At 40.8% G+C, this 44,316-nt stretch carries 32 protein-coding genes, 2 tRNA genes and 3 pseudogenes; 26 read left to right on the top strand and 11 right to left on the bottom strand.

The window, feature by feature from the left end:
• Window positions 1-31: 31 nt before the first annotated feature.
• Window positions 32-119: transfer RNA gene (locus K6G87_RS09700), tRNA-Ser, on the bottom strand.
• Window positions 120-582: 463 nt separating this feature from the next.
• Between K6G87_RS09700 and K6G87_RS09705 the strand changes: the two genes are divergently transcribed.
• Both K6G87_RS09705 and K6G87_RS09710 read left to right on the top strand, forming a co-directional pair.
• Window positions 583-1,302, top strand: coding sequence for a diguanylate cyclase (locus tag K6G87_RS09705; RefSeq protein WP_296836446.1), 720 nt, complete (start codon window positions 583-585; stop codon window positions 1,300-1,302).
• 105 nt (window positions 1,303-1,407) lie between these two features.
• On the top strand, window positions 1,408-2,772 hold the full coding sequence (locus tag K6G87_RS09710) for an MATE family efflux transporter (protein WP_296836448.1): 1,365 nt from the start codon (window positions 1,408-1,410) through the stop codon (window positions 2,770-2,772).
• A 110-nt stretch (window positions 2,773-2,882) separates the two neighbouring features.
• On the opposite strand, the gene K6G87_RS09715 is transcribed toward K6G87_RS09710, so the two are convergent.
• The 3 genes and pseudogenes from K6G87_RS09715 to K6G87_RS19950 form a co-directional block, all read right to left on the bottom strand.
• On the bottom strand, window positions 2,883-3,452 hold the full coding sequence (locus K6G87_RS09715) for a fumarate hydratase C-terminal domain-containing protein (protein ID WP_296836450.1): 570 nt from the start codon (window positions 3,450-3,452) through the stop codon (window positions 2,883-2,885).
• Between the two features lie 39 nt (window positions 3,453-3,491).
• The gene (locus tag K6G87_RS19945) at window positions 3,492-4,364 is read right to left on the bottom strand and encodes a fumarate hydratase (RefSeq protein ID WP_442863369.1); all 873 of its coding nucleotides are present in this window, start codon (window positions 4,362-4,364) and stop codon (window positions 3,492-3,494) included.
• Window positions 4,365-4,667: 303 nt separating this feature from the next.
• Window positions 4,668-5,807: pseudogene (locus K6G87_RS19950) on the bottom strand (tocopherol cyclase family protein); the annotation flags it as partial.
• 153 nt (window positions 5,808-5,960) lie between these two features.
• Between K6G87_RS19950 and K6G87_RS09730 the strand changes: the two are divergent.
• The 4 genes from K6G87_RS09730 (at window position 5,961) to K6G87_RS09745 (ending at window position 9,687) form a co-directional block, all read left to right on the top strand.
• Window positions 5,961-6,980, top strand: a complete 1,020-nt coding sequence (locus K6G87_RS09730; protein ID WP_296836452.1) for an SPFH domain-containing protein — start codon at window positions 5,961-5,963, stop codon at window positions 6,978-6,980.
• On the top strand, window positions 6,980-7,177 hold the full coding sequence (locus K6G87_RS09735; protein ID WP_296836454.1) for a PTS ascorbate transporter subunit IIC: 198 nt from the start codon (window positions 6,980-6,982) through the stop codon (window positions 7,175-7,177). The genes K6G87_RS09730 and K6G87_RS09735 overlap by 1 nt, the downstream gene beginning before the upstream one ends.
• A 142-nt stretch (window positions 7,178-7,319) precedes the next feature.
• Window positions 7,320-8,027 (top strand): ABC transporter ATP-binding protein, encoded by a 708-nt coding sequence (locus tag K6G87_RS09740; RefSeq protein ID WP_296836456.1) that lies wholly within the window; start codon window positions 7,320-7,322, stop codon window positions 8,025-8,027.
• A gap of 64 nt (window positions 8,028-8,091) precedes the next feature.
• Complete coding sequence (locus tag K6G87_RS09745) at window positions 8,092-9,687, top strand: putative ABC transporter permease subunit (protein WP_296836458.1); 1,596 nt, start codon at window positions 8,092-8,094, stop codon at window positions 9,685-9,687.
• Between the two features lie 32 nt (window positions 9,688-9,719).
• Here the strand turns inward: K6G87_RS09745 and K6G87_RS09750 are convergent, their stop codons facing one another.
• From K6G87_RS09750 to dnaA, 7 genes are all read right to left on the bottom strand, one after another.
• The gene (locus K6G87_RS09750; protein WP_296836460.1) at window positions 9,720-10,367 is read right to left on the bottom strand and encodes an HAD family hydrolase; all 648 of its coding nucleotides are present in this window, start codon (window positions 10,365-10,367) and stop codon (window positions 9,720-9,722) included.
• 47 nt (window positions 10,368-10,414) lie between these two features.
• The gene (gyrA, locus tag K6G87_RS09755; protein WP_296836463.1) at window positions 10,415-13,012 is read right to left on the bottom strand and encodes a DNA gyrase subunit A; all 2,598 of its coding nucleotides are present in this window, start codon (window positions 13,010-13,012) and stop codon (window positions 10,415-10,417) included.
• A 110-nt stretch (window positions 13,013-13,122) separates the two neighbouring features.
• The gene (gene gyrB / locus K6G87_RS09760) at window positions 13,123-15,075 is read right to left on the bottom strand and encodes a DNA topoisomerase (ATP-hydrolyzing) subunit B (RefSeq protein WP_296836465.1); all 1,953 of its coding nucleotides are present in this window, start codon (window positions 15,073-15,075) and stop codon (window positions 13,123-13,125) included.
• A 34-nt stretch (window positions 15,076-15,109) separates the two neighbouring features.
• On the bottom strand, window positions 15,110-16,213 hold the full coding sequence (gene recF / locus K6G87_RS09765; RefSeq protein WP_296836467.1) for a DNA replication/repair protein RecF: 1,104 nt from the start codon (window positions 16,211-16,213) through the stop codon (window positions 15,110-15,112).
• Window positions 16,210-16,425, bottom strand: coding sequence for an RNA-binding S4 domain-containing protein (locus tag K6G87_RS09770; protein WP_022753296.1), 216 nt, complete (start codon window positions 16,423-16,425; stop codon window positions 16,210-16,212). The genes recF and K6G87_RS09770 overlap by 4 nt, the downstream gene beginning before the upstream one ends.
• A 107-nt stretch (window positions 16,426-16,532) precedes the next feature.
• On the bottom strand, window positions 16,533-17,651 hold the full coding sequence (gene dnaN / locus K6G87_RS09775) for a DNA polymerase III subunit beta (RefSeq protein ID WP_296836468.1): 1,119 nt from the start codon (window positions 17,649-17,651) through the stop codon (window positions 16,533-16,535).
• A gap of 250 nt (window positions 17,652-17,901) precedes the next feature.
• Window positions 17,902-19,293, bottom strand: a complete 1,392-nt coding sequence (gene dnaA / locus K6G87_RS09780; RefSeq protein WP_296836470.1) for a chromosomal replication initiator protein DnaA — start codon at window positions 19,291-19,293, stop codon at window positions 17,902-17,904.
• Between the two features lie 577 nt (window positions 19,294-19,870).
• Between dnaA and rpmH the strand changes: the two genes are divergently transcribed.
• From rpmH to leuS, 20 genes and pseudogenes are all read left to right on the top strand, one after another.
• On the top strand, window positions 19,871-20,008 hold the full coding sequence (gene rpmH, locus K6G87_RS09785; protein ID WP_022753299.1) for a 50S ribosomal protein L34: 138 nt from the start codon (window positions 19,871-19,873) through the stop codon (window positions 20,006-20,008).
• Between the two features lie 56 nt (window positions 20,009-20,064).
• The gene (rnpA, locus tag K6G87_RS09790; protein ID WP_296836472.1) at window positions 20,065-20,406 is read left to right on the top strand and encodes a ribonuclease P protein component; all 342 of its coding nucleotides are present in this window, start codon (window positions 20,065-20,067) and stop codon (window positions 20,404-20,406) included.
• Between the two features lie 111 nt (window positions 20,407-20,517).
• Window positions 20,518-20,727 carry a membrane protein insertion efficiency factor YidD gene (yidD, locus tag K6G87_RS09795; protein WP_296836474.1) on the top strand — a complete coding sequence of 70 codons (210 nt, stop codon included), beginning with the start codon at window positions 20,518-20,520 and terminating at the stop codon, window positions 20,725-20,727.
• A gap of 27 nt (window positions 20,728-20,754) precedes the next feature.
• On the top strand, window positions 20,755-22,098 hold the full coding sequence (locus K6G87_RS09800) for a YidC/Oxa1 family membrane protein insertase (protein WP_296836477.1): 1,344 nt from the start codon (window positions 20,755-20,757) through the stop codon (window positions 22,096-22,098).
• A 28-nt stretch (window positions 22,099-22,126) separates the two neighbouring features.
• Window positions 22,127-22,909, top strand: coding sequence for an RNA-binding cell elongation regulator Jag/EloR (jag, locus tag K6G87_RS09805; RefSeq protein ID WP_296836479.1), 783 nt, complete (start codon window positions 22,127-22,129; stop codon window positions 22,907-22,909).
• Between the two features lie 238 nt (window positions 22,910-23,147).
• On the top strand, window positions 23,148-24,569 hold the full coding sequence (gene mnmE, locus K6G87_RS09810; RefSeq protein WP_296836481.1) for a tRNA uridine-5-carboxymethylaminomethyl(34) synthesis GTPase MnmE: 1,422 nt from the start codon (window positions 23,148-23,150) through the stop codon (window positions 24,567-24,569).
• 68 nt (window positions 24,570-24,637) lie between these two features.
• Window positions 24,638-26,587, top strand: a complete 1,950-nt coding sequence (gene mnmG / locus K6G87_RS09815) for a tRNA uridine-5-carboxymethylaminomethyl(34) synthesis enzyme MnmG (RefSeq protein WP_296836482.1) — start codon at window positions 24,638-24,640, stop codon at window positions 26,585-26,587.
• A 183-nt stretch (window positions 26,588-26,770) separates the two neighbouring features.
• Window positions 26,771-27,508, top strand: a complete 738-nt coding sequence (gene rsmG / locus K6G87_RS09820) for a 16S rRNA (guanine(527)-N(7))-methyltransferase RsmG (protein WP_073389368.1) — start codon at window positions 26,771-26,773, stop codon at window positions 27,506-27,508.
• A 436-nt stretch (window positions 27,509-27,944) separates the two neighbouring features.
• Window positions 27,945-28,718, top strand: a complete 774-nt coding sequence (locus K6G87_RS09825) for a ParA family protein (RefSeq protein WP_073389370.1) — start codon at window positions 27,945-27,947, stop codon at window positions 28,716-28,718.
• 40 nt (window positions 28,719-28,758) lie between these two features.
• Complete coding sequence (locus K6G87_RS09830) at window positions 28,759-29,676, top strand: ParB/RepB/Spo0J family partition protein (RefSeq protein ID WP_296836487.1); 918 nt, start codon at window positions 28,759-28,761, stop codon at window positions 29,674-29,676.
• Window positions 29,677-29,759: 83 nt separating this feature from the next.
• Complete coding sequence (locus K6G87_RS09835; protein ID WP_073389373.1) at window positions 29,760-30,281, top strand: DUF4446 family protein; 522 nt, start codon at window positions 29,760-29,762, stop codon at window positions 30,279-30,281.
• 83 nt (window positions 30,282-30,364) lie between these two features.
• Window positions 30,365-31,654 (top strand): serine--tRNA ligase, encoded by a 1,290-nt coding sequence (gene serS / locus K6G87_RS09840; protein WP_296836490.1) that lies wholly within the window; start codon window positions 30,365-30,367, stop codon window positions 31,652-31,654.
• A 6-nt stretch (window positions 31,655-31,660) separates the two neighbouring features.
• Entirely contained in the window at window positions 31,661-32,542 is an 882-nt protein-coding gene (locus K6G87_RS09845) for a DUF3881 family protein (RefSeq protein WP_073389376.1), read from the top strand.
• A gap of 113 nt (window positions 32,543-32,655) precedes the next feature.
• Window positions 32,656-32,729 (top strand) — tRNA-Arg (locus K6G87_RS09850).
• A gap of 129 nt (window positions 32,730-32,858) precedes the next feature.
• Complete coding sequence (locus tag K6G87_RS09855; protein WP_296836493.1) at window positions 32,859-33,662, top strand: LytTR family transcriptional regulator DNA-binding domain-containing protein; 804 nt, start codon at window positions 32,859-32,861, stop codon at window positions 33,660-33,662.
• 48 nt (window positions 33,663-33,710) lie between these two features.
• Window positions 33,711-35,468 carry a zinc ribbon domain-containing protein gene (locus K6G87_RS09860; RefSeq protein ID WP_296836495.1) on the top strand — a complete coding sequence of 586 codons (1,758 nt, stop codon included), beginning with the start codon at window positions 33,711-33,713 and terminating at the stop codon, window positions 35,466-35,468.
• 426 nt (window positions 35,469-35,894) lie between these two features.
• Window positions 35,895-37,274 carry a PhoH family protein gene (locus K6G87_RS09865; protein ID WP_296836497.1) on the top strand — a complete coding sequence of 460 codons (1,380 nt, stop codon included), beginning with the start codon at window positions 35,895-35,897 and terminating at the stop codon, window positions 37,272-37,274.
• 578 nt (window positions 37,275-37,852) lie between these two features.
• Window positions 37,853-40,747, top strand: a pseudogene (locus K6G87_RS19810) (ABC transporter transmembrane domain-containing protein); the annotation flags it as partial.
• Window positions 40,748-41,026: 279 nt separating this feature from the next.
• Window positions 41,027-42,091 (top strand): annotated as a pseudogene (locus K6G87_RS19955) (ATP-binding cassette domain-containing protein); the annotation flags it as partial.
• A gap of 353 nt (window positions 42,092-42,444) precedes the next feature.
• The coding region (leuS, locus tag K6G87_RS09880) for a leucine--tRNA ligase (RefSeq protein WP_296836499.1) at window positions 42,445-44,316 on the top strand (1,872 nt) is incomplete at its 3' end.

Raw genomic sequence — 44,316 nt, forward strand, 5'->3', positions numbered from 1 at the left:
TGACGGATTTCGCATTTACAGCTTTTTTTAGCGGAGAAGGAGGGATTTGAACCCTCGCGCCGCGCAAACGACCTACACCCTTAGCAGGGGCGCCTCTTCGGCCTCTTGAGTACTTCTCCAGATGTCGAACTTAACAGTTCATTATTCAGTTCCGGTACACACGGAAAGCATCCGTATCAATACCAGCATCTGACAGTATATCAAAGGGGTGGGGCTTTGTCAAGCAGATTTTCTCAAAACAGCGTTTCCGGTTTTTCGGAACTTATTTGCGATAATGCTTTTGAATTATAGTTACTGTTCACACCCGTGATTCGGTGAAATTATCCCAAAAAACATGAGCTCTGCCCGTTTTTGAGGATTTTTACCGAAGACAGCCTTTTGTGAGACGGTGAATAGTATCTGAATATTATTTTCAAATAATATATTGACATATTATTTCATACATGTTATAAGATAATTGTTTCAAGATATTATTTTCAAAATAATATCACATTATAATCCCTACATCCGGATCTCTTTCCGTTCAGGTTTTGTATCTTCAGACATCCGGCTGTGAAGAAAGCTTAAAAAAAGGAGGCTGTCATGGCAAAGAAAAACACCGTAACTACAAGCGAACGTCCCATCACCGTAGAAGACCACAAGGAACTTAACAAAAAAAACAACGAAAAGAAACGCACTGCAGTTAATGACGCTCTTCAGTTTCCTCAGGGAGACCGGTTTGATACCGATCTGGCCGAGATCCTTGAAGGAGATTCCGAAGAAAGAGGTGAGACCGTTGCGATCGCGCTGGTCGATTGTGATGAATTCTTCCACATCAATACCGACTTTGGTGTTGAAGAAGGCGACAGGATCCTGATCGAAACAGGCCGTTACATCAGGGAAAAGGCTCCGAAGGACTCCACAGTCTACCGTATCGGCGGAGATGAATTCGGTATTATTTTCAAGGGAACCATGGAAAGGGAGGATATTTTCCTGTTCCTTAATGATCTGAAAAATGATTATGACGTGAAGACCCCGGACGGTGTAAAACAGACGATCACCATCGGCATGGCTACCGCCTTTGTGGATGCATCGCGCTGTGCCGAGCTTGTAAGAAAAGCCGACGGCGCCCTTTTCCGCGCCAAAAGGAGCGGGCGCAACAAGGTCGCAATGGCAAGGGAAGAGAAGATGATCCCGAAGACCAGCCATTATACACAGGATCAGCTGCAGCGCCTGACTGAGCTTTCCAAGCGCGAGGGTGTAGGGGAAGCGATACTGCTCAGAGAAGCACTTGATATGTTATTTAAGAAGTATGATATTTGAATATGACAAAAGGGACGGTTCTTTTTGTCACGTTGACATTCTGTGGGAAATCTACTAATATCTTGTATTGATCACATATCAGGAAGATACACAGAGGGAACGGCAATGAAGTTTTTCGGTTTACAGAATATGCGCAAAGGGCTGGGACGCCAGCTCTTTGTTCTTGTATTTCCGATCGTAATACAGAACCTGATCACGAGCGGAGTAAGCCTCGTTGATGTTATCATGCTCGGAAGGCTTGACCAGAGCTCGCTGTCTGCGGCGAGCCTTGCAGGTCAGGTGATGTTTTTGTTAAATATCGTTTATTTTGGGCTTTCTTCGGCTATAACGATACTTGCTTCCCAGTACTGGGGAAAGCGGGATCGAAATACCGTAGCCAAGATCCTCGGGATCGGACTTTTTATAGGCATGTTTTTCTCAACGCTCGCATTTGTGCTTGCGCTTGTATGTCCTGCTTCCGTCATGCATATCTGGACCAATGATCCGGAACTGATGGCAGAAGGCTCAAAATATCTGAGATACGTGGCTTTCTCATACTTTTTCGCCGGCATCACACAGCCCTATCTGTCTTTGATGAAGAGCTGCGAACGTGTTAAGCTGTCAATGGTCGTTTCATCCCTGACGCTTATTATCAATATTTCGCTAAATGCGGTCCTCATCTTTGGTCTGCTCGGAATGCCGCGCCTCGGGATCATCGGAGCAGCAGTTGCAACAAGTATCAGCCGCTTTATCGAGCTTGCGATATGTTCTGTTGATTATTTCAGGCAGGATATCGTACCGAGAGGCTTTAAGATCACATTTTTCATTCCGCGCGCCCTTATCGCCGATTTTGCAAAATATTCGCTCCCCGCATTCTTAAATGATGCGATCTGGGGACTTGCATTTAACATGAATTCGATCATCATGGGGCATTTGAGTTCGGATATTGTCGCAGCCAACTCGATAGTTACGGTTGTCAGGGATTTCATTTCCGTGACGGGCTTCGGAATATCCGCAGGAGCCTCGATCCTGCTAGGTATCGAGATCGGAGAACACAAGGAGGATCAGGCACGCGATGATGCCGCCTCAATATTAAAGCTTACATTTCTGACGGGAATAATCCAGGGTCTTATCCTGCTTGCGATCACACCGCTTATCCCGCCTCTTGCAAAAATCAGCGATACGGCAAAGCACTATCTCATCATCATGCTCCTTATCTCAACGGTTTATCAGATGGGACAGATAATCAACACACTGCTTATCGCATCTATCTTCAGATGCGGCGGGGATTCGCGCTACGGGCTGGTTCTCGATATCGTAACCATGTGGTTTGTCGCCGTTCCGCTCGGACTCATCAGTGCTTTTGTCCTGAAGCTTCCGCCGATAATAGTTTATGCGGTCACCTGCACCGACGAATTCATCAAAATGCCGTTCGCCCTGTATCATTACCGCAAGACAAACTGGATCAAAAATCTTACAAGGGAGATATAAATCTGCCCCGGGAGACTGTCCGAAACCCGGCCACACCGGAGGCGGCTGTCTGCCGTGTATGCATTTCCGTACCGATCATGGACCGGTTTCGAATTACAGAACCATTAAGTTTATTTTATCAGTACCGTTACAGGAAAGTTCTCAACATACAGTTTTCTTATAGCTTCGGTTCCGAGATCTTCATAGGCGATGATCTCGGAACTTTTTATACATTTTGAAAGAAGTGCTCCCGCTCCGCCGGTCGCGCCCATATATATCGCGTTGTTTCTGTAAATGGATTCCGTTACGGCTTCAGAACGTCTGCCCTTGCCGATCATGCCTGTCAATCCGAGATCAAGCAGTAACGGAGTGTATCTGTCCATTCTTCCTGAAGTTGTGGGACCTGCGGAACCGATCACCTGCCCGGGCTTTGCCGGTGTAGGCCCGAGATAATAAATAACGGCGCCTTTCAGATCAAACGGAAGTTCCTTAAGTATCTTACTTTTTTCATCATCGGTCATTTCGATGGGAAGGCCTGCAGACCCGTCTTCTCTTCCCAGTTTTTCCAGGATCGTTTCATACAGCCTCTTATGTGCCGCATCTCTTGCAGTGTAGACGGTTCCGGTAAGATAAAGCACGTCCATCGGTTTTATCCTGCCGAGTGCTTCATCGGTAAATGGCAAAGTAATATGATAGTCCATAATTCTCCGTTCTCCTGTTTAATCATCGTTTCCTTTAGATCACAGCACTCTTGTCACATGGCGGTTTACATGGCAGCATATATTGACTGCAACCGGCATTCCTGCGATATGTGTCGGATAAGTTTCGATATTTACCCCGAGAACCGTGTTTTTTCCGCCCATTCCGCCCGGACCTATTCCGAGTTTATTCAGCTCCTCAAACAGATCCTTCTGAAGATCTGCCAGATATGATGTATCAGGCTGCTTCCTTCCGTTTTTTGCCCCGGAAGTTGCCGCAAATTCGGCATTTACCGGTCTGTCCTCATAATATGAATGTACCGAATTCAGTTCATTTGTCAGTGCTTTTTTGGCAAGTACGGCACATTTTTCAAAATCGGCTCCGATCCCGACTCCTACCACCATAGGAGGACATGCATTGGCTCCGGCATCCTTTACGGCAGTGATAACGGCATTCTTAACACCCTCGATCCCGTCGGCCGGCTTGAGCATGAATATCCTGCTCATGTTCTCGCTTCCGAAGCCCTTGGGCGCTATTGTGATCTCAACCTTATTGCCTTCAACTATCTCTGTATGTATGATCGCAGGTGTATTGTCATCTGTATTCTCACGGAGAAGCGGATCGGAAACCACGGATTTACGCAGATATCCGGCCGTATACCCTTCTCTTACACCTTCATTTATAGCAGCCTTAAGCGACCCACCGGTAAAATGCACATCCTGGCCTGCCTTCAGAAATACGACCGCCATTCCGGTATCCTGACAGATCGGTATTTCGTCGGCATCGGCAATTTGTAAGTTGTCCTCCAGCTGACCGAGTATCTTCTTTCCAAGTTCAGAATTTTCATCGGAAAATGCCTTATCAAGCGCATTCTTCATATCCGGTGCAAGACGAAGATTTGCTTCTATGCACATTTCACGGACTGCGGAGGCAACATCGCTCACATTGACTGACCGGATCCTGCATGTGTCATTGCTTTCATAACTCTGTTCATCGAGAGTGTTGTAATCTTTATGTCCGGACCCCGTCTTTTTTTCCATATTTGGTTTTCTGTTATTGTTTTCCGCCCTTCTATCCATATCAGGTTCTCTGTTATCGTTTTCCGCCCTTCTATCCATATCAGGCTTTCCGTTGTCGTTTTCCGCCCTTTTTCCCATATCAGGCTTTCTGTCAGCAGTCTCCGGCTCTTCTTCCGTATCATACTCCCCATATTCGCAACCGGCCTTCTCTACCCTCACGCGGTCTACCAGTTCGCCCTCATGATACAGTTCGACTGTTCCGCGGCCGTTTCCTCCGTTCCAGAGACAGTTATGCTTCTTTTCGCCGTTCGGAGCCTCGTAGTTTACAAGCAGCATATCCGCTTTTTCACAGGTTAGATCGGTTACCATACGGTCGTGGCGGTTCTCCTGCTCGATATGCCATACGATCTGTGTATCGGTTTCATGACACTCAAATTCGGTCTTTGTATGTGTCCATACCTTCGAAAAATTAAATTCATACGGTGTTCCTTCGTACCAGAAGGCAGAAAGGAGTTTCTTCTCAAGTGCGATGATCCCCACCTTCGGTCTTCCGCCACCTATATCAAATACGCTGTTTTCCAGCTTTTTTCCGGTTATTTCACTTGTCAGGTCACATGAACTTATCCATATCCAGGGCGAGGTAAAATCTTTTCCCCAGTTCTTATCTGCGTATCCGTATGAGGTTTCGGGCGTAATGATATATCTTTCGCCGTTAAATATCACTTCTCCCTCATAGGCTGTCTTCATACCTTCCGCATGCCAGAACATCTCAAATGCCTGAAGATCACGCATCGGTTCGGAAGCCCCGTATCCGACATTAAAAGCGATCTGCTTGTCGATCTTAAGCTTCCAGGATATCTCTCCGCTTCCGCACATCCACTCGGGATGATCTGCCGATTCTTCTTCGGAAACCGATACCGATCCCTTTGTTTTATCCTCGGAAATATAGCAGTCTTCGGCCTTTATCCTGAAAGGAACTCCGTAATCCACCCTGATCTCTTTCCATCCGAAAAAGCGATGAAGCTGGACGGCATCCTTCCCCCAGGCCCCGGCTTTTATCATCAGATATGAAGGCTTTATCCCCTTTTCCTTGTTTTCGGGAAGCTGCCCAAATACAGGTTTTTCCGAACCATATTCGGGATTACAGAGGAAAAATTCTATAAAAAACGCCTTTTCCTCCCCCGTATTTTCATGATGGCCCGTAAACGAATGCCACCACCAGTCATAACCGCATCTTGCCTGCTCTCCGAACAGCTGGCAGGCATCTCTTGAAATATCATGTGTATTAAACATAATTATTCTCCGATGATCAAAATATGAATATCTACATTCTATCATAAGCACAGGTACATATCAAATAAATCTGATTATGACTTTGTCAGAACATCTGCCCACAAAATCCAACATTTAAAAAATTGTTGACATAAATAAATTATTATGATATCATTTTGATATCAGGTAAGAAAAATTATTCAAGGAGGATATATATTTATGAATAACAACGTAACCGAAAAACTTATCAACGGCCACAAAACCGGCGGATTGATGCTCGCTATCGTCATTCTTCTTTATATCCTGTCAATCCCGGTCCTTGTTTACGGAATTGTTTCGGAAAAGCCTGTTTTCTGTGTTATTTCATGTCTCTGGATGTTCTTCGGATGGATCCTGCTGCTCGGTCTTAAAGTATTAAAGCCCAATGAAGCTCTTGTCCTTACCCTGTTCGGTAAATATATAGGAACCCTGAAAGGTGACGGTTTCTTCTGGGTCAATCCCTTCTGTACCGCATTTAATCCTGCTGCCGGCACCAAACTTGGCCAGAGCGGTGATGTAAAGGCTCCGGGTTCCGCCATTTCCATAGCTGCCCAGGCTGCTTCGATCAGTACCGATCAGATCGTCAGCAAAAAGATATCTTTAAAGGTAATGACTCTTTCAAACAGCCGCCAAAAGGTCAACGATGTTCTCGGAAATCCCGTTGAGATCGCTGTTGCGGTCATGTGGAGAGTAAGAGATACGGCGAAGGCTGTATTTGAAGTAGATAATTTCAAGGAATATCTCTCGCTCCAATGTGATACCGCAGTCAGAAATGTTGTTAAGATCTATCCTTATGATGTTACCGACAATATCGATACAACCGGTGACGGTACCGCAGATGACGGCAGTCTGCGCGGTTCCACAGAGGTTGTCGCAAAGAGGATCCGTGATGAGATACAGAGCAAGGTTGCGGACGCCGGTCTTGAGATCGTTGATGCGAGAATCACTTATCTTGCCTATGCACCCGAGATCGCCGCTGCTATGCTCCAGAGACAGCAGGCAGCCGCGGTTGTCGATGCCAGAAAGCTGATCGTTGACGGTGCCGTGGGAATGGTCGAGCTCGCACTTGAGCGTCTTAACGAGAAGCATACCGTTGAGCTTGATGAGGAAAGAAAGGCCGCAATGGTATCAAATCTTCTCGTTGTACTCTGCGGCAATCATGACGCCCAGCCCATAGTTAATTCAGGGAGTCTGTACTGATGGGCGAGAAGAAACAGGTTCCTCTGCGTCTGTCCGAAAAACTGTATAATGCGATAGCCGCCTGGGCGGAGGACGATTTCCGTTCTGTTAACGGTCAGATAGAATATCTTCTGACAGAATGTGTAAAACAGAGAAAAAAAGACGGAAAATATGTCGGGCAGGATATCGATGAAGCCCCGAAATTTGACATTAAATAAAAATCTGACATTAAATGAAAGTAACTGTAGTTACCGCCCCTTCACACTCGCAAAAGAAGAACTTCATCAGCTTATTAATTTATCATTCTATTGCGAATGGAAGTAGAGGGTTCTGAATAATTACAAAAAAGGAAGATTTGATATGCTTGAGATCAAAGGATTTACAAAGGTTTACGGAGAAGGAAAAAAAGCGACCGATAATGTCAATCTGACTGTCGGGAGCGGCGATATCTACGGATTTATCGGACATAACGGAGCCGGTAAATCCACTACGATCCGGGCGGTTGTAGGTGTACTTGATTTTACCGAAGGCGAGATCCTGATAGATGGACATTCCGTAAAGGATGAACCTCTGGAATGCAAGAAGATCACGGCTTATATTCCCGATAACCCCGATCTGTACGAAAATCTGACCGGTATCCAGTATCTGAATTTCATAGCCGATGTCTTTGAGATAGAGGCGGCCAAAAGAGAGGAATCCATAAAAAAATACGCGGATCTCTTTGAAATTACCGATGATCTTGGAGACCTTATCGGAGCATATTCTCATGGAATGAAGCAGAAGCTGGCCATCATTTCGGCCCTGATACACGAACCGAAGCTGATAGTAATGGACGAGCCTTTTGTCGGTCTTGATCCGAAGGCGGCATTTACCTTAAAGCAGATCATGCACGAAATGTGCGCCAAGGGAACCGCCATCTTCTTCTCAACCCATGTGCTCGATGTTGCCGAAAAACTCTGCAACAAGGTTGCCATAATCAAGAACGGCAGGATCATCGATACAGGTACCATGGAAGAACTGACCGGCAAGAAATCGCTTGAAGAAGTATTCTTAGAGGTTCAGGGTTGAACAGACCGGTCCCTGCAACCTAACGGATGAACATAATAATATGTGTGTTACCGGAGGTATTGTAATGAACAGTTCGGGTTTCGTGCTTTTAAAGACTTTGCTCAGGTCCACGAGCCAGTTCAATATTTTCAGACATTGTAAGGATAAAAAGAAAAAAGGCCGCATTATCGGAAGTTTCATCGGTTTAATGATCGCATATCTGGCTCTAATGACCTACTGCGTACTCATCGGGGTCGGATTCGCGAGCCGTGGAATGGCCGATATCATCCCCGGGATCAGTGCTCTGACTATCTCGGTATTGGCGCTGTTTTTCACATTTTTTAAGACCAACGGATATCTTTTTAATTTCAAGGAATACGATATGCTGATGGCGCTTCCTTTTTCACCGTCAACCGTTGCAGGATGCAAATTCCTTTATATGTATATAAAGAGTCTGCTCTGGAATATGAGTATTTCCGTTGCGATGCTGATAGGATACGCCGTAAATGTAAAGCCTGCCTTATGGGTTTACCCTGTATGGCTCATACTTTCGCTGTTTCTGCCCGTTATCCCGATGCTTATCGCTGCATTTATCGGATTTCTGATCGCCAAGATCGGTTCGGGTTTCAGAAAAAAGAATATCATTCAAACAGTATTAAGCTTCCTTGTTGTAATATTCTTTTTCGCTTTGAGATTTTTTATCGAAGATTTCGCTAGAGACAGTGAAAAGCTTGATGAAACGCTTGAAGGCGTGTTTGTTTCCGTTAAAAAGGCTGAAAACATCTATCTTCCGGCAGGATGGTTTGAGCGGGCGGTACACAGATTTTCCGTTTCCGATATCCTGCTCCTTACGGGATCAACGATCCTTTTGTTTGTGCTTGTCTTCATACCTGTGGGACGTTCCTACCGCAGCATCAATTCGAAATTAAAATCTCATGCGGCTTCAGGTAAATACCGCATGACCGAGCTTAAAAAACGCAGTATCCTGAATGCCATTGCCTTTAAGGAATTCAGGCGTATGACCGGATCGACACTGTATCTTACAAATGCCGCAATGGGAGAAGTTTTGGCTTTTATCGCCGGAATTGCCGTATTATTCTTTGATTTCGACAGTATCATCTCGACGATCATGCAGGGTGCGCCGGTCTCAAAAGAGATGCTCTATCCCGCATTTCCTCTGTTCATTTATTTCTTTATCGGGATGGTAGCCACTACCGTGACCTCACCTTCCCTTGAAGGAAAAAATTACTGGATCGTGCAGAGTCTTCCCATAACAAAAAAGACACTTCGCCAGGGTAAAATGCTTTTCAACATGTACCTGTCCGTGCCTTTTGGAGTTTTTACAACAGTCTGTGTATGTATTTCCGCCAAGGTGCCGATACTTACCGCAGTTCTAAGCGTGATACTTATCGTATGCCTGTGTGCTTTTTCGACAACATGGGGCTGTGTATGCGGTATCAAACATATGAGACTTGACTGGGAAAACGAGGTTGAAGTTGTCAAACAGGGTGCCAACGTTTCCGTTTATCTGTTCCCCAATATGTTTGCCACAATGGCTCTTATGGTCCTTGTAGTATTTCTCGGTATGAAAATGAATGTCAATCTGATCCTCGGGCTATTGATACTTATCGTATCCGCTCTTGCGCTACTCAGCTACAAAAGGGCTGTCTCACTTAAGTGATGACCTGTTTTGCAGTCGGAGGATGCCTGTATTTAAAACAGTTTCCGTATCTCCCATAGGTCATCCGTTCTTGCATAAAGCATTTTCTGCAGCTCTTCGTCCGGCTCTGTAAGGTCCGGCACCATTATTACTTTACATCCCGCATCATAAGCGCTTTTGACGCCGTTGGGCGAATCCTCGACGGCAAAGACTCTGCTGGGTTCTTTCCCGAGTTCCCGGCAGGCCCGGATATAAATATCGGGTGCCGGTTTTCCAAGCTTTACCATATCGGCACAGATGACCTTATCAAAATACTCTCCGATACCTAACTTTTCAAGATATCTTTTTGTTCTGGCATACTCGTTTGCTGTCGCGATCGCTGTAGTGATATTGTTCTCGATCAACCACTTCAGGATCTCGACAGCTCCTTTTTTAAGCGGAATTCCATTCTTTTCTATAAGATCTCTGACCAATCCGCGGCGATAATCCCGTACCAGATCATAGTCGAAATCCTCACCGAACAATTCCTTAAATCTCTTTAGTGCAAACGGTTTTCCAAGAGACCTGAATTCAAGCACTGTTTCGGATGATGCTTCATAGCCGAAATGTGCAAGAGCCTCCGGCCATGCTTGCTGATAATACTTTTCGGTATCTGTCAGCGTCCCGTCCATATCAAATATCACCGCATCTGCCGGTCGCATTTTCATGATCTCCTGTTCTTCCGGATACCGGTATTGAATCCGATCATTTATTCTTCATCATCGGTGTTTTCAGTTTCGTCGGTTTCTTCCGGGTCTTCTTCCTCAGTAGGGAAGATCAGGTTTTCTTCTCCCGGATCGTCATCGTCGTCATCTTCAAAACCCGCAGTTTCACCGGAATGTCCGGCATTTTCTTCGGCATCCTCTTCGGTCTCGCGGATCCTTGCTATATTTCCTACCTTTACATCCTTCGAAGGATCGAGAGATATCAGTTTAACGCCGGTCGTTGCGCGGCCGCATACCCTGACATCCGAAACCGCAAATCTGATGACTGTTCCTTCGGTCGTTATGATCATAAGTTCGGCGTCCTTATCTATGATCTTGGCTCCGACCTGATCTCCGCTCTTCTCGGTTATCTTGTAGCAGATTATTCCCTTGCCGGCTCTGTGGCGCTGAGGGAATTCCGATACAGGTGTAAGCTTGCCGTAGCCAAGCTCCGATACGGCAAGGACATATTCACCCTGATTGGAAAGCTGCATTGATACAACTTCATCATCCTGATCAAGTCTTATACCGATGACACCTATGGACTGTCTGCCGGTGACTCTTACTTCCATTTCATTGAAGCGGGTGCAGATGCCCTTCTTCGTAAATAACAGAACATCCTGCTTCTCGTCGGTGCATTTTACACCGATAAGCTCATCGTCTTCACGCAGAGTTATCGCATTTAAGCCGACTTTTCTGATATTGGCATATTCCGAAAGTCTTGTAGTCTTGATAAATCCGTTCTTGGTCGCCATAAGAAGGTAGCTGTCCGGATCGAAGCCACGTACGGTAATTGTCGCCGTAATGTGCTCATCTCCCGTCATCTGCAGCAGATTGACGATCGCAGTACCTCTTGCGATACGCGATGACTCAGGTATCTCATAGGCCTTCAGCTTATATACGCGGCCTTTATTGGTAAAGAACAGAACATAATGCTTGTTCGTGGTCATAAACAGCTCTTCGATAAGATCCTCATCGATCGTCTGCATGCCCTTGATACCCTTGCCTCCGCGGTGCTGGGCCTTGAAATTGTCAGGCGTCATACGCTTGATATAGCCCATTCTGGTCATGGCAACAACGACATCATCATCTGAGATCATGTCTTCGTCAGTCAGATCATTGTCAAATCCTATCTGGGTCTTTCGTTCGTCGCGGTATTTGTTGCCGATCGCATCAACCTCGTCTCTTACAACTCCGAGCAGGATCTTCTCGTCCCCGAGGATGGCCTTGTATTCCTTGATATCCTCCATGAGCTGAGCATATTCGGCTTCAAGCCTCTCTCTTTCGAGTCCTGTCAGCTGTCTCAGACGCATATCGACTATCGCCTGTGCCTGAACATCATCAAAGCCGAAACGGTCGATCAGGGCTTCCTTCGCATCATTGGTCGATTTCGATGCCCTGATGATCGCAATGATCTCATCTATGACATCAAGCGCCTTCAGCAGTCCTTCCTTGATATGAGCTTCTTTCTCGGCTCTTGCAAGATCAAATCTGGTACGTCTTGCAACAACATCCTCCTGATGCTTTATATATAATCTCAGGATATCGAGTAATGACAGCACCTTCGGCTCATTATCGACAAGTGCCAGCATATTGACACCAAAGGTGTCCTGCATCTGAGTATGCTTATAAAGCTGGTTTAAGATAACCTGCGGATTGACATCACGCCTCAGTTCGATACAGACTCTCATTCCCTGACGGTCCGATTCGTCACGCAGTTCGGTTATACCGTCGATCTTCTTGTCCTTTACCAGATCGGCTATCTTCTCGATCAGCCTGGCTTTATTTACAAGAAACGGAAGTTCGGTCACGACAATACGGTTCTTGCCGTTTGCCATGGGTTCGATATCCGTAACGGCACGAACCTTGATCTTGCCGCGTCCGGTTCTGTAGGCTTCCTCGATACCGCGTCTTCCCATGATGGTCGCGCCGGTCGGGAAATCGGGTCCTTTTATTATCTGCATTACCTCTTCTATAGAGGTCTGGCGGTCTTCGTTTATCCTGTTGTTAATGATAAGGGTAACGGCATCAAGCACCTCTCCGATATTGTGAGGAGGGATATTCGTTGCCATTCCTACGGCAATACCCGTAGTTCCGTTGATCAGCAGATTGGGGACGCGTGCGGGAAGTACCGTGGGCTCCTTTTCCGATTCATCGAAGTTCGGTATAAAGTCAACCGTATCCTTGTTGATATCGGCCAGCATCTCCATTGCTATCTTGCTTAAGCGTGCTTCGGTATAACGCATCGCCGCAGCGCCGTCACCGTCCACGGAACCGAAGTTGCCATGTCCGTCAACAAGCGGATAATGAGTAGACCATTCCTGTGCCAGATTGACGAGGGCTCCGTAAATGGAGCTGTCACCGTGAGGATGGTATTTACCCATCGTATCGCCGACGATACGGGCACATTTACGATGAGGCTTGTCGGGAGTATTCGATAATTCGATCATCGCATACAGGATACGTCTCTGAACGGGCTTCAGACCGTCCCTGACGTCCGGCAGCGCACGTGAGGCAATGACCGACATCGCATAATCTATGTACGATGTTTCCATCGTATCCTTCAGATCGACTGGGTTGGTACGATCATACATTTCATCCATAACTTATTCACCTAAACTCCTACTTTTTTTAGTTTTCAGACTGATCCGGTGTTTTTCCGGACCGGTAGATCAGATTTAAATACAATATGCTTCAGCTTACAGGACCACATTTACGCGATATCGATATTCTTCGCGTATTTTGCGTTAAGCTCGATAAATTCACGTCTCGGCTCCACATTGTCGCCCATAAGGACATTGAACGTAACGTCAAGCTCTGCCTTGTTATCCTCGTCCATACTGACTTTTTTCAGAGTTCTGGTCTGGGGATCCATGGTCGTTTCCCAGAGCTGGTCGGCATCCATCTCACCAAGACCTTTATAACGCTGAACCTTGTTATTGCTGTCACGTCCGATCTGAACCATGATATTGTTGAGCTGGTCGTCATTGTAGGCATACCATACGCCCTTGTTCTTCTCAACCTTGTACAAAGGCGGCTGTGCCAGATATACATGTCCCTGTTTTATAAGCTCCGGCATGAAACGATACAGGAAAGTGAGCATCAGTGTTGCGATATGCGCACCGTCGACATCGGCATCGGTCATGATTATGATCTTGCCATAACGAAGCTTTGATATATCAAAGTCTTCGTGGATACCTGTACCGAAGGCTGTGATCATTGTCTTTATTTCTGCGTTTCCATAGATACGGTCTACGCTGGCCTTTTCTACATTAAGAATCTTACCTCTAAGAGGAAGGATTGCCTGTGTAGCACGGCTTCTTGCATTCTTGGCTGATCCACCGGCTGAGTTACCCTCAACTATGAAGATCTCACAGTTTTCAGGATTCTTGTCAGAACAGTCTGCAAGCTTTCCTGGAAGACCAAGTCCATCAAGTGCTGTCTTACGTCTTGTAAGATCTCTTGCCTTTCTTGCTGCATCTCTTGCACGCTGGGCAAGAACAGCTTTTTCTATGATTGTCTTTGCAATCTGCGGATTCTGCTCAAGGAAGTAGGTAAGCTGCTCTGATACTATGCTCGCTACAGCTCCTCTTGCTTCTGAGTTACCAAGTTTCTGCTTGGTCTGACCTTCGAACTGAGGATCTCCGATCTTAACAGATATGATAGCTGTCATACCTTCACGGATATCTTCACCGGTTAAGTTCTCATCAGTTTCTTTGACGAGCTTTTGTGCCTTGGCATAATCGTTGAAAATCTTGGTTGTGGCTATCTTGAAGCCTTCAAGATGTGTTCCGCCCTCTGGTGTATTGATGTTATTAACGAAGGTATAAATGCTTTCGTTATAGGCATCATTGTGCTGAACAGATACTTCTACATGTACCTCGTTCTTGTCACCTTCAAAGTACATTATCTGATCATAGAGAGGAGTCTTGGATTTATTGAGATAAGCTACGAATTCGCTTATTCCGCCTTCATAGTGGAAGTGCTCAACTCTTGGCTCCTTGATCTCTGCATCTTCAGGGATTCTCTCATCTGTGAGTGTTATCTTAAGGCCCTTTGTAAGGAAAGCCATCTCACGAAGTCTCTGTCTAAGGACATTATAATCAAATACAGTTGTCTCTTTGAATATCTCTTCATCAGGCTTGAATTCAACAGTTGTTCCTGTATCTTCTAATTCGCATGTTCCTATCTCTTTAAGAGGATAGCACACGTGACCTCTTTCATAGCGCTGATTATAAATTTTGCCGCCCTGTCTTACTTTAACTTCAAGCCATTCTGAAAGGGCATTAACTACTGATGCACCAACGCCGTGGAGACCACCTGATACCTTGTATCCTCCACCGCCGAACTTACCACCGGCATGAAGGATAGTGAATACTACCTCAACTCCGGTAAGTCCGGATTTATGATTGATACCTGTAGGAATTCCACGTCCATTATCTTTTACGATAATAGTATTTCCGGGTGTTATTGTAACTTCAATGTGATCACAAGCGCCTGCAAGTGCTTCATCGACTGAGTTATCAACTATCTCGTATACAAGATGGTGAAGACCTCTTGCGGCTGTTGTTCCAATGTACATACCAGGTCTTTTACGAACTGCTTCGAGTCCTTCAAGTATCTGGATTTGATCCGCGCCGTACTGTACTGCTTCGTTATTAGACATTTATAAACCTCTTTTTATCTGCTGTATTTTGGAATCAGTTTTCTGATGTAACAGTTCCGTTAACTACCCTAAACAGCTTATTTATTTCAAATCTATGATTAACAAACTCGTCGTAACCGGTGCAGGTTATTATCGTCTGAATGTCACCGATCGTATCAAGCAGATAGTTCTGCCTGTTTGAGTCAAGTTCTGATAGAACATCATCAAGTAGAAGGACAGGATTCTCTTTTTTGGCCTGCTTCACTATTTCTATCTCAGAAAGCTTAAGTGAGAGAGAAGCGGTCCTTTGCTGACCCTGAGATCCGAATTTCCTGATGTCTATGGCTTCATTTGCTGATGTTGTCTTAACAATAAAAGAGAAATCGTCCTTCTGCGGTCCAACGCTGGTCTGCTTCAGGAACAGATCTCTGTCTTTAGTACTTTTTAGCTTACTTTCATAATCATCTGCTCCAACATTGGGCTCATAGAAAATCTTCAGATTTTCCCGTCCCCCTGTGAGCTTTTCATGTATGGGCTCTATTATCCTGCAGAGATTGTCTATAAACTGTTCTCTTGCCTTTATTATCTGAGTTCCATACATTATCATCTGATCATCCTGTACATCCAGAAGTGGTCTGTATTCTGGGTGATCATACATCTCTTTGAGCATCTTGTTGCGCTGAACCATAAGTCTGTTGAATCTTGAGAGATTATAAAGATATGTCTCATCAAGCTGGCACAGCTCAAGATCTATAAACCTTCTCCTCTCCGAAGGACCGTTTTTTACAATTGCAAGGTCTTCCGGTGAGAAAAAAACTGCATTCAGTCGCCCTACATAATCAGCTGCCTTTTTAAGCTTCTGACCATCTATTGCAAGTCCTTTGGACTTACTCTTTCTAAGGTGCATGTCGAGTTTATACTCTGCATGGTCTCTTTCTATTATTGATCTGATATGAGCTTCATCTTTTTTGAAATTTATTACTTCTCTGTCTTTTGACCCTTTATGGGACTTAGTAGTGGCAGACATGAATATTGCTTCAAGTATATTGGTCTTGCCCTGCGCATTATCGCCATAGAGAATATTGGTTCCTTTGTCAAAGTCGAGATGAAGTTCTTCATAGTTTCTGAAGTTTGAAAGCTCCAGCCTTTTTATTATCATCTTTCGACCTTAAAACTCCTGCCTCTGTACTCAACTACATCACCTGGAACCAGCTTCTTGCCTCGTCTTGTATCAACTTCTCCGTTAACCTTTACAAGGCCTGCCTGTATATCTTCCTTGGCATCAGCTCCGGACTCCTCGTAACCGGCCTTTTTAAGCGCCTGTCCGAGTTTTATATAATCATCTGTTTCTCTTAATTTAACTATATCCATTTTAACCTCATATCTTGCTGTTTGCGGCTTTTATCTTATCCGCCTTCAAAATAACTCTATATCATTTGTATATAAATATTGATACCCGTATATCTTCACCTTTATTATCAGTCAACTGTTGTGAAGTTTACAGGAAGGATAAGATATGTATAGCTTGCATCTGCATCCTTTATAAAGCATGGTGCTTTAGGATTTACAAGGTACATATCTATGTTGTCATCATCGATCGCACGAAGGGCATCAATCAGGAATTTAGGATTGAAGCCTATCTTAAGGTCTTTACCCTGTTTTTCTATATCAACTTTTTCATCCATTGATCCAACTGCAGAGTTGATCTTCATCTCAAGGAAACCGTTCTCAATTGAGATGATTACAGGTCTCTTATCACCTTCCTTGACGAGAAGAGTAGCACGGTCTATACAATCAAGGAATTCTCTTCTGTTGATCGTAAGCTTGGTCTCATAGTCAGATGAGAGCATCTGATCGATATTGAAGTACTCACCCTCAAGAAGTCTTGAAACTACTACAGTCTTATCAAACTCAAACAGTACGTGCTTATCTGTAAAGAAGATGCTTACAACTGATTCTGTAGAATCTGTAAGGATCTTGGAAACTTCAGAAAGTGCCTTTCCAGGTACAATTACTTTCTTAAAGCCATAGCTTTGTGAAAGCTCTACTTTACGGATAGATATTCTGTGTCCGTCAAGAGATACCATCTTGAGCATGTTGCCATCAACTTCAAAGAGCTCACCGCCCATCACCTTGTTGGTATCATTTTCAGCTATTGAGAAGATAGTCTGCAGAATGATATTACGAAGTGTGTACTGTGAAATATGGATTCCGTCTATTCTCTCTATTGACGGAAGATATGAAAAGTCATCACCGCTTCTTCCAAGAATGGTGAATTTAGCCTTTTCACAGCTTATGGTAACTTTAATATTACCTTCAGAATTCTGAGATTCTATTGTTACGTCATTATCAGGAAGCTTTCTTATGATGTCAAAAAATATCTTTGCATCTATTGCGATATAGCCTCTGTCAAGGATATTACCTTCGACTATAGTCTCAATACCAAGCTCCATATCATTAGCTATGAACTTTATTACTCCCTCTGTAGTGTCGATTAATATACACTGAAGAATTGACATTGTTGTCTTAGCTGGAACTGCTTTAGAAACAATTTGAAGTCCACTAACAAGATTTGATTTCGAGCATACAAATTTCATAGCTCCGATACTTCCTTTCTGTCTAAAAAGTTTATATGTGTAGGTATCTTTTTTATCCACCTTTAAATTTGTTGGAAGGTTCCCCCTGGTGCAGATAAAAGAAAAAGAATAAAAATAATAATCTAATTAATATAGAATGTTTATAAGTGCAAAACCTTTATTATTATACAATTTTACATGCTTTTTTACAATGAAAAGACTGTTGATAAAAAAGCCTTTGCCTGTGTATTTTTAATTCATTTTGTGTAAATCAGGATGTGGGTCCAAGTTTCTTTTTGATGATATCCACATTTTTAACAAGATCCTCATCTGTGGAAAGCTTACCTTTTATACGGCTTATTCCTGACATGACCGTTGTGTGGTCTTTCTTTCCAAGGATCCTTCCAATTTCTTCAAGTGATATATCAGTCATTTCTCTGCAAAGATACATGATGATCTGTCTTGGAAGTACGATTTCTGAGTTACGCTTTCTTGATACAACATCCTCCTGTCTTACGCCGTACTGCTCACATACAGTGTTAACGATAAGCTGCGGAGTTATTATCTTATTTTCCTCAGGAGATATGATATCTCTCAAAGCTTCTTTTACATTATCAATATTGATCTCAACGTTATTAAGTCGTGAATATGCGATTATCTTATTGAATGCACCCTCAAGCTCACGGATATTGCTCTTAATATTGGTAGCAATATATTCAAGGATCTCGTCGTCTATATGATTGCCGAAGTTCTCAGCATTCTTACGAAGGATAGCCATTCTTGTCTCGTAGTCAGGTGTCTGAATATCAGCAATAAGGCCCATTTCGAAACGTGATCTGAATCTCTCTTCAAGAGTTTCCATTTCCTTTGGAGGACGATCAGATGAAAGGATTATCTGCTTACCTGCCTGATGAAGCTCGTTGAAGGTATGGAAGAATTCTTCCTGAGTTGATTCCTTACCTATAATAAACTGAACATCATCGACCATAAGTACATCAACTGTACGGTACTTCTCACGAAGCTTGGACATTGATTCCTGCTTACCTGAACGGATTGATTCGATAACTTCGTTGGTGAATGCTTCTGATGTTACATATAAAACCTTGGCAGATGAATTGTGCTCCATAATGAAATGTCCTATGGAATGCATAAGGTGAGTCTTACCAAGTCCCGGACCTCCGTATAGGAAAAGAGGATTATAACTTTCTCCCGGAGATTCTGCTACTGCAAGAGAAGCAGAGTGGGCAAATTTATTATTGGATCCTACTACGAAAGTATCAAATCTGTACTTAGGGTTAAGATTTGAGTTTTCATAGTTTATGCCTGAATTTGAAGACTCTTTGTTTATGTCAAAAGAGTCTGTCTTTTCATTATTAATATTGGCATCTTTTTGAAGTATAAAAGAAACATCAACAGCTTCTCCTATAAGTTCAGAGATTGCCACCTTAAAGAAGTTCTGATAATGAGTCATTATATAATTATGGGCTATTGAATTATCAGAAGGTATCAGAATGAAAACAACGCCGCCTGTATATTCATAGAAAGAAAGAGGCTCTATCCAGGTATGATAAGAAATATCAGTTATACCTGATTCCTCTCTTACGGCATCTTTAATATGATCCCAGCTGTCACTTAATATAGAAGTAATTTCGTCGGATAACATAGATTCCCCCATTAATATATAGTAGAATAAATTAATTTTATCGTAAAAAACTCTAAACATCAATTTTGCAGAATTGTGGATAACTTTTTGTAAATATTCGGAATAAATTTTATAAAAAAGTTATACACTGCCAATGTTAAGAACAAAATCAACACCAAAAAGGTGGATAAAATCCCAAAAGACCATTTTTTTATATCTGAAAAAAGGACTTTATCCACACTTTTTCCACAAATTGTGGATTTTTATTATAAAAAACAAGTAAAACACAAGTTATCCACATTTTCTATATTTGGTTGTGGATAATATATTTTTATACAAGATATTGATAAAAAAATTGTGGATAACTTTTTTCATATTTTTTTATTCCGTAACATACGGACAATTTAACGTATAATCATACTTGACTAAAAGAATGATTTTATATATAATTAGAACGATTTTTTCCACACAGGAATAATTACAGACCTATCAAAATCTGTTTTCCTGTCAGGGAAACGGATTTTATTTCCCGAGTCAAGATCTTGTAACTACAGGATTTTGCACTTGTATTATTTTTGTAAAGGAGGTGTTACAAGACATGGCAAAGATGACATTTCAGCCGCATAAGCTTCAGCGTAAGAGAGTACACGGTTTCAGAGCTAGAATGAGTACTCCAGGTGGAAGAAAAGTGCTGGCTGCCAGAAGACTTAAAGGTAGAAAGAGATTATCCGCTTAAGGATACTTGACGTAAAGGCTGCATTTAATATAAATGTAGCCTTATTTTTTAATTAAATGAAATCAATAAGAAAATCACAAGACTTTAAAAATGTATATAACAATGGTAAATCCATTGCTGATAGGTATCTGGTTGTGTATGTGTGGGAAAATAAGACGCAGGATAGCTATCTTGGTATTTCCTGTTCCAAAAAGATCGGAAATAGTGTTGTAAGGCATCACTTTGCAAGACTTATCCGTGAAATCGTGAGGCTACATGAACAGATGTTCAATAGTGGTTTGAACATCGTAGTCGTTGCCAGATCAGCAAGTAAGGACGCTGATTATCACACGCTTGAGGATTCTTTTCTTAAGCTTATGGCAAGAGCTCATTTAATGCAAAATAATGAGCAGGTCTGATCTGTAGTTGCAGGTATCTTTTTAATATAGAAGATATTACTTTTCAGATTGTAGTAAAGCTGCATGTAACTATGAATATATGTGACGTCCATGATCTATAAGGGGGTGCACATGAAAAAACTATTTATTTTTCTGATCAGGTTCTACCGGAAATATATATCGCCTTTTAAGAGCACTAAATGTCCCTATATACCGACATGTTCTGAATATGCTCTTGAAGCGGTTACCAAATACGGCGCTCTAAAGGGTGGGTTACTTGCATTATGGAGGATACTCAGATGCAATCCATTTTCCAGCGGCGGATATGATCCGGTTCCCTGAAAAGAGGGCAAGCGGAGGACTGCTTAAATGTTCGAATTTATTGCAGTAATTCTGGGTTACATCATGAACGCTATTTATGTCGTTCTTGCCGGAATTGCAGGGTTATTTACAAACAGTGATGGAAGCATTGCTGTCGGCAATATTGGTATTGCCATTATTCTTTTTACACTTATTATTTATGTAGCTATGCTGCCTCTTACTTACAGACAGCAGAAGTTCAGTAAACTTCAGGCTAAGATGCAGCCTGAAATTAAAGCTATTCAGGATAAGTATAAAAACAAAAAAGATACAGATTCACAGATGGCTATGAACCAGGAGATTCAGGCTGTATATGGCAAATATGGCGTATCTATGTCAGGTAGCTGTGTTCAGATGATACTTCAGATGGTTATTCTTCTTCCTCTGTATCGTGTTATTTATAACATTCCAAAATACGTTCCAGCTGTTAACGAAGTATTCTCAGATCTTGGTAATGCTCTTGTTAATCTTGGCGATTCAGCTACTGAAAAAGTAACAGGTCTTCTTTCAGGATCCGCAAGTGCTGCAGCTATTATTAAAGAGATGACAGAGAATGGAGCATCAAGTGACTATTATGCACAGCTCCTTAACAAGTTCTCAACAGCTAACTGGACAGAGCTTTCAGATTGGGCTTCATCAACAGGTAACACAGATCTTGTTAATACTATCAACACAACATCTTCTAATGTTGATACTATGAACAGCTTCCTTGGACTTACCATTTCAAACTCACCTCAGTACATGTTCTCTGAGGCTATTGAGAAGTTCAATTCAAGCGGATTTTCTGCAGGTGTGATAATTGCTATTATTCTTGCTGTAATCGTTCCTGTACTTGCTTTCCTTACACAGTATCTGTCAGTTAAGCTTACAACTTCAATGACACAGTCAGGCCAGAAGCTTGATCCTAACGATCCTGCTTCTCAGATGCAGAACTCCATGAAGACTATGAACGTAGTAATGCCTATTTTCTCAGCATGGATCTGTTTCACACTTCCTGCAGGTATGGGTATCTACTGGATCGCAGCTGCTGTTATCCGTACAATCCTTGCTATCATCGTTAATCACCGTATCGACAAGATCGACATTGATGCAATGATCGAAGAGAACCAGGCTAAGTACCAGAAGAAGCTTGAGAAGAGAAAAGACCTTACACCAGGCCTTACTAACTACGCTAACTTCTCTAACAGAAACCTTACTTCTCTTACTAAAGAGGTTACTACAAGCTCTGTTTCTGAAGATGATCGTACAAGAAGACTTGAAGAAGTAGGAGCTTTATACGATTCTGGAAAGGCACGCAAAGATTCACTTTTAAATGCTGCCAATATGGTAAAAGAATACGATAGAACTCACTAATTGATATATGTAAACTAGGAGACTAAAGATGAGTGAATATAAAGAATATGCTGCAAAAACAGTTTCCGAGGCAATAACAGAAGCTTGTGCGCAGTTATCAGTTACATCTGACCGCCTTGATTATCAGGTAGTCAGCGAAGGATCTACAGGTTTCCTCGGAATGGGAATCAAACCTGCTATTATCAAAGCTCGTATTAAGGAAGAGGAAGTTAAAGCCGAAAACTCTTTTGAAGAAAAAGAAGTTTCTGCTCCTTCAGAACCGGTAGTAGTTAAAGAAGAAACTCTTGAAAATAAAGAAAGCGAAGTTTCAAATGAAACAGTAAGCGAAGACAAAGCTCCTGCATCTTTTGACGAAGAAGCTATTGTATCTGCTGCAAGAGTATTCCTTGATGACGTATTTAAGGCAATGGAAATGCCTGTAGAACTTGATATTACTTTTGATAAAGAAAATATCGTTCTTAATATAGATCTTAAGGGCGCAGATATGGGTGTTCTTATCGGTAAGAGAGGTCAGACACTTGATTCCCTCCAGTACCTGGTATCACTTGTAGTTAACAGAGGCCAAGAAGATTACATCCATGTAAAGGTTGACACTGAGAATTATCGTCAGCGTCGCAAGGCTACACTTGAAAACCTTGCCAAGAATATCGCTTATAAGGTTAGAAAGACCAGAAGAAACGTATCTCTTGAACCAATGAACCCTTACGAAAGAAGAATCATTCACTCAGCACTTCAGAATGACCGTTATGTTACAACTCATTCAGAAGGCGAGGAACCATATCGCAGGGTTGTTGTTACACTTAAGAAATAATATTCGGCCTCTATTATAGGTAGAGGTGAAGAGTAAGATTTTACTATACACCCCGCTTTTTAGTGGGGTGTATTTTATGAGTTTGAAAATAATATTTTCAAACTCATTAGTCACTCGTTTCACTCGCGACATGAGGTTATGAGTATGAAAATAATATTTTCATACTCTCAGAAGTGGTGTAGAGAGCTCCACCACTTCAACCATTAGTCACTCGTTTCACTCGCGACATGAGGTTATTATGATACATACAAATGAAGATACAATTGCTGCAATAGCGACTGCAGCCAGTGATGCAGGTATAGGAATAATACGTGTGAGCGGCAGTAAAGCTGTAAGCGTTGTATCACGTTTTTATCAGAACTCAAAACATGAATATGACCTTGAACAGCATGCAAACGGAACTATCCGCTTTGGATATTTTTGTGATGCAAAAGGCAATCTTATAGATGAAGTCATGGTATCAGTTATGAGAGCTCCTCATTCTTATACCAAAGAAGACGTTATTGAAGTTAATACTCATGGCGGAACCATGGTCATGCAGAAGATCCTTCACGAACTTATATCTGATGAGAATGAATGCCGACTTGCAGAACCAGGAGAATTTACAAAAAGAGCTTTCCTTAACGGAAGAATTGACTTAACAAGAGCAGAAGCTGTAATGGATATTATAGAGGCTAAGTCAGAATTTGCCTTATCTAATTCTGAGAAACAGCTTCGCGGTGATATGCGAAACATCATTGTAGATATGAGAGCACAGATCATTTATGAGATGGCTTTTATCGAATCTGCTCTTGATGATCCTGAAAATTATGATCTGACAGATTATTCATCCCGGATCATGCCAATGTGCGACAAACTTATACGAAAATGCGATAACCTACTCAAAAGCGCTGACGAAGGAAGAGTACGTGCTACAGGTCTTAGCACAGTAATTATTGGAAAGCCTAATAGCGGTAAGTCTTCACTTCTTAATGTACTTACAGGTGAAGAGACTGCAATCGTTACTGATATCGCAGGTACTACAAGAGATGTTATCGAGCATGACGTTAAGATTGATAATATACTCCTTCATGTAATAGATACAGCCGGAATCCGCGATTCTGCTGATAAGATAGAAGCTATAGGTGTTGAGAAAGCAAGAAAATTCGCCAAAGAAGCTGAACTTATTATATATATGGTAGATTCCACTTCACAGGTCGGCGATGAAGATATAGAGATTCTCACATCTGTAAAAGATAAAAAGATAATCGTCCTCCTTAACAAGACCGATAAGGAAGATGAGATAATAATTACAAAAGAAAATATACAAAAGCTATTGGAAACTGTTGGTATTAACACTGGCGTTCCAATTATCACCACATCTATGATATTAGGAAACGGAATAGATGATCTAAAGAATGCGATCAGTGATCTTTTCTTTAATGGTAAGCTTGTCCCGGAAGATGAAATATATATTACTAACCTTCGTCATAAGCAGCTTCTTGAAAAAGCTGACAGATCTCTTAATCTTGTAAGAGACTCTATTGAACAGGGACTTAGCGAAGACTTCTATACAATAGATCTTCATGATGCATATGAAAGTCTCGGTCTTATCATAGGTGAAGAAGTAGGAGATGACCTTGTAGAAGAGATATTCTCTAAATTCTGCATGGGTAAATAACTCATTATTAATATAGAAGCTAATATTTTTTTAAATATAGAAATACCATTTATATATTAAGGATAATTATGATTAATACCGTATTTGATAATGTTGATGTATGTGTAATAGGTGCCGGTCACGCCGGATGTGAAGCAGCTCTTGCCTGCGCACGTCTTGGTCTTGAAACAGTTGTATTTACTGTAAGCGCCGACAATATTGCTTTTATGCCCTGTAATCCTCATATCGGAGGATCTTCCAAGGGACATCTCGTAAGAGAGATAGATGCTCTTGGCGGTGAGATGGGCAAAAATATAGATAAGACTTTCCTTCAGTCCAAAATGCTTAATGTATCAAAGGGACCTGCAGTACATTCACTTCGTGCCCAGGCCGATAAGCTTCAATATTCTCTTCTTATGAAAAAGAAGCTTGAAGCTCAGGAACACCTTACGATCAAGCAGACAGAAGTTGTTGAACTTATAACTGAAGAAGTTACACCCGAAAGCGTTGATGCTTTTGGCACAAACCTTAGTAAAGAAGGTTATAAATACAGGATCACAGGTGTAAAGATCGCAACAGGCGGAATATATAACTGCAAAGCCGTAATCCTTTGTACAGGAACTTACCTTAAGGCAAGATGTCTTTGTGGTGAATCCATTACCTACACAGGTCCTAACGGAATGCAGCCATCTAATTCTCTTTCTGCTTCCTTAATTAATGCAGGAATTGAACTCAGAAGATTTAAAACAGGAACACCTGCCAGAATGGATGGTAATTCTATAGACTATTCAAAGATGACAGAGCAGTTTGGTGATACCCCTGTTGTTCCATTTTCATTTTCAACAGATCCTGCCGAAGTTCAGAAACCTCAGGTTTCATGCTGGCTTACATATACTAATGAAAAGACACATGAGATCATCAGACAGAACATCGACAGATCACCTATGTATTCAGGTGTTATAGAAGGAATCGGACCAAGATACTGTCCTTCAATAGAAGATAAGGTTGTTAAATTCCCTGATCATGATAGACATCAGGTATTCATCGAGCCTGAAGGAACTTTTACAAATGAAGTTTATGTTGATGGTATGTCATCATCCATGCCTGAAGATGTTCAGCTTCAGATGTACAGATCCGTACCGGGACTTGAGAATTGTAAGATAGTAAAAAATGCTTATGCTATCGAGTACGACTGCCTTGAATCAGGACAGCTTTCCCCTGTTCTTGAAGTAAGAACCATAAGAGGATGCTTTAGTGCAGGTCAGTTCAACGGAAGTTCAGGTTACGAAGAAGCTGCAGCCCAGGGTCTTTATGCCGGGATTAATGCAGTAAGACAGATTACAGGAAAGCCTTATATCACTATCGACAGAAGTGAGGGCTATATCGGAGTACTTATAGACGACCTTGTAACCAAAGATAATCACGAACCATATCGAATGATGACATCTCGTGCTGAGTACAGACTTTTCCTTCGTCAGGACAATGCTGATCTCAGACTTAGAAAAAAAGGCTATGAAGCAGGACTGATCTCTCAGGAGCAGTACGACTACCTTCTTCTTAAAGAAAAACTTATCGCAAGTGAGATAGAAAGGCTTAAGACTACACGAGTTGGAGCAAATGCGGCTGTTCAGAAATTCATGACAGAGCACGGCTCTTCAACTTTAAAAACAGCCTGCACCCTTGCAGAACTTATCTGTAGGCCTGAGCTTTCTTATGAAATTATTGCTGATATAGATCCAGACAGACCTCAGCTTACAAAAGATGTTACAGAGCAGGTTGAGATCAATATTAGATATGAAGGTTATATAACCAGACAGGAATCTCAGATAGCAGCATTCAAAAAGCTAGAAAATAAACTTATTCCTGCTGACATTGATTATGATAAAGTATCAAGCCTTAGAATTGAAGCAAGACAGAAACTCAAGAAGTTTAAGCCTATTAATATAGGACAGGCAAGTCGTATTGGCGGAGTTAATCCTGCTGATGTATCAGTACTTCTTGTTTATATTGATTCAGTTTATAAAACAGATAAGACATAAATTTATATTAGTAATTATATGAATTAGATTCGCTTTATGATAATGGATCATTATCAGTAAAAATGATTTGTAATTTTGAGGAATAAGTTTGAAAATAAAATTTTCAAACTTCACAAAGTGGTGTCGCGAGCTCCACCACTTCAACCATTAGTCGCTCGCTTTGCTCGCGACATGAGGTTAAATATGAACGATTACAGTAAGATGATCAGTGATTTTAAATCCATAGGAATAGAATTATCTGATCATCAGATAGAACAGTTTGATAAGTATTATAATCTGCTTGTTAAATGGAATGAGGTAATGAACCTGACAGCCATCACTGAATTTAATGATGTATGTCAGCTTCATTTTGTTGACTCCATTATGGCAGCTCCATATTTTGATTTTACAAAAGAAGGATTAACACTTATTGATGTTGGAACCGGAGCCGGATTTCCAGGTATTCCACTCAAGATAGTTTTCCCTTCTCTTAAGATTACTCTTCTTGATTCACTCAATAAGAGACTTAATTTCCTTAATGAAGTTATAACAGAACTTGGCCTTAACGAAGATGGAGGATCTATAGAAACTGTTCATGGAAGAGCAGAAGATTTCTCCAAAGCAAAAGGTGGAGTTTTACGTGAAAAATTTGATATCGGAACAGCAAGAGCAGTTGCTAATATGTCAACACTTTCTGAGTACATACTTCCATATGTAAAAGTTGGTGGTTTTTTTGTTGCGTACAAAAGCAACAAAATTAATGAAGAAATTGATTTGTCAAAAGCGGCTATAAAAACTCTTGGTGGAACTATAAGCTCTGTAAATAATACATTCTTACCTGACTCTGATATAGAAAGATCTATTGTAATTATTAACAAATCAAAACCAACTCCAAAATTATACCCCCGAAAAGCTGGACTACCTTCTAAACAACCTCTATAATAAATAAGAGTTCATAACGTGAATCTAAATTCAATTTCTTTGTTTCACGTGAAACATTCCAATTTTTAGCTTTGTAATTCCAAAAAAGCACAAAACTTTGTTTCACGTGAAACAATATAATCAATATTTAGTATAATTGCCCGTGAAACATTATCAAAAATCGATAATGGCGCGTGTGAAACAATAGAGTTTTGCTTCATAAAATGCGTGAAAAACGGGAATTTATAAATGTTTTCAATGTTTTTAGCTCCACGGAATTGCCAAAACTAAATAAAATAGACATCTAAAAGTCTTTTATGTTTAGTTTTGGAATGAAGATTCCAAATAAAACCACTAAAAAATGATCGCAGGCGCCGTTTGCGATTGTTTTTGTGTTTTTTATTAACGTTATAATTTGGAATCAAAGAAAATATTTCGGCGCAGAAATGGGAGATATATGGGAAGAATCATAGCGGTAGCAAACCAAAAGGGAGGAGTTGGTAAGACTACAACTTCTATTAACCTTTCAGCAGCTCTTGCTGAAGAAAACAAAAAAATTCTCGTAATCGATGCAGACCCCCAGGGAAATACAACAAGCGGATTTGGTTTAGACAAAAATGAAATAGACAGAACTATTTATCATCTTATGATAGGAGAGAGTTCTGTAGACGAATGTATTCGTCACAACATTGTCGAAGACCTTCCCGGAATAGATATCATTCCTTCTAATATTAATCTGTCAGCAGCAGAGATCGAGCTGATAGATATAGAAAAGAAAGAATATATCCTCAAAAACGAGATCGATAAAGTCAAAGACAGATACGATTTTATCATTATTGACTGTCCTCCATCACTTAGTATGCTGACAGTTAATGCGATGACAACAGCAGATAAAGTACTTGTTCCTATTCAGTGCGAATATTATGCTCTTGAAGGATTAAGCCAGTTAGTCCACACAGTAAATCTTGTTAAAGAAAGACTTAATCCAAGACTCGAAATGGAAGGCGTTGTATTCACAATGTTCGATGCAAGAACAAACCTTTCATTACAGGTAGTTGAGAATGTTAAAGATCACATTGATGAAAATGTGTTCAAAACAATAATTCCAAGAAACATACGACTGGCAGAGGCTCCAAGCTACGGACTTCCAATTAATTTATATGAACCAAAATCTGCAGGCGCAGAAGCTTATAAATTACTTGCAGAAGAAGTAATCGCAAACGAAAGTTAAATTAGGGATACGGTGAAATTCCGGAACGAAAGGGAAGAATATGGCAGTTAAAACAAAAAGAGGTCTTGGAAGAGGACTGGATAGTCTCATACCGGCAGGAGAATCAAAAAAAGATGAAACAAAAGCAGCTCCTATAATTAAGGAAGAAAGAACAGTTACAGATCTGGCAAAACAGGTTATAAAGATCACAAAAGTTGAGCCTAATCATGAGCAGCCAAGAAAACAGTTTGATGAGGATGCTCTTGCAGAACTTGCAGAATCAATCAAGCAGGTTGGAATTCTTGAACCTCTCCTTGTAAGATCAAGAGATGATCACTTTGAGATCATTGCAGGTGAAAGAAGATGGAGAGCAGCAAGAGCAGCAGGAGTAAAAGAGGTCCCTGTTGTAATAAGAAATGATCTGACAGATCAGCAGATCGTTGAGATCCAGCTTATTGAAAATATTCAGAGAGAAAATCTTAACCCTATTGAAGAAGCTAAGGCTTTCCACAGACTCATTACAGAGTTTAATCTTAAGCAGGATGAAGTGGCTGAAAGAGTATCAAAGTCACGTGTTGCTATCACAAATTCAATGAGATTATTAAAGCTTACCGATGAAGTTCAGCAGATGATCATCGACGGAAAGCTTACAAGCGGACACGCAAGAGCCCTTATCTCAGTAGAAGATAAGAAACTTCAGATCGAGCTTGCAGAAAAGATTTTTGATGAAAAGCTCAGCGTACGTCAGGCTGAAAAACTCGTTAAAGATATAGGCAAAGAAAAGCCTTCACCAAAACAGCCTGTAGTAATAGACAAGAACCTTGAAAATATATACAGGGATCTCGAAAAGAGATGTAAAGAAAAGACTGGTACAAAGGTTGCTATTACACCAAAAGGAAACGAAGGTGGCGGTAAGATTGAGATAGAATTTTATAATAACGATGACCTTGAGAAGATAACACATATGTTACTTCTGTAAATATATTTAGAATTCGCTCATCAAAAAATATTATACCTATACTAATACAGAACATAAAACTAAATAATAAGAAGGAATAGCAGATGAACAGTAATATATTAAATTATGTTGGACTTTCAAACCTGGATCCCGGTATATATGTAATAGCAATTGCAGTACTTCTCTTATTGGTACTTATTCTTTTGATCTGCACTATAAAGCAGGGCAAAGAACTTTCTCTTATGAAGAAGAGACTCAAAAAATTCATGTCAGGAAGAGATGCAGAAAGTCTTGAAGATCAGATCATCGAGCTTTTCGAAGATAACCAGTACATGAAAGCAGCATCAGACAAGAACAAGAATGATATCATTGATATCAACAGAAGAATGAGACACTGCTTTCAGAAAATAGGAATCGTAAAGTACGATGCTCTTAATCAGATGGGTGGTCAGCTTTCTTATGCCCTTGCCCTTCTTGACGAAGAAGATAATGGATATATAATAAATTCAGTACACGGCAACGAAGGTTGCTATTCCTATACTAAAGTGATCAAGAATGGAAGATCAGATATAGAGCTTGGAACAGAAGAAAGAAAAGCTCTTGAAAATGCAGTAATGAGCAGATAAAACTTCTTTTATAAAGCAAATTTACTGCACATTAGATAAGGAAAAGGATTTAGAAATAATTATATAACGAAACGGAGATAGTCATGATCGATATCAAATTTTTAAGAGAAAATCCAGATGCTGTAAAAGAAAACATCAAGAAGAAATTTCAGGACCAGAAGCTTGAACTTGTAGACAAAGTTATCGAGCTTGATAAAGAAAGCCGCCAGATCAAGCAGGAGTCCGATGATCTTAGAGCAAGCAGAAACACAATTTCCAAGCAGATCGGCGTTCTTATGAAAGAAGGCAAGAAAGAAGAAGCTGAAAAAGTAAAAGCTGAAGTTACCAAGAATGCAGAAAGACTTTCACAGCTCGAAGAGAAGCAGAAGGAAGTTGATGATGAGATTCTTAATATCATGTATCAGATTCCTAACATCATCGATCCTTCAGTACCGATCGGAAAAGATGATTCCTGCAACGTTGAAATTGAAAAGTTCGGCGAGCCTGTAGTTCCTGATTTTGAAGTTCCATATCACACAGATATCATGGAAAGATTCAACGGAATCGACCTTGATGCTGCAAGAAGAGTAGCAGGTAATGGTTTCTATTATCTCATGGGTGATATCGCAAGACTTCATTCTGCAGTACTTGCATATGCAAGAGATTTCATGATCGACAGAGGATTCACATACGTAATCCCACCTTATATGATCCACGGTAATGTAGTATCAGGCGTTATGAGTTTCCCTGAAATGGATGCCATGATGTACAAGATCGAAGGCGAAGATCTGTACCTTATTGGAACATCTGAGCACTCAATGATCGGTAAGTTCATCGATCAGCTTCTTCCTGAAGATGAGATGCCATACACTCTTACATCTTATTCACCTTGCTTCCGTAAGGAAAAAGGTGCTCACGGAATTGAAGAGAGAGGTGTTTACAGAATTCACCAGTTCGAGAAGCAGGAGATGATCGTTGTCTGCAAACCTGATGATGCATGGAACTGGTACAACAAGCTCTGGCAGAACACTGTAGATCTTTTCCGTTCACTTGATGTTCCTGTAAGAACACTTGAGTGCTGCTCAGGCGATCTTGCTGACCTTAAGGTTAAGAGCTGTGACGTTGAAGCATGGTCACCTCGTCAGAAGAAATACTTCGAAGTTGGAAGCTGCTCTAACCTTGGTGATGCACAGGCAAGACGTCTTAAGATCAGAATCAAGAGCAAAGATGGTAACTATTTTGCTCATACACTTAATAACACTGTTGTTGCTCCGCCTAGAATGCTCATCGCATTCCTTGAGAATAACCTTCAGGCTGACGGATCAGTTAAGATTCCTGTAGCTTTAAGACCTTACATGGGCGGAAAAGAAGTTCTTATTCCTACGAAAGATTAAATCATAATGCACAAATATATGAGAGCTGTCGGTCTTGCAGGATTGCAAGGCCGTGGTGCGCTCGAGAAGCTTTTGGAATATTGCGTTCAGCATGCTGACGAGCGAGATTATTATAAAAATGAAGATGATGAGATATTCGCACAGTTCACAAAAGAGTTCGCACCTGGACTGGGAGTGGTAGTATACGGCCAATTTAAGAGCGACAACCATTTTATATACGAATATTATTATCCATATATAAATGGTGGTGTGACATCATCATCTGAAGACATAACTGTAGAGCAACATGCTGCCACAGATTCTTATGCCGGAGTCTGCGACGATCCAAGAGTTGGTATCACAATGATATTCTATCTTCAGAATATGATGGAATATCTCAGGATCACAGAGAACGGCCAGAAGAAGATAACCGGTACATCTGTTACTTTGTCAGCTCTTTCTGTTCAGGGAACAATAATGTTCCCTATAGCTAAAACCCCGAATCAAAAGAGGCTTCTCAAAAAGAAGCGTCAGGCAAGAACAAAACTTGTAAACTCTGCAAGAAACGGGGATGAGAATGCTATTGAATCTCTAACCCTTGATGACATGAATATCTACACTACCATCTCTGATAAGATCCTTAAAGAAGATGTATACACACTTGTAGATAACTATTTCATGCCCTACGGCGTTGAATGCGACCAGTATTCGATCATGGGTGAGATAACAGATTATAGACTTACCATCAATACCTACACCAAAGAACCTGTGTATATCTTAAGTGTCACATGTTCTGATGTAGAATATGACATAGCAATTAACCGCAAAGACCTTTTGGGAGAGCCTGCGGTAGGCAGAAGATTTAAAGGAAATATCTGGCTTCAGGGTCATATTAACTTTGGGAAATAAAAAAGTGGAGTTCATCCTGAACTCCTAATGTATTTAATAAATAATAGATTGAAAAATTTCATTTATTATGTTAAATTGTAAAAGTGCCTTTTGTAATAAAGAGGCACTCCTACGTTTGGGTAGCTCAGCTGGATAGAGCGTCCGCCTCCTAAGCGGAAGGTCGGGGGTTCGAATCCCCTCCCGAACATTTTAGTTTTATCTGTCGTAATTTTCATTTCTAGTACATCTTAGGTTTTCCAAAATTTTTCACAAATTATCAGGCAGTACTAAACATATTGAATCTTAATTAAATTATTAATAAGTTTTAGGGGTAATTATGGGGAAAAATAAGATTCTGCTTTATACTCGCGATCATGATCTGCAAAAATTCCTGAAAAAAATTGCTTTACCATATGTCAGTTTTAGGTATAATTCAACATATGAACTTGAAGTATGTAATAATATGTTAGGAATCTACAAGAGCCTTAACGAACCAACTACCAGAGTTGATTATTGCTGCTTTTATTTGGAAGATGAGAAGGAGCTTGAAATATACAAGAATATAAAGAAGGACTTTCCTCATCTCCCTATGCTTTTATTTGCATATTCCAAAATTGATCATAATTTATTTTTCAGACCAGGTCTTTTACCAGAACTTCTGGTCACAATAGATATAGATTCAAAAACTGCGCTTAAAGTAATAATCGATATAGAAATTGCGATGAACAACATAAAAGAGTATCTGGACAGCTATCAGCCGGACGAACTTAAAGATCATCGAAAAAGCATTCAGTCAAAGCTGGATAGAAATAATATTACTCTTATAAGCGGTGAAGAAATAATAAGCATTGAAACTGATAAGTCATCCGGAAAACGCCTTCAAAAAATCCTGACAACCAGAGGAGAGTATTTTTCCAGTTTAAGTATTTCCGAAATCGAAGAGATTTTTGCTACAATGTTATACAGGTGTAGAAGAGATGCACTTATCAACAAAAGCCTGATCGTAGGATATAATATCAACAATTTAGAAGTCCAGTTATTATCAGGCAATTATGAATATACCGTTAAAGCTTCAAGAGACAAATTAAATGAAATACAAAGCGCCTGCGACGTATTTTTAAAAAATGCCATGGCGTGCTAAATTTTATCGTCATAAGCTGCATACGTAACTAGCAGCATGGAGACTCACATGAACTGCACTAACTGCCAAAGAGAAATACCTGATAACATCAAATTCTGTCCGCATTGCGGCCAGCCTGTACAGATCAAGAAGACCAAAGGCAAGGCTAAAAAAGTTATTCTTGCTCTGGTTCTTTCATTTGTTATATTAGCCTCTTTTATCGGATACAGAATTTACAGCTCCCACAATGAAGAAGAAAAGCCTTCAATCGAATATAAGTACTTAAATGGAATCACCTATTGCACTGATGGCGTAATATATGTTGATCCTGATATCACGGATGATTCAGATCCATATGTGCTTGGTACAGAAGACGAAGAACTTGTAGATGAGTGTTCTTTCATATATCTATCGACTTTCAGCCCGGATACATCGACCATATTCTACATAGCAGATATGGAAGAAAAAAAGACCGAGGTTTGCGGTTCATTATATAGCGTAAAGACAGAAGACATAACAAGTGATGCAGATGAGACCAGAAAAAGATCCACACTGATAGCCAAAGATGTCAGCGGATATTATGTTCCATCCGGAAGAGATAATGGAGTCCTGTATCAGAATGTTGACGAAGAGTTGTACTTCTATTCAGATTACGGCAACGAATATCTTATGGATATAGATGGCATATCAGACGTAAACTGCATCTATAATTATGGAAGCTCTCATATTCTTTTAACCCTCAAAGAAGGTAAGGAAAAAAGTTCAACCAGTATGTATATTGGTTCCGGATACGATGTGTACCATTACGATTCAGCTACCCAAAAGCTTAGTATAATCGATGATGATGCATCAATTCCGGTAGGGAAATACAATAAGCTTGTATATACCAAAAATATTAATAATAAAACAAATAGTATTGATATGTGTATGTCCGAGATAACTGATGATGGAATTAAAACCACCAAAATAGACGAAGATGTAAATAATATTGATGAAACCTATTTCACAGATGACATAACACATATTACATATACCAAAAAAGGTGAGCACTACGAGGATGATTATACGTATGATCTTTTTACATATGATAATGGTACGATAACAGAACTTGGCGAAATTGATCTTGCTAGAACAACTACTGAATATGTAACTTTCTTTAATTATTTTGAACCTGATGATGAAAAGAAGAATGATACCCAATATTACACAACAGGCACATCTGAAGTATTTGAATCTCCTTTTACCAAGGTACTAAACGCACAAGTTGCAATAGACGAAGGCAAGATCCTGATCCAGGCATTAAATGAAGACAGTGTAAGCTGCGTATATCTATGCGATGTAGCATATGGGAAAGAAATTTCTAACATCCAGATGGTCGCTTACAACGCATGTGTATCCGGATCGTATTCAACCAATTATTTATTCTATGCTGCGGGTGAAAAAACAAGAAACCTGTATATATCAGGCGACGGTACTTATAAGCTGATGATGCATAGCGTTCCTTCCCAAACATATGTTTACGTGAAAACAACCCCCGTCATGGATGATAATGCATATTTCTTTTTAGTAAATATGCTTGATTATGATACCAGCTCAAGCATATATGACATCTATATAAGAGATAACGACAAATATCTTTCAAGAGTTGAGACGATGGTTGAAAACATAATGATCACAGGCAAAGGCGCTGTTTATACTAAAGATAAAGCCCTTTATTACTACAGCGCTGAAACAAATGAAGTTGAGAAAATTGCTGATAGTACCTACTATTATGAAGTAGGCAACAAGTATGAAACCTCAATTTCTCTAAGTACATATATATACTAAAAATAAACTTCGTACATATAAAGATCATTTGTAGATAGTTCGGATATAGATGATTTTTTATATGTACGAAGTTTTTATATGAAAAGATTTTTTCAAATTATCCTCTAAAAGTATTTTAATTATGTAACAAGCAAAGAACTGGTGAATTTTGGAATCTTTTTAACTTGTGGTGTAAATTGGAATGCATTCCAAAAACCACCATATATTGTGTAAAAAAATATTCCAAATACAAATTAACGGCTTGTCACATATAAAAGTATTGTTTATAATAAAAATATGGTGAAGAAGAAAACATTTGCAGATCTATCTAATAGAATGCAATTTCAGTCAAAGGCATGATGCAGGGTTCTCCTGCGTCATGCCTTTTGCGCTTTTCAAGGGGGCGTTTTTCTTCTGAGAATAGGGAGATTGGAGGAATCTGCACGTATGAAGAAGACTTATGTAATCGACACAAATGTCCTGATTCAGGCTCCGTACGCGTTGGAATGCTTCGAGGACAATAACCTCGTCCTTCCACTGGTCGTACTCGAAGAGCTCGACAGACTCAAGAATGCAGATGGTGAGAAAGGAGCTAATGCAAGAGCAGCAGTTCGTTATCTTGAAAATCTCAGGATGACAGGAGATCTACTGAAAGGGGTTGATTTAAAAAGCGGCGGAAGCGTTCGCGTAGAAAAGAACTGTGTAAGCGTAGAACTTCCGGAAGATCTGCCTGATGACAAGGCAGACAACAGAATCCTCCAGGTTTGTAAAGGACTTGTGGATGAAAAGAAAAAAGGCGATCAGATAATTCTGGTAACCAAAGATCTTCTTCTGAGGATCAAAGCTCATATAATTGGTATAAAAGCCGAAGACTTCACAACAGAGCAGATCACAGATGAAGATGAACTCTACACAGGACGAAATGAGGTATTCGTTCCAGAAGAAGAAATCGATAGTTTCAAAAAAGACGGGATACCTGTTGAATGTCTGTATGATACAGATGAACAGGGAAAAAGAATCGAACTTACTTTCCATGAAAATGAATTTGTAATATTAAAGCCTGACCAGTCTGACAGAAAGTCACTGCTTGGTCGAGTACGGGCAGGCAAGGTTGTACCACTTAAGTATAAAAAGTGTAAACCTTATGGAGTTACTCCAAGAAACGTAGGGCAGTACTTCATGCAGGAAGCCTTAATGGCAAGTGCTCAGGAAGCACCCCTTGTCATCATAAAAGGTATGGCAGGAACAGCCAAGACTTTCTACTCACTTGCAGTCGGACTTGAAAAGGTATTCAACAACGTAACAGGTGAATACAGAAGGATCATAGTATGTCGTCCCAACGCTCAGTTTGACGATGACATAGGTTTCCTTCCGGGCGATGAGCAGGAAAAGATAGCACCTCTCATGAGGCCCATAATCGATAACCTGGAACAGATCCTTGATTCAGATGATGAGCAGCGCTACGGAGATGAAGAACAGCTCTCTGACAAGATAGCAGAGATCTTCGATCGTGGCATCATCCAGACAGAAGCTCTGAACTTCATAAGAGGAAGATCCATTGCCAAAACCTACCTCATAATCGATGAAGCACAGAACATGACACCTAATCAGGCAAAGGGTATTATCACAAGAGCAGGTAAAGATACCAAGATCATACTTCTTGGAGATCCTAATCAGATTGATAAACCTTTCCTTGATAAAAGAACTAACGGTCTGTCCTATGCAGCTAAATGTATGAAGAACAGTCCATACTGCTGGCAGCTGACGTTGTCTGCAGAAGAGTGCGAACGCTCCATGCTTGCAATGGATGCGATCAAGAGACTCTAAAAAAAGTAAATACTTACTGCTCTGAGTAGCAGCATTCGATCATTTCAAATCGCGCCCGTGTCTGACGATGCGGGCGTATTTGTATTGGCGGGGGATAGGGGAATCTTCCTGAGGGTGGTAGTTTATAAATGTTTTTGGAGTCCTCAAAAGTATTCTAATTCAAGGCTTAATAGATAGGATCTTATATTTTGGACTCCAAACTCGCTACGCTCAAACATGTGGATTCCAAACAAAATATAAGATTCTCTCTATCAAGCTCTTGAATTTACGAATACTTTTGAAAGACTCCAAAAACATTTATAAACTACCACCCTCAGGAAGATTCAAGCTATCGTTATTGTAATTGCGAACACTAGAAAATATCGGTATTATATATGTTATAGGGTTAATATATCTTTAAAACTTTCCATTTGATCAAGAGACGTACAGTAGAATAAATAGATTAATAGATTGCCTTATTATTTTAGAGCGTTATATAAGTAAACCATATTAGAAGCAACTATTAGGATTTCAATATAAATTCGGAAGTTTGAATCGAATTAAATATATATGTCATCAATAGGGTGTGGGGGACTGAAATGATCAAGAAAAGACTGATAGAACTTTTGGCAGATGCTGTCAAGTTTATTAAAGAGCAAGTTGTATGGAAAGTATTATCGCTTATAAGTCAGATCGTAATTGTAATCTGCATTTCTAATATTTTGTCGGATGTTGTCACATCAAGTTCTCTAATAATATCAGGAAACCAAGTTGATATCAGCGCCAAGGCGTATATCAAATATATTATTCCTGCCATTATCTGTATAGGACTTAGATTCTTCTTTGATAAGAAGGAATCCGAAAGCGCTTTTATGGCGAGTGCAGATGTGAAAAGTATACTTAGGCAAAAGATTTATTCAAAACTTCTGTCTCTTGGATCTTCCTATAGAGAGAAGGTTTCAACAGGTGAGATAACGCAGCTCATGACAGATGGTGTAGACCAGCTGGAAACTTATTTTGGGCTGTATCTGTCCCAGCTTTTTTATGCGATGATTTCACCGGTAATTCTGTTTATCGTGGTCACGTTTATCAGCTTCAAAGCTGCAATAATTCTTCTTATATTCGTTCCGCTTATTCCAATATCAATAGTAGTAGTTCAAAAAATTGCAAAAAGGCTTCTTTCCAAATACTGGGGAATGTATGCAACTCTTGGTGACAGTTTCCTTGATAATATCCAGGGGCTTACAACTCTCAAGATCTATCAAAGTGATAAAGAAGCTGCTGATAAGATGGACGCAGAAGCAGAGCGCTTTAGGAATATCACGATGAAGGTTCTGACTATGCAGCTTAATTCTACCAGTGTCATGGATATCATGGCATATGGCGGAGCAGCAGTAGGCATAATAATCGCATTGTCAGAATATTCTAAATCACATATATCACTTGCAGGCGCACTTATCATAGTACTTCTCGCAGCAGAATTCTTCCTTCCGATGAGACGTCTTGGCTCATATTTTCATGTTGCAATGAACGGAATGGCAGCAAGTGACAAGATTTTTGCACTGCTTGATCTTAAAGAGCCTGAAAAAGGAACTGAAGAATTCCCTGAAGGTGCAGGAACTATCACCTTTGACAAGGTTTTCTTTTCCTACGACAAGGATTGTAAATTAGAAGAAACTGATACCACTGATACATCGCTTAGCCCCTCCGGTAATCCGGATGATATCGGTCTTATCAATAGGCAAAAAGAAAAAAATGCTGTCCTTAAGGGCGTGTCCATGGAGATTTCCAAAGGAAGCTTCACGGCTATCGCCGGTGTATCAGGAAGCGGCAAGAGTACCATAGCTTCACTTCTTATTGGAAGGCAAAAGAGCTACAGCGGATCATTAAAGATAGGAGATGTTGAAGTTTCTACCATCAAAGAAGACGAGCTGTTTAAAAATATAACTCTTGTATCGTCAGGAGCTTTTCTGTTCAAGGGAACTATCAGAGAAAATCTTGCCATAGCAGGTGAGAATCTTTCTGATGAAAAGAAGCTTGAGGCTCTTAAAAAGGTCAATCTGACAGCGCTTAATGAATCAGCATTAAAAGATCAGTCAGATACAACTGATCAAGTATTCGATGAAAACAATATTACAGATAAAGAAGTTAAAAATAACTCTGATGCAAAGAAAGTCACCAATGAAAGCATACTTGATTACCACTTGACAGAAGGTGCGTCAAACATATCTGGTGGACAAAGGCAAAGACTTGCCATAGCCAGAGCTCTTCTTCATGAGACCAACATCTACATATTCGACGAAGCTACATCCAACATAGATGCCGAGTCTGAAGAAATAATTCTGAATACAATAAAAGAGATCGCAAAAGATCATACAGTCATCATGATCACCCACAGGCTGGCTAACGCTCAGGATGCAGACAAGATCATTATGTTAAAAGACGGCGTTATAGCAGAGAGCGGAACCCACAAAGAACTTATGGGGCATTTTGGAAGCTACTCACTTCTTTATAATGCGCAGCAAAAACTTGAGAACTATAACGGCGGAAAATGTAAGACTGATGAAATGCCGGTTCATAAATCAGGGGCACAACAATCTTCCAAGGTTATTGCAGCCAACACGAATGATGAGGGAGCAGCTGCAAAGGTCATTACAAAAGAAGAGTTAAGTACTGCTGAAGAAAAAAGGCGAAGCGCTATCAGCCTGATGTTAAAGCTAATAGTCCTCATAAAGCCACTTCTTCCAGTTATGCTCCTTGCAATCACGCTTGGCGTACTTGGATTTATATGCGCTATATTCCTTACAATAAAAGCTGCTATAATTCTAAAAGGAAGCACAGCTATAGCAGGTGGTACTTCTGTTATAACATTCACCAAGGCGGCTGCATGGACACTTGTGATAATGGCAGTATTAAGAGGCCTGCTCCACTATGGAGAGCAGTACTGTAACCACTTTATAGCATTCAAGCTCCTTGCGATCATAAGACACAATGTATTTAAAGCATTAAGAAAACTGTCCCCTGCCAAACTCGAAGGCCATGACAAGGGTAACATAATCGCGATCCTGACATCAGACATAGAACTTCTTGAAGTGTTCTATGCCCACACCATATCACCTGTAGTGATCGCTGCCATCATGACTATCATCATGGTCGTTTTTGAATGGACGATTTATCCTATAGCAGGAATCATAGCTCTTTTTTCCTATATAGCTGTAGGTATTGTGATCCCTGTTATAAGTTCAAAGCGCGGCGCCCAGATAGGCATGAAGTACAGGCAGCGTTTTGGAGATCTTAATTCATACGCTCTTGAAAGCATGAGAGGACTTGATGAGACGATTCAGTTTGGAAATGGAGAATCTCGTCAAAAAGAGATCAAGGATAGATCCACGTCTCTTACTGCTATCCAGAAGGTTCTCTCAGGATACCAGGGTGACACTAGCGCTATAACAGGCGTGACAATTCAGATCGCAACCTGGATCATGCTCCTTGCAGGCTTAATCGCGGGAGCCAATGACTTTGAGAACATTAGTAAGACGATGGTAGCAGTGGTTGCAATTATGAGTTCTTTTGGACCAGTAATAGCTCTTTCCAATCTGTCCAATAACCTCAATCAGACACTGGCCAGCGCCGAAAGAGTCATTTCTCTACTTGAAGAAGCTCCTGTGGTCAAGGAAAATACAAGCGGCCAGAAGCTCTATCCCAAAGTCGAGAACATCTATACAGAAAATCTTTCTTTTGCCTACGAGGGAGAGCCTGTTTTAAATGACCTTACCATAGGATTTCCTACAGGTAGAATCATCGGAATCCACGGGCCTTCAGGTTGCGGTAAGTCAACGCTTCTAAAACTCCTTATGAGATTCTGGGATGCTGACAGCGGAAGCGTAAGGATGATCGCAAGCGAAACTGACCCTGCCACCTTGGAAAAAGAGAAAGTAGATTCACAGGAAGAAAAAGCTGATTCTTCTAAAAAAGATGGCAATACTGATTCTAAAGAAAATACAGTTTCAGAAAATAAAATATCAGCAAACAATAAGACAGGAAATAAAACTCCATCAGACAATAAATCAACATCGGGCAATGGATCAAAATCTGATACCACCACAGCAGAGCCCGAAAGCACCGATGATACTCCTAAAGAACCCGAACCACCAAAGCCGATGTCTGCTATAGAAATGCTCAAAGCCATGCAGGCTGCGGAAAAGGAAAAGATACGAGTTCAAAAGGAGCGAGAGAACGCTTTCCTTGAAAAATCAAGAGAACTGGCTCGTCAAAAAGAAGAAGCCAGAAAGAAAGCAGCCCTTGAAGCTGAAAAGATTGAAAAGCAAAAGCGCATGACCTTAAAAGAGCGAATTGATTCACTTCTTCCAAACGCTGAGAATAAAGAAAGATCCAAAGACATAAAAGAAGTAAGAACAAAGAGTTTAAGAAGTCTTGAAGCATATGTAACTCAGGATACCTACATCTTCCATGACACAATAGCTGCAAATATAAAAGTAGCAAAGCCATCAGCAACCATGGAAGAAGTTGAGGATGCTGCCAAGAAAGCATCGCTCCACGAATTCATCATGAGCCTTCCTAATGGGTACAACACCAAAGTTGGAGAACTTGGCGATACCTTATCAGGCGGAGAGCGTCAGAGAATTGGAATAGCAAGAGCATTCCTTAACGATGCAGACATAGTCCTTCTTGATGAACCTACCAGCAACCTCGACAGCTTAAACGAAGGAATAATCCTTAAGTCTCTCAAAGAAACTGTAGGAGATAAGACCATCATAATCGTATCTCACAGAGATTCGACTATGGCAGTAGCTGATAATGTTTATAGCTTTGAATAAACGCAAGGAGAAGCATGATCATTTGTGCTTCTCCTTTTTTCTATTTGTTTCAAATGCCATACACATCTGCCATGCAAAGAGAGAATAAACTATATCCTTGGGCAGTTCGACGTATTTTATGAAACATATGGCGTCGATCCTGAAAGTCCATATTATGTACCTGAGGAAAAAAGATTGTCAGCTATGTGAAAACACTGATATTTTTTGACAGTAAAGCTTTAATTTGCTACAATTACCACAGTTTTTAATGCCTTGGAAATCGCATCATCTTCCGAGGCTTTTTATTAGATTAATAAGTGCTGGGGGCTGATGCTGCTTACAGTAATAGCGCCTTTGCCGGAATGGAGATCGAAATGGAATACAATCCAAAAGCCATTGAGCCCAAGTGGCAGAAATATTGGGACGAACATGAAACTTTCAAAACAGATGTATGGGATTTTTCCAAGCCTAAATACTACGTACTTGATATGTTCCCGTATCCATCAGGTGTAGGTCTTCACGCAGGACATCCTGAAGGATATACAGCAACAGATATCGTATCCCGTATGAAGAGAATGCAGGGATACAACGTCCTTCACCCAATGGGATACGATTCCTTCGGACTTCCGGCTGAGCAGTACGCTGTATCAACAGGTAATCATCCAAACGGATTTACAGAAAAAAATATTGAGACCTTCACAGGTCAGCTCAAAGAGCTCGGCTTTGACTATGACTGGTCCAAGATGGTTAAGACATCTGATCCTTCTTTCTATCACTGGACACAGTGGATCTTCAAGCAGCTCTATCTTGACGGATATGCAAAGTATGTAGATATGCCGGTTAACTGGTGTGAAGAGCTCGGAACAGTTCTTTCCAATGATGAAGTTATCGATGGAAAGTCAGAACGTGGCGGATATCCTGTAGTTCGTAAGAACATGAAGCAGTGGGTTATCGACCAGCAGGCATTTGCAGAAGAGCTCCTTAAAGGACTCGATGAGATCGACTGGCCACAGTCTACTAAAGAGATCCAGAAGAACTGGATCGGCAGATCTGAAGGTGTAGAGGTTGATTTCAAGATCGTAGGCGGTGGAGATTTCTCAATCTATACAACATGTATCGAGACAATCTATGGTATCACATTCATGGTACTTGCTCCAGACGGACAGACTGTTCAGGAGCTTATGCCTAGAATTGAGAATAAAGAAGAGGTTGAAGCTTACATCGCTGAGACTCTTAAGAAGACTGAGATGGACAGAACTGAGCTCAACAAGACTAAGTCAGGTTGCGAGCTTAAGGGAATCCATGCAATTAACCCTGTTAATGGCAAAGAAGTCCCTGTATTCATCGGTGATTTCGTACTTGGCGGATACGGAACAGGTGCCGTTATGGCAGTTCCAAGCCACGACCAGCGTGACTTTGAGTACTCAGAAGTACACAACATACCTAGAATCCAGGTTATCGACGGCGGTGACGTATCTGAGCACGCTTTCGAAAAGGGCGACTATCTTGGCAAGGGCTGCAAGCTCATGAATTCAGAAGAGTTCAACGGCCTTACAGTAGAGGAAGCAAAAGAAGCTATCACAGATAAGCTCGTAAAGATGGGCGTTGCAAGAAGAACTGTTAATTACAGATTCCGTGAATGGATCTTCGCTCGTCAGCGTTACTGGGGTGAGCCAATGCCTATCGTATATCTTGAGGACGGCTCAATCCACGTACTTGATGATGATGAACTTCCTCTTGAGCTTCCTGTACTTGAAGATTACAAAGGCAAAAATGGTAAAGCACCTCTTGATAATGCTACAGACTGGAAGAACTATGATCATAATGGCGTAAAGGGAACAAGAGAGACCTCAACAATGCCAGGTTCTGCAGGATCTTCCTGGTACTATTTCAGATATATCGATCCTGATAACAAAGAAGAGTTTGCTAATCAGGAACTCCTTAAGCACTGGCTCCCTGTTGACCTTTATGTAGGCGGACCTGAGCATGCTGTAGGACACCTTATGTATTCAAGAATCTGGAACAAGTACCTCTACAAGAAGGGCCTTTCTCCGGTAAGCGAGCCTTTCAAGAAGCTTGTACACCAGGGTATGATCCTTGGATCAAACGGTATCAAGATGGGTAAGAGATTCCCTGAATTCGTAGTTAACCCAAGTGATATCGTAGAGAAGTTCGGTGCAGATACACTCAGACTCTATGAGATGTTCATGGGCGCTCTTGAAGCTTCAAAGCCATGGTCAGATCAG

It is taken from the genome of Butyrivibrio sp., assembly GCF_024699075.1.

What these genes read in the sequence shown, in the direction of transcription:
- yidD (WP_296836474.1), top strand. Translation starts at nt 20,518, where the DNA reads ATGAAAAAACTATTTATTTTTCTGATCAGGTTCTACCGGAAATATATA.
- K6G87_RS09860 (WP_296836495.1), top strand. Translation starts at nt 33,711, where the DNA reads ATGAACTGCACTAACTGCCAAAGAGAAATACCTGATAACATCAAATTC.
- K6G87_RS09835 (WP_073389373.1), top strand. Translation starts at nt 29,760, where the DNA reads ATGAACAGTAATATATTAAATTATGTTGGACTTTCAAACCTGGATCCC.
- rsmG (WP_073389368.1), top strand. Translation starts at nt 26,771, where the DNA reads ATGAACGATTACAGTAAGATGATCAGTGATTTTAAATCCATAGGAATA.
- K6G87_RS09750 (WP_296836460.1), bottom strand. Translation starts at nt 10,367, where the DNA reads ATGCGACCGGCAGATGCGGTGATATTTGATATGGACGGGACGCTGACA.
- jag (WP_296836479.1), top strand. Translation starts at nt 22,127, where the DNA reads ATGAGTGAATATAAAGAATATGCTGCAAAAACAGTTTCCGAGGCAATA.
- mnmE (WP_296836481.1), top strand. Translation starts at nt 23,148, where the DNA reads ATGATACATACAAATGAAGATACAATTGCTGCAATAGCGACTGCAGCC.
- K6G87_RS09745 (WP_296836458.1), top strand. Translation starts at nt 8,092, where the DNA reads ATGAACAGTTCGGGTTTCGTGCTTTTAAAGACTTTGCTCAGGTCCACG.
- dnaA (WP_296836470.1), bottom strand. Translation starts at nt 19,293, where the DNA reads ATGTTATCCGACGAAATTACTTCTATATTAAGTGACAGCTGGGATCAT.
- K6G87_RS09800 (WP_296836477.1), top strand. Translation starts at nt 20,755, where the DNA reads ATGTTCGAATTTATTGCAGTAATTCTGGGTTACATCATGAACGCTATT.
- K6G87_RS09830 (WP_296836487.1), top strand. Translation starts at nt 28,759, where the DNA reads ATGGCAGTTAAAACAAAAAGAGGTCTTGGAAGAGGACTGGATAGTCTC.
- gyrA (WP_296836463.1), bottom strand. Translation starts at nt 13,012, where the DNA reads ATGGATGAAATGTATGATCGTACCAACCCAGTCGATCTGAAGGATACG.
- K6G87_RS09710 (WP_296836448.1), top strand. Translation starts at nt 1,408, where the DNA reads ATGAAGTTTTTCGGTTTACAGAATATGCGCAAAGGGCTGGGACGCCAG.
- K6G87_RS09735 (WP_296836454.1), top strand. Translation starts at nt 6,980, where the DNA reads ATGGGCGAGAAGAAACAGGTTCCTCTGCGTCTGTCCGAAAAACTGTAT.
- recF (WP_296836467.1), bottom strand. Translation starts at nt 16,213, where the DNA reads ATGATAATAAAAAGGCTGGAGCTTTCAAACTTCAGAAACTATGAAGAA.
- K6G87_RS09865 (WP_296836497.1), top strand. Translation starts at nt 35,895, where the DNA reads ATGAAGAAGACTTATGTAATCGACACAAATGTCCTGATTCAGGCTCCG.
- mnmG (WP_296836482.1), top strand. Translation starts at nt 24,638, where the DNA reads ATGATTAATACCGTATTTGATAATGTTGATGTATGTGTAATAGGTGCC.
- rnpA (WP_296836472.1), top strand. Translation starts at nt 20,065, where the DNA reads ATGAAATCAATAAGAAAATCACAAGACTTTAAAAATGTATATAACAAT.
- K6G87_RS09855 (WP_296836493.1), top strand. Translation starts at nt 32,859, where the DNA reads ATGGGGAAAAATAAGATTCTGCTTTATACTCGCGATCATGATCTGCAA.
- K6G87_RS19945 (WP_442863369.1), bottom strand. Translation starts at nt 4,364, where the DNA reads ATGTGCATAGAAGCAAATCTTCGTCTTGCACCGGATATGAAGAATGCG.
- serS (WP_296836490.1), top strand. Translation starts at nt 30,365, where the DNA reads ATGATCGATATCAAATTTTTAAGAGAAAATCCAGATGCTGTAAAAGAA.
- K6G87_RS09705 (WP_296836446.1), top strand. Translation starts at nt 583, where the DNA reads ATGGCAAAGAAAAACACCGTAACTACAAGCGAACGTCCCATCACCGTA.
- K6G87_RS09740 (WP_296836456.1), top strand. Translation starts at nt 7,320, where the DNA reads ATGCTTGAGATCAAAGGATTTACAAAGGTTTACGGAGAAGGAAAAAAA.
- K6G87_RS09825 (WP_073389370.1), top strand. Translation starts at nt 27,945, where the DNA reads ATGGGAAGAATCATAGCGGTAGCAAACCAAAAGGGAGGAGTTGGTAAG.
- dnaN (WP_296836468.1), bottom strand. Translation starts at nt 17,651, where the DNA reads ATGAAATTTGTATGCTCGAAATCAAATCTTGTTAGTGGACTTCAAATT.
- rpmH (WP_022753299.1), top strand. Translation starts at nt 19,871, where the DNA reads ATGGCAAAGATGACATTTCAGCCGCATAAGCTTCAGCGTAAGAGAGTA.
- K6G87_RS09845 (WP_073389376.1), top strand. Translation starts at nt 31,661, where the DNA reads ATGCACAAATATATGAGAGCTGTCGGTCTTGCAGGATTGCAAGGCCGT.
- K6G87_RS09730 (WP_296836452.1), top strand. Translation starts at nt 5,961, where the DNA reads ATGAATAACAACGTAACCGAAAAACTTATCAACGGCCACAAAACCGGC.
- K6G87_RS09715 (WP_296836450.1), bottom strand. Translation starts at nt 3,452, where the DNA reads ATGGACTATCATATTACTTTGCCATTTACCGATGAAGCACTCGGCAGG.
- gyrB (WP_296836465.1), bottom strand. Translation starts at nt 15,075, where the DNA reads ATGTCTAATAACGAAGCAGTACAGTACGGCGCGGATCAAATCCAGATA.
- K6G87_RS09770 (WP_022753296.1), bottom strand. Translation starts at nt 16,425, where the DNA reads ATGGATATAGTTAAATTAAGAGAAACAGATGATTATATAAAACTCGGA.